Annotated in this window: 36 protein-coding genes and 1 tRNA gene (1 of these 37 running past the window's edge); 22 read left to right on the forward strand and 15 right to left on the reverse strand. The window is 71.5% G+C overall.

The annotated features are described in order from the left end of the window. Window positions 1-99 precede the first annotated feature (99 nt). On the reverse strand, window positions 100-1,269 hold the full coding sequence (gene xylA / locus ACFWEE_RS25775) for a xylose isomerase (protein ID WP_386892526.1): 1,170 nt from the start codon (window positions 1,267-1,269) through the stop codon (window positions 100-102). A gap of 201 nt (window positions 1,270-1,470) precedes the next feature. Here xylA and xylB point away from each other — a divergent pair, with 201 nt between their 5' ends. The 5 genes from xylB (at window position 1,471) to ACFWEE_RS25800 (ending at window position 7,542) form a co-directional block, all read left to right on the forward strand. Further along, entirely contained in the window at window positions 1,471-2,961 is a 1,491-nt protein-coding gene (gene xylB / locus ACFWEE_RS25780; RefSeq protein WP_386892527.1) for a xylulokinase, read from the forward strand. Window positions 2,962-3,073: 112 nt separating this feature from the next. After that, the gene (locus ACFWEE_RS25785) at window positions 3,074-4,345 is read left to right on the forward strand and encodes a VWA domain-containing protein (protein WP_386892528.1); all 1,272 of its coding nucleotides are present in this window, start codon (window positions 3,074-3,076) and stop codon (window positions 4,343-4,345) included. Beyond that, on the forward strand, window positions 4,345-5,238 hold the full coding sequence (locus ACFWEE_RS25790; RefSeq protein ID WP_386892530.1) for a hypothetical protein: 894 nt from the start codon (window positions 4,345-4,347) through the stop codon (window positions 5,236-5,238). Before ACFWEE_RS25785 ends, ACFWEE_RS25790 begins: the two co-directional genes overlap by 1 nt. A 192-nt stretch (window positions 5,239-5,430) precedes the next feature. Further along, a complete protein-coding gene (locus tag ACFWEE_RS25795; RefSeq protein ID WP_386892531.1) occupies window positions 5,431-7,041 on the forward strand; it encodes a TrkA C-terminal domain-containing protein in 1,611 nt (536 codons plus the stop codon). Between the two features lie 114 nt (window positions 7,042-7,155). Beyond that, window positions 7,156-7,542: a hypothetical protein gene (locus ACFWEE_RS25800; protein WP_386892533.1), complete on the forward strand. Its 387-nt coding sequence runs from the start codon at window positions 7,156-7,158 to the stop codon at window positions 7,540-7,542. 9 nt (window positions 7,543-7,551) lie between these two features. Here the strand turns inward: ACFWEE_RS25800 and ACFWEE_RS25805 are convergent, their stop codons facing one another. The 3 genes from ACFWEE_RS25805 to ACFWEE_RS25815 all read right to left on the reverse strand — a co-directional run bounded on the left by ACFWEE_RS25805 (window position 7,552) and on the right by ACFWEE_RS25815 (window position 13,549). Further along, complete coding sequence (locus tag ACFWEE_RS25805) at window positions 7,552-8,058, reverse strand: GNAT family N-acetyltransferase (protein ID WP_386892535.1); 507 nt, start codon at window positions 8,056-8,058, stop codon at window positions 7,552-7,554. 225 nt (window positions 8,059-8,283) lie between these two features. Continuing rightward, entirely contained in the window at window positions 8,284-10,572 is a 2,289-nt protein-coding gene (yicI, locus tag ACFWEE_RS25810) for an alpha-xylosidase (RefSeq protein ID WP_386892537.1), read from the reverse strand. A 64-nt stretch (window positions 10,573-10,636) separates the two neighbouring features. Then, window positions 10,637-13,549 (reverse strand): glycoside hydrolase family 3 C-terminal domain-containing protein, encoded by a 2,913-nt coding sequence (locus ACFWEE_RS25815; protein ID WP_386892539.1) that lies wholly within the window; start codon window positions 13,547-13,549, stop codon window positions 10,637-10,639. Between the two features lie 505 nt (window positions 13,550-14,054). On the opposite strand from ACFWEE_RS25815, the gene ACFWEE_RS25820 reads away from it, so the two are divergent. From ACFWEE_RS25820 to ACFWEE_RS25845, 6 genes are all read left to right on the forward strand, one after another. Further along, window positions 14,055-15,764 carry an extracellular solute-binding protein gene (locus ACFWEE_RS25820; protein WP_386892541.1) on the forward strand — a complete coding sequence of 570 codons (1,710 nt, stop codon included), beginning with the start codon at window positions 14,055-14,057 and terminating at the stop codon, window positions 15,762-15,764. A gap of 104 nt (window positions 15,765-15,868) precedes the next feature. Further along, window positions 15,869-17,038, forward strand: coding sequence for an ABC transporter permease (locus ACFWEE_RS25825; RefSeq protein ID WP_386892543.1), 1,170 nt, complete (start codon window positions 15,869-15,871; stop codon window positions 17,036-17,038). After that, complete coding sequence (locus tag ACFWEE_RS25830; RefSeq protein ID WP_386892544.1) at window positions 17,035-18,015, forward strand: carbohydrate ABC transporter permease; 981 nt, start codon at window positions 17,035-17,037, stop codon at window positions 18,013-18,015. The genes ACFWEE_RS25825 and ACFWEE_RS25830 overlap by 4 nt, the downstream gene beginning before the upstream one ends. 105 nt (window positions 18,016-18,120) lie before the next feature. Beyond that, on the forward strand, window positions 18,121-20,400 hold the full coding sequence (locus ACFWEE_RS25835) for a 1,4-beta-glucanase (protein ID WP_386892545.1): 2,280 nt from the start codon (window positions 18,121-18,123) through the stop codon (window positions 20,398-20,400). 14 nt (window positions 20,401-20,414) lie between these two features. Continuing rightward, entirely contained in the window at window positions 20,415-22,394 is a 1,980-nt protein-coding gene (locus tag ACFWEE_RS25840; RefSeq protein WP_386892599.1) for a beta-galactosidase, read from the forward strand. Beyond that, window positions 22,391-24,688 (forward strand): glycoside hydrolase N-terminal domain-containing protein, encoded by a 2,298-nt coding sequence (locus ACFWEE_RS25845; RefSeq protein ID WP_386892547.1) that lies wholly within the window; start codon window positions 22,391-22,393, stop codon window positions 24,686-24,688. Before ACFWEE_RS25840 ends, ACFWEE_RS25845 begins: the two co-directional genes overlap by 4 nt. 89 nt (window positions 24,689-24,777) lie before the next feature. Here the strand turns inward: ACFWEE_RS25845 and ACFWEE_RS25850 are convergent, their stop codons facing one another. Both ACFWEE_RS25850 and ACFWEE_RS25855 read right to left on the reverse strand, forming a co-directional pair. Further along, window positions 24,778-25,788 carry a LacI family DNA-binding transcriptional regulator gene (locus ACFWEE_RS25850; RefSeq protein ID WP_386892549.1) on the reverse strand — a complete coding sequence of 337 codons (1,011 nt, stop codon included), beginning with the start codon at window positions 25,786-25,788 and terminating at the stop codon, window positions 24,778-24,780. Between the two features lie 689 nt (window positions 25,789-26,477). Beyond that, entirely contained in the window at window positions 26,478-28,544 is a 2,067-nt protein-coding gene (locus ACFWEE_RS25855; protein ID WP_386892551.1) for a hypothetical protein, read from the reverse strand. Window positions 28,545-28,821: 277 nt separating this feature from the next. Here ACFWEE_RS25855 and ACFWEE_RS25860 point away from each other — a divergent pair, with 277 nt between their 5' ends. Together ACFWEE_RS25860 and ACFWEE_RS25865 are read left to right on the forward strand one after the other, a co-directional pair. Continuing rightward, window positions 28,822-29,469, forward strand: a complete 648-nt coding sequence (locus ACFWEE_RS25860) for a YceI family protein (protein WP_386892553.1) — start codon at window positions 28,822-28,824, stop codon at window positions 29,467-29,469. Window positions 29,470-29,709: 240 nt separating this feature from the next. Next, entirely contained in the window at window positions 29,710-30,867 is a 1,158-nt protein-coding gene (locus tag ACFWEE_RS25865) for an ATP-grasp domain-containing protein (protein WP_386892555.1), read from the forward strand. A 129-nt stretch (window positions 30,868-30,996) separates the two neighbouring features. Here ACFWEE_RS25865 and ACFWEE_RS25870 read toward each other — a convergent pair whose 3' ends face one another. The 3 genes from ACFWEE_RS25870 to ACFWEE_RS25880 all read right to left on the reverse strand — a co-directional run bounded on the left by ACFWEE_RS25870 (window position 30,997) and on the right by ACFWEE_RS25880 (window position 33,729). After that, window positions 30,997-32,292: an MFS transporter gene (locus ACFWEE_RS25870; protein WP_386892556.1), complete on the reverse strand. Its 1,296-nt coding sequence runs from the start codon at window positions 32,290-32,292 to the stop codon at window positions 30,997-30,999. After that, on the reverse strand, window positions 32,289-32,828 hold the full coding sequence (locus ACFWEE_RS25875; protein WP_386892558.1) for an ArsR/SmtB family transcription factor: 540 nt from the start codon (window positions 32,826-32,828) through the stop codon (window positions 32,289-32,291). The genes ACFWEE_RS25870 and ACFWEE_RS25875 overlap by 4 nt, the downstream gene beginning before the upstream one ends. A 331-nt stretch (window positions 32,829-33,159) precedes the next feature. Beyond that, window positions 33,160-33,729, reverse strand: coding sequence for an SMI1/KNR4 family protein (locus ACFWEE_RS25880; protein WP_386892560.1), 570 nt, complete (start codon window positions 33,727-33,729; stop codon window positions 33,160-33,162). A gap of 458 nt (window positions 33,730-34,187) precedes the next feature. Here ACFWEE_RS25880 and ACFWEE_RS25885 point away from each other — a divergent pair, with 458 nt between their 5' ends. Next, window positions 34,188-42,890, forward strand: coding sequence for a SpvB/TcaC N-terminal domain-containing protein (locus ACFWEE_RS25885; RefSeq protein WP_386892562.1), 8,703 nt, complete (start codon window positions 34,188-34,190; stop codon window positions 42,888-42,890). Window positions 42,891-42,910: 20 nt separating this feature from the next. Next, entirely contained in the window at window positions 42,911-43,552 is a 642-nt protein-coding gene (locus tag ACFWEE_RS25890) for a hypothetical protein (RefSeq protein WP_386892563.1), read from the forward strand. 352 nt (window positions 43,553-43,904) lie between these two features. Here ACFWEE_RS25890 and ACFWEE_RS25895 read toward each other — a convergent pair. After that, window positions 43,905-43,992, reverse strand: a tRNA-Leu gene (locus ACFWEE_RS25895). A 198-nt stretch (window positions 43,993-44,190) separates the two neighbouring features. Between ACFWEE_RS25895 and ACFWEE_RS25900 the strand changes: the two genes are divergently transcribed. Further along, window positions 44,191-45,543 (forward strand): DUF2254 domain-containing protein, encoded by a 1,353-nt coding sequence (locus ACFWEE_RS25900; RefSeq protein WP_386892565.1) that lies wholly within the window; start codon window positions 44,191-44,193, stop codon window positions 45,541-45,543. A gap of 57 nt (window positions 45,544-45,600) precedes the next feature. On the opposite strand, the gene ACFWEE_RS25905 is transcribed toward ACFWEE_RS25900, so the two are convergent. Both ACFWEE_RS25905 and ACFWEE_RS25910 read right to left on the reverse strand, forming a co-directional pair. Further along, window positions 45,601-46,278 carry a GntR family transcriptional regulator gene (locus tag ACFWEE_RS25905; RefSeq protein WP_386892567.1) on the reverse strand — a complete coding sequence of 226 codons (678 nt, stop codon included), beginning with the start codon at window positions 46,276-46,278 and terminating at the stop codon, window positions 45,601-45,603. A gap of 78 nt (window positions 46,279-46,356) precedes the next feature. After that, the gene (locus ACFWEE_RS25910) at window positions 46,357-47,307 is read right to left on the reverse strand and encodes a beta-ketoacyl-ACP synthase III (protein WP_386892568.1); all 951 of its coding nucleotides are present in this window, start codon (window positions 47,305-47,307) and stop codon (window positions 46,357-46,359) included. 396 nt (window positions 47,308-47,703) lie between these two features. Here ACFWEE_RS25910 and fdhD point away from each other — a divergent pair, with 396 nt between their 5' ends. Then, window positions 47,704-48,552, forward strand: coding sequence for a formate dehydrogenase accessory sulfurtransferase FdhD (fdhD, locus tag ACFWEE_RS25915; protein WP_386892570.1), 849 nt, complete (start codon window positions 47,704-47,706; stop codon window positions 48,550-48,552). Window positions 48,553-48,689: 137 nt separating this feature from the next. Here fdhD and ACFWEE_RS25920 read toward each other — a convergent pair whose 3' ends face one another. After that, entirely contained in the window at window positions 48,690-49,724 is a 1,035-nt protein-coding gene (locus ACFWEE_RS25920; RefSeq protein ID WP_386892571.1) for a bile acid:sodium symporter family protein, read from the reverse strand. Window positions 49,725-49,835: 111 nt separating this feature from the next. Here ACFWEE_RS25920 and ACFWEE_RS25925 point away from each other — a divergent pair, with 111 nt between their 5' ends. The 3 genes from ACFWEE_RS25925 (at window position 49,836) to ACFWEE_RS25935 (ending at window position 53,965) form a co-directional block, all read left to right on the forward strand. Further along, window positions 49,836-50,735 carry a LysR substrate-binding domain-containing protein gene (locus ACFWEE_RS25925; RefSeq protein ID WP_386892600.1) on the forward strand — a complete coding sequence of 300 codons (900 nt, stop codon included), beginning with the start codon at window positions 49,836-49,838 and terminating at the stop codon, window positions 50,733-50,735. A gap of 363 nt (window positions 50,736-51,098) precedes the next feature. After that, the gene (locus tag ACFWEE_RS25930; protein WP_386892573.1) at window positions 51,099-52,901 is read left to right on the forward strand and encodes an AMP-dependent synthetase/ligase; all 1,803 of its coding nucleotides are present in this window, start codon (window positions 51,099-51,101) and stop codon (window positions 52,899-52,901) included. Between the two features lie 236 nt (window positions 52,902-53,137). Next, window positions 53,138-53,965 carry an aldo/keto reductase gene (locus tag ACFWEE_RS25935; protein WP_386892574.1) on the forward strand — a complete coding sequence of 276 codons (828 nt, stop codon included), beginning with the start codon at window positions 53,138-53,140 and terminating at the stop codon, window positions 53,963-53,965. A 136-nt stretch (window positions 53,966-54,101) separates the two neighbouring features. Here ACFWEE_RS25935 and ACFWEE_RS25940 read toward each other — a convergent pair whose 3' ends face one another. After that, window positions 54,102-54,407 (reverse strand): 4a-hydroxytetrahydrobiopterin dehydratase, encoded by a 306-nt coding sequence (locus ACFWEE_RS25940; protein WP_386892576.1) that lies wholly within the window; start codon window positions 54,405-54,407, stop codon window positions 54,102-54,104. 264 nt (window positions 54,408-54,671) lie between these two features. Here ACFWEE_RS25940 and ACFWEE_RS25945 point away from each other — a divergent pair, with 264 nt between their 5' ends. Then, on the forward strand, window positions 54,672-55,214 hold the full coding sequence (locus tag ACFWEE_RS25945) for a GNAT family N-acetyltransferase (RefSeq protein ID WP_386892577.1): 543 nt from the start codon (window positions 54,672-54,674) through the stop codon (window positions 55,212-55,214). 121 nt (window positions 55,215-55,335) lie between these two features. Here the strand turns inward: ACFWEE_RS25945 and ligA are convergent, their stop codons facing one another. Beyond that, the gene (gene ligA / locus ACFWEE_RS25950) at window positions 55,336-57,489 is read right to left on the reverse strand and encodes an NAD-dependent DNA ligase LigA (RefSeq protein WP_386892579.1); all 2,154 of its coding nucleotides are present in this window, start codon (window positions 57,487-57,489) and stop codon (window positions 55,336-55,338) included. A gap of 122 nt (window positions 57,490-57,611) precedes the next feature. On the opposite strand from ligA, the gene ACFWEE_RS25955 reads away from it, so the two are divergent. Continuing rightward, window positions 57,612-57,671 carry the start of a LacI family DNA-binding transcriptional regulator gene (locus ACFWEE_RS25955; RefSeq protein ID WP_386892580.1) on the forward strand. The gene runs 993 nt beyond the window's last position, so the window shows 60 of its 1,053 coding nt (coding positions 1-60); its start codon is at window positions 57,612-57,614; the stop codon falls past the right edge of the window.

Below are 57,671 nucleotides of genomic sequence, written 5' to 3' on the forward strand. Positions count from 1 at the left end.
GGGCCGGCCTGGTGGACGGCCCGGCCCCTGCCGGTTGACGCGTCACGTGGCGCGGGCCGCTCGACGGAGAGCGGGCCGCGGGGTGCGTGACGGGTCGGTTCAGCGGACGCCGAGGAGGTGGTCCAGGGCGAGCTGGTCGAGGGCCTCGAAGGCCATGGAGCGCTCGGCGGCGGCGTCGACGTCGAACTCCTCGTAGGCGGAGGTGTCGGCGAGGAGGCCCTTGAGGCCGTCTGCGGCGGTGGGCTGCGCCAGCTCGTTCAGGCGGGAGGCGACGAGGGCCTCCTGGACGGCCGGGTCGTTGCGGAAGGCCGCCGCGCGCTCCTTGAGGATCAGGTAGTTGCGCATGCAGTTCTTCGCGGACTCCCAGACGCCGTCGATGCCGTCGGTGCGCACCGGCTTGAAGTCGAAGTGGCGCGGGCCGGTGTAGTCGGAGTTCTCCAGGAGGTCGACGAGCCAGAAGGCCTGGCGCAGGTCGCCGGCGCCGAAGCGGAAGTCCTGGTCGTACTTGATGCCGGACTGGCCGTTGAGGTCGATGTGGTAGAGCTTGCCGGCCCACAGGGCCTGGGCGATGCCGTGCGGGAAGTTGAGCCCGGCCATCTGCTCGTGGCCGACCTCGGGGTTCACGCCGTACAGCTCGGGGCGCTCCAGGCGCTCGATGAAGGCGAGGGCGTGGCCGACGGTGGGCAGGAGGATGTCGCCGCGGGGCTCGTTCGGCTTGGGCTCGATCGCGAAGCGGATGTCGTAGCCCTTGTCGGTGACGTACTCGCCGAGGAGGTCGAAGGCCTCCTTCATGCGGTCGAGGGCGTCGCGGACGTCCTTGGCGCCGCCGGACTCGGCGCCCTCGCGGCCACCCCAGGCGACGTAGGTCTCGGCGCCGAGCTCGGCGGCGAGGTCGATGTTGCGGATGACCTTGCGCAGCGCGTAGCGGCGGACGTCGCGGTCGTTGGAGGTGAAGCCGCCGTCCTTGAACACGGGGTGCGTGAACAGGTTGGTGGTGGCCATCGGGACCTTGAGGCCGGTGCGCTCCAGGGCGTCCTTGAACCGGCCGATCACCGCGGCGCGCTCGCTGTCGGAGGAGCCGAAGGGGATCAGGTCGTCGTCGTGGAAGGTCACGCCGTGCGCGCCGAGCTCCGCGAGCCGCTCGACGGACTCGACCGGGTCGAGCGCGGGACGGGTCGGCTCACCGAAGGGGTCGTTGCCCCGCCAGCCCACGGTCCAGAGACCGAAGGTGAACTTGTCAGCGGAAGTGGGAGTGAAGCGGTCCGACATGTCTGCCTCTTGATCGACGGGCCCGGACGGCTGCTCTGCCGACCGACCAATTTGTTCAGTGCCATTACTAATATGACACCGACAGGGCCCGGAGCGAAACCCTTGGGAACCAAAAAGTCTCCACCGACCTGTTCTCACCCCGCACGATCACGTAATTTGTTTGTCGCACGAGCAAATCCCGCAGCACGAGAAGAGGTAGCCATGCCGCCGCGCACGGTCGTCATCGGTGTGGACAGTTCCACCCAGTCCACCAAAGCAGCCGTCACCGATGCCGTCACCGGCGAGCTCCTCGCCGTGGGCCGCGCCCCGCACACCGTCCTGGGCGAGGGCGGTGCCCGCGAGACCGACCCCGAGGTCTGGTGGCGGGCGCTGCGCGAGGCGGTGGCCGCCGGAATGAAGGAGTCCGGGGTCCCCGCCTCGGCCGTCACGGGCATCGCGGTCGCCGGGCAGCAGCACGGCCTCGTGGTGCTGGACCGCGGCGGCCGGCCGCTGCGCCCCGCCCTGCTGTGGAACGACACCCGCTCCGCCCCGCAGGCCGCCGCCCTCACCGCCGCGCTCGGCAGCCCGGACGCGTGGACGGCGCGCACCGGATCGGTGCCGGTCGCCTCGATGACCGCCGCCAAGTGGCAGTGGCTGCGGGAGAACGACCCGGCGAGCGCGGACGCCGCCGCGGGCGTACGCCTCCCGCACGACTTCCTCACCGAGCGCCTCACCGGTGTCGCGGTGACCGACCCCGGTGACGCCTCCGGCACCTGCTGGTACTCCACCGCCACCGGCGCGTACGACCCCGAGCTGCTCGCCCTGATCGGCCTGGACCCCGCCCTGCTGCCCGAGGTGGCCCCGACCGGCGGCACCCGCGCCGGATCGCTGACCGCCGAGGCGGCCGACGCGCTCGGCCTGCCCGCCGGGATCGCCGTCGCGGCCGGCACCGGCGACAACATGAGCGCCGCCGTCGGCCTCGGCCTCGGCGCGACCGGGCTGCTCGACCACCCCGTGCTCAGCCTCGGCACCTCCGGCACCGTCTTCGCGGCCTCGCGCACCCGCCCCGCCTCCCCGGCGCTCGCCGGTTTCGCGGCGGCCGACGGTACGTACCTCCCGCTCGCCTGCACGCTGAACTGCACCCTCGCCGTGGACAAGGTGGCCGCACTGCTCGGGCTGCACCGTGACGACGCGTCACCCGGCGGCGAGGCCGTACTCCTTCCGTACCTGGACGGCGAGCGCACCCCCGACCTCCCGCACGCCTCCGGGCTGCTCACCGGCCTGCGGCACGACACCACCCCGCAGCAACTCCTGGGCGCCGCCTACGAGGGCGCGGCGTTCACCGTGCTGCACGCCATGGACGAACTGCTCCGCGCCTGCGGACTCGACCCGGCGGACCCGGAGGTCGCCGCCCGCCCGCTGCGCCTCATCGGCGGCGGCGCGCAGGGCACCACCTGGATCGAGACCGTGCGCCGGCTCTCCGGCCGGCCCCTGGTGCTGCCCGCCAACGGCGAGTTGGTCGCGCTCGGCGCCGCCGCGCTCGCGGCCTCGGCGGCCGGCGGCGGCGACCCGGTCGCCCTGGCGACGGAGTGGAACGCCAACGGCACGGCGGGTACGGACCGTCAACTCGACCCGGTCGAGCGCGACTCGGCGGCCTGGGAGCGGATCGGATCGGTGCTCGACCGGTCCGCGCAGCCCCTTCTCGGAGGCTGACGGCACCCCGGGAACATCCCCGGGAACACCGTCGGATCACCTCGGGCATCCCCGAACCCGGCTCGGCCCAGCGGGTTTGGGGATGCGAACCGATGTTCAATAGGATCCGGCGATGATCACAACCAAACGGCTGACGACCGGGGTGGGCCTGCTGCTCGCCACCCTGGCCGCCGGAATCGGCACCGTCGTGCCGGCCGCCGCCGACGAACCCCCCACCGCATCCTCGCCCAAGGTCGAACTGGTCCTCGACGTCAGCGGGTCCATGCGCACCCGTGACATCGACGGCGAGTCGCGCATGAGCGCGGCCAAGCAGGCGTTCAACGACGTGCTGGACGCCGTACCCGAGGAGGTCCAGCTCGGCATACGCACCCTCGGCGCGAACTACCCGGGCGACGACCGGCAGGTCGGCTGCAAGGACACCAAGCAGCTGTACCCGGTCGGTCCGTTGGACCGCACCGAGGCCAAGACGGCGGTCGCGACCCTCGCGCCCACCGGCTGGACCCCGATCGGCCCGGCGCTGCTGGGCGCCGCGGACGACCTGGACGGCGGTGAATCCACCCGGCGGATCGTCCTGATCACCGACGGCGAGGACACCTGCGGCCCGCTCGACCCGTGCGAGGTGGCGCGCGACATCGCCGCCCGCGGGGTGCACCTCGTGATCGACACCCTGGGCCTGGTGCCCAACGCGAAGATCCGGCAGCAGCTGACCTGCATCGCCGAGGCCACCGGTGGCACGTACACGGCCGTCCAGCACAAGGAGGACCTGTCCCACCGGGTCACCCAGCTGGTCGACCGGGCCGCCGAGCCCGTCGTCACCCCGGTGGCGACCGAGGGCGCCGCGAGCTGCGCCAAGGCCCCCGAGCTCACCGCGGGCCTGTACACCGACCGCGCGAAGCTGGGCGAGCACCGCTGGTACCGGGTGAACGTCCTGCCCGGCCAGGAACTGCGGGCCTCCGTCAGCGTGTCGGCCGACCGGGCCGTCAACCCCGACTACGGCATCCTGCTGCGCGCGCTCACCACGCACGGACGGGAGATCGTCCGGGGCTCCGAATCCGGTACCGGCCGCACCGACGCCATCTCCACCGGCCTGCGCTACCCCAAGGCCGAAGCGGACGACGACGCGGACGCCGAGACCCCCGAGGCCGTCTGCCTCCAGGTCAGCGACTCCTTCTCCTCCCCCACCTCGGTGAAGACCGGCCCCGGCATGCCGGTCGAGCTGACCATCGACGTGGTGGACTCCCCCGACGACGCGGCGGACACCGCGGCCTTCGGCCTCGGCCGCGGCTGGTGGTTCCTCGGCCTGATGCTGCTCGCCGGTCTGCTGGCGGGGCTGCTGTTCGGCTGGATCTCGCGCTGGCGCGTCGCCGTCTGGAGGACCAACTGATGCGTACGACCCCCCGTACCCGGACCACGCGCACCCACCGGGTGCTGCGCGCGAGCGCGGGCGCCCTGGTCGCCGGCCTCGCCCTGCTCCCCTCGGCCGGCCCGGCCCTGGCCGACGACCCGTCGGCCTCCGCGAGCCCCGGCGAGGACGGCTCGGCCGCCGGCCCCACCGAGGCCGGCACCACCTTCCGTACCGCGACCGCCCTCCAGCAGGACCAGGCGGGCACCGCGCAGGCCTCCACCGGCGACTACCTCTACTGGGTCTTCCCGGCCGACGCCGGGCAGCGGGCGACCGTACGGGCCACCGTGACCCTCCCCGAGGCCTCGCTCCGGCACGGCGCGTCCACCTGGCAGATCGACGTCTACGACGGCCTGCGCCGCCGCCAGGCCTGCATGTACGGCCACCAGACCCGCAAGGCGGCGGCCGACGCGGCAACGGTCGAGCTCGACTGCGTGCTGCGCCCGGTGCGCGCCTGGTCCGAGCCGTGGGCCAACGACCCGCTGCCGGGGAGCTACTACGTACGGCTGACCGTGCTGGACCTGCCCGACACCGACCTCGGCCAGCCCATCGGGGCCCGGGTGGAGGCCACCTCGATCGACGTGGGCAGCGCGCACGACGTGGACGGCACCCTCTCCGAGCCGCTGGTGCCCGGCTCCTCCGCCGTACGGGCCGCAGCCGGCTCCGCCGCGTCCGCCTCCCCCACGGACGGCGCGACGGACGAGCCGGTCGTGGTGGCCGGCAGCGAACCGGAGGACGGCTGGTCCTCCGGGTGGTGGACGCAGCGCTGGCTGTGGAGCGCGGGCGGAGCGGTGCTCGCCGCTCTGGCCGGTGTCTTCGGCTACTCCGTGACCCGCGGCCGGGGCCGCCCGTCGCACGTGCCGCCGGGCGTCTGACGGGGTCTCTCCCCTTCCGTACCGCGCCGCCGTCCCGCTCCGGGGCGGCGGCGCGGTCGTGTCCGGACCGCGCGCCGCCGAGTGGCGGAGCGTACGGGTCTGCCGGAAGCTGCCCCCGAAAGGGCCGGGCCTTTCGTTCGGACCGGGCCGGGTCAGGCAGCGGGGTCGGCGTGATCCGGACGGAAGGCCCCCATGCTGGTCGGAAGCCGGGAGGCGGCACGCGTGTGGCAGTTCTTCGCGGACAACCCCTGGGTGACCGTGTTCTCGGTGATCACGGTCGGCGCCCTGCTCGGCATGGTGCGCTTCGGCCCGGTCAGGCTCGGCGCGGCGGGCGTGCTCTTCGTCGGCCTCTTCGTGGGCGCCCTGGACGAGGACATCGCCGCCGCCCTGCCCGCCGGAGTGTCGGCCCTGGGGCTGGCCCTGTACGTCTACACAGTCGGGCTGGAGTCGGGGCCCGCGTTCTTCCGTGAACTCCGCGGCCAGCTGGCGGTGATGGCCGGGGCGATCGTGGCGCTGGTGGTCACCGCGGTCGTGGTGGGAGCGCTCGGTCACGGCGCCCTGGGCATCAGCGGCCCGTTCCTCGCCGGCGGGTTCGCGGGCATCGGGACCACCACCCCGGGGCTCGCCGCCGCCCAGGCCGCGTCCGAGGACCCGGCGCAGCCCGCCGTCGGGTACGCGATCGGCTACCCGCTCGCCGTGGTGATCACGATCATGTTCGTCGCGGCGATCGCCGCCCGCCGCCGGTGGTCCGCCCGGCGCGACCCCGGCTCCGGGCTGCCCGCCGCCCTCGTCACCCGGACGGTGCACGTCACCCGTGAGATCGCCTGGGCGGACGTGCCGGGCGTCGCCGAGCACCGCGTCCTGGCCAGCGAGTACCGCGCGGTGGGTGCCGCGCCCCGGGTCGCCCTCCGCATGGACCGGCTGCACCCGGGCGACCTGGTCGAGGTGGTGGGCGGCGAGGACGACGTGGCGGCGGCCACCACGCGCCTCGGCGAGCCCGCCGCCGCCCACCTGCTCGACGACCGGTCCACCGTCGACTACCGCCGTGTCCTGCTGACCAACCCGGACCTGGCCGGCCACACCGTCGCCGAACTCCGGCTGGCGGAGACCTACGGGGCGGCCGTCAGCCGGGTGCGGCGCGGCGACTTCGACATGCTCGCCCACGACGGCCTCGTCCTCCAGCTCGACGACCGGCTCCGCGTGGTCATGCCGCGCGAGCGCTCCACCGAGGTCACCCGCTTCCTCGGCGACACGGAGGCGAAGGTCAGCGAGGTCAGCGCGGTGAGCCTCGGCCTCGGCCTCGCGCTCGGCTTCCTCATCGGCATCCCGTCGCTGACCCTCGGCACCACCACCCTCGCCCTCGGCACCGGGGCGGGCCCGCTGGTGATGGGCATGGTCCTCGGCTGGCTGCGGCGCACCGGCCCCCTGGTCTGGACGCTGCCGACCCGGGCCAACCTCACCCTGCGCCAGATCGGCCTGCTGCTCTTCCTGGCCATCGTCGGCCTCGGCTCGGGCTACTCCTTCCGGGAGAACGCCTTCTCGATGTTCGGCCTGAAACTGCTGGCGGTCCTGGTCGTCGGCGCGGTGGTCAGCTACGCGCTGATGGTCCTGGTCGCGAAGGCGCTCGGCCAGAGCCGGGAGCGGACCATGGGCCTGCTCTCGGGGTACGTGGGCAACCCGGCGATCCTCGCGTACACCAACAGCAGGGTGAGCGACAGCCGGGTCAACAGCGGCTACTCGACGCTGTTCGCGCTGAGCATCCTGGTGAAGATCGTCTGCGTCCAGCTGCTCGTGGGGCTGTGAGCCCGGGGGCACCCCCGGGCCCGCTCCGGCGCCCGCCCCCGGCCACCGTAGGGTGGCCCCGCGCGTCCCGTCCCGGGTCCCCGGGGCGGCCCCGGCAGGTGGGAGAGGTACGGCATGACCGACCACGGCTACGTCAGGTTCCAGGGCCCGGTCCGCAACCACCGGGGGCAGTACCCGGGCGTGTTCGGTCTCGCCAACGGGCTCGCCCGGGAGGGGCGGCTGAGCGAGGAGCAGTTCCTCTTCTGGCGGGCGGCGAACGACTGGTACGACGGCCACTACCCGAACCCGTCCGACACCGATCCGGAGGTCTACGACTCCGCGGTGAACCCCGGCGCGGTCGCGTGGTTCAAGGCCTCCGCGGTCCATCTCATCGAGCGGGTGGACGGCTACCTCGACCTGCTGGCCGCGCACCAGGTCCCCTGTGTCCGGGTGGAGTCGGCCGATCCGGGGCGGGTCGTCTACGAGGACGAGGTCCAGGTCGTGGTGGTCCCCCGCGTCTGACCGGCGCCTTCAGGCCAGCAGCTTGTGCAGGACGTGGCAGGGCCGCCCGTGTTCGCGGTCGGCGCGGCGGTCGATCTCCTGCCAGCCCAGCGCGCTCCAGAAGCTGAGGGCACCGGGGTTGTTCTCCAGGACCGCGAGGCGGATGCCGCTCCGGCCCTCGCCCGTGAACCGCTCCTCGACCAGCGCGGCGAGCGACCGGCCGATGCCCTTGCGGCGGACGTCGCCGTGCACCATCAGCAGCCCGATCCAGGGCAGGCCGTCCGTCGGGTGGCGGTCGAGGAGGCAGAGCAGCCCGACGAGCCGTCCCCGCTCGTCGCGGGCGAGCAGCACCTCACCGCCCTCGGCGGCGGATTCCTCCCGCAGATCGGCTTCGACCCGGTCGGCCCGGACGTCGTCGGGGTCGTACTCCCCGGCGGCGCGGCAGTACTCCGGGTTGCTGGTGTAGAGGTCGACGAGCTCGGCGATCTCCTGCGGGGAGAAGCGGAGCGGTGAGAGGGAGAGGGACGGGGACGGCATGCGGGCATGTTAGCCAGCCCCGCCGGACGTCCCCGGACCCGAGGGGGACGGCGACCGGACCGGGGGCTGTGGTAACCGGTCCGGTCGCCGGTCCGTGGTACCAGGTCCGGTCGCCGGTCCGTGGTACCAGGTCCGGTCGCCGGTCGTGCCGGGAGCGGTGGGCCGTTCCCCGGCACGACCGGCCTCCGCCGCGTCAGCGGGTGTGTCAGCGCGTGTCGGCCCACGTCAGCCGGCGTGCGGCACCTCCACCGTGCCCGTTCCCTCCGCCGTCGCGCCCGTGCCCTCGGCCGTGACGCGGAAGGGCCGGCCGCTGCCCTCCGCCGTGGCCCGCACACCGCCCGCGTCGCGGGTGACGCGGAAGGTCGCGGCGGGCTCGCCGGTCAGGCCGGGGACGGTGACCTCGGTGGTGGTCGTTCCCGAGTCCGGCGCGGGGCCGAAGGCCCGCAGGGTGAGGTCGGCGAGCCAGTCGCCGTCGGGGCGCCGGACGTCGCCGCCCCACGGGAGCACCGCGCCGGGCCGTACGTACAGCGGGAGGCTGTCGAAGCCGTGCACCTCCTGGCGCCAGACGGGCCCGGTGACGGTCTCGCCGGTGAGCAGGTGGGTCCAGGTCCCCTCGGGGACGTAGTACTCCACCTCGCCCTCCTCCGTGAAGACCGGGGCGACGAGCAGGTCGGGGCCGAGCATGTACTGCCGGTCCAGGGTGCGGGTCGCCGGGTCGTCCGGGAACTCCATCAGCATCGGGCGCATCATCGGGACGCCGGTGCGGTGGGCCTCGGCGGCGGCGCCGTAGAGGTACGGCATCAGGTGGTGCTTGAGGAGGGTGAACTGCCGTGTCACCGCGACCGCCTCCTCGCCGAACTCCCACGGCACGCGGTAGGAGACGTTGCCGTGGAGGCGGCTGTGCGAGGAGAGGAGGCCGAAGGCGAGCCAGCGCTTGAAGACGGCCGGGTCGGGGGTGCCTTCGAAGCCGCCGATGTCGTGGCTCCAGAACCCGAAGCCGGACAGGCTCAGCGAGAGTCCGCCGCGCAGGGATTCGGCCATCGCGTTGAAGGAGGCGAAGCAGTCGCCGCCCCAGTGGACGGGGAACTGCTGGCCGCCGGCGGTCGCCGAGCGGGCGAAGAGGACGGCCTCGCCGCTTCCGCGCTCCTTCTCCAGGAGTTCGAAGACCGCGCGGTTGTAGATCTGGGCGTAGTAGTTGTGCATCCGCGCGGGGTCGGAGCCGTCGTGCCAGACGACCTCGGTGGGGATGCGCTCGCCGAAGTCCGTCTTGAAGCAGTCGACTCCCTGGTCGAGGAGGACCTTCAGCTTGCCCTGGAACCAGGCGGTCGCCGCGGGGTTGGTGAAGTCGACCAGGGCCATGCCCGGTTGCCAGAGGTCCCACTGCCAGACGTCACCGTTGGGCCGGCGCACGAGGTAGCCCTTCTCGGCGCCCTCGGCGAACAGGGACGATTTCTGGGCGATGTAGGGGTTGATCCACATGCTGATGCGCAGCCCGCGCTCCTTGAGGCGGGCGAGCATCCCCTCCGGGTCGGGGAAGACGTCCGGGTCCCAGAGGAAGTCCGACCACTGGTACTCGCGCATCCAGAAGCAGTCGAAGTGGAAGACGGAGAGCGGGATGTCGCGTTCGGCCATGCCCTCCACGAAGGAGGTCACCGTCTCCTCGTCGTAGGAGGTGCAGAAGGAGGTGGTGAGCCACAGCCCGAAGGACCAGGCCGGGGGGAGCGCGGGGCGGCCGGTGAGCGCGGTGTAGCGGGTGAGGACGTCCTTGGGCGTCGGGCCGGCCACGACGTAGTACTCCAGCGTCTGGTCCTCGACGCTGAACTGCACCTGCCCCACCGACTCGGAGCCGATCTCGAAGCCCACCTTGCCGGGGTGGTTGACGAAGACCCCGTAACCGCGCGAGGAGAGGTAGAACGGGATGTTCTTGTACGCCTGTTCGCTGCTGGTGCCGCCGTCCGCCTGCCAGACGTCGACGACCTGGCCGTTCTTCACGAAGGGGGTGAAGCGCTCACCCAGACCGTAGACGTTCTCCCCCACGGACAGGGCGAGTTGGGCGATCATGTGGTGGGCGCCGTCGGGGGTGGTGGCGAAGGCGGTGCCCTTGCGGTCGACTCCGGTGAGCCTGCGGCCCTCGGCGTCGAGGAAGGTGAGACCCCAGGGGCCTTCCTTGTCCAGCCTCAAGGTCAGTGGTCCGCTGGTGAGTTCGGCGACCGAGCCCTTCCGTGCGGTCCGCGACCAGGCGTGCGGCTCGGCATCCGCGGTCAGTTCGAAGTCCGGGCCGTGGTTGACCTTCCCGGCGTGGTGGGTGGCGCGGACGCCGATGATCCCCTCGGCGGGGGTGAAGCATTCGACCGTGATCAACGGGGTGTTGAGGGTGTCGCCGCGCCCGGTGACCCGCATGACCGCGGCATGGGCGGTGATCCGGTCGGCCTCCACGCGCAGATCGCGGATCTCGGTGGCGTAGGAGGCGCGGACTCCCTCCCGCATGAGCCAGAATCCGTCGGTGAACTTCATGAGGACTCCTTGCCGGAGGCGGTGGTGAACGGAGGCTGAGCGGCTGCTGGGGTGCGGTGCCGGGTCACTCGGACGCTCCCGGGGCGGCGAAGGTGAGGCGGGAGAGGCGCAGGGCGCCGCGCAGGGTGACCCGGAGGTCCGCCACCCCGTCCGCCCCGAACGCCGCGGTCACCGAGCGGTAGTCGTACGGCCCGCCGGTGGCGGGGACGTCGACGGCCGCGGCGGCGGTGTCCGTCTCGATCTCGACCGTGCCCTCCCCTGCCGCGTGGACGGTGACGCCGCACACCCCCGGTCCGAAGTCGCAGGCTTCGAAGAGCAGCTGTCCGCCCTCCGCGCCCCTCCCGGCGGGGGTGACCGCGTCGCCGTCCGTCCTGGCGCGGTCCACGAGTTCGGTGCCGCGCTGCTCGTCGTAGTCGGCGGCCTCGATGCCGGCGGCGAGGACGGGGCGGGGCCCGGAAGGCTCCGCGTCCACCTCCACGGCGGTGGCGAGCCGGATGTCCGCGCTGGACGCCCCGGCCAGCAGCTCGTAGGAGCCCGGTGCCACGGTCCAGCGGCCGTGCGCCACGTCCCAGTGACCCAACTCGGCCACCGGTACCAGGAATTCGAGGCGCTCGGAGCCGCCGGGGGCGAGCCGCAGCCTGCGGTGGCCGACCAACTTGCGCAGCGGCAGACGGGCGGCGTCCGGGGCGGTGCGGCGTACGTAGAGCTGGGCGACCTCGTCGCAGGCCGCCCCGTCGGCGGCTGGCTCGCCGGAGGCTGCCGCGCCGGTGCGGGTGACGGTCAGGCCGATCCGGAGCAGGTCGTCCTCGCGGGCGACGGTGAGGTCCTCGTAGGCGAAGGAGGCGTAGGAGAGGCCGTGGCCGAACGGGTAGAGCGGGGTGCCGTCGAAGTAGAGGTAGGTCTGGCGGGAGCCGATGACGTCGTAGTCGAAGAGGCCGGGCAGGTCGTCGTCCGAGGCGTACCAGGTCTGCGGGAGCCGTCCGGCCGGGGAGACGTCCCCGGCGAGGACCCGGGCGAGCGCGGTGCCGGCGGCCTGGCCTCCGTGCGCGGTCCACAGCAGGGCGGGGAGGGTGGCGTCGGCCTCCGGGACGGCGTACGGGTAGGCAGAGGTGAGGACGAGCACGGTGCGCGGGTTCGCGGCGTGCGCGGCGCGCCAGAGCTTCTCCTGCTGGGCGGGGAGGGCGAGGGTGGTGCGGTCCTCGGTCTCGCGTCCGTTGATGTGCGGGTCGTTGCCCGCGACGACGACGACGGCGTCGGCTTCGGCGGCGATCCGGGCGACCTCGTCCGCGCCGCGCTCGACGGTCTCGACGCCGAAGACGGTCGCGTGGTCGGCCGAAATCTTTTCGCCGTTCTCGGCAACCTTTGCGCCGTCGGCGGCGACAGACACGTACCCACCCGTACCGATGTGCAGAAGGCGGTGTCCTCCGTCGTGTCCCCCGACCGCTTCCAGGCGGAACGTCTCCTGGACGATCCAGCCGCCCGGCTCCTCGGCGGAGGCGCGGACGAAGCCGTCCTCGGCGACGGAGAGGTAGCGGCCCTCGTCGGTGCGGAAGGTGAGGACGCCGTCGCCCCAGTCGACCACGGCGAGGGCGGTGCCCTCCGGGGCGGCGACGAGCGGCGGGAGGTCGGTACGGCCGGTGAGGAGCGCCGGGTCGAGCGCGCCTTCCTCGCCGCGCGCCCCGCCGGTCTCCGACTGGGCCGCGGGCACGAGGAGTTGGCCGGCCTCGCAGGTCAGCAGGGCCCGGTCGACGCCTTCGACGTACAGCACGTCGTCGGCGCCGTAGCGGGCGCGCAGCCCGTCCAGCGGGGTGGAGCGGTGCAGCAGGGTGCCGCTGTACCAGTCGAGCTTGCAGGCGTCGGCGAGCAGGCCGACGACCGCGATCTTCCGTCCCGCGCGCGGCACGAGCGGCAGCAGACCGTCGTTCTTCAGCAGGACCGCGGCCTGTTCGGCGGTTTCCAGGGCGAGTTCGCGATGGGCGGGGGTGTCGAGGGCGTCGGTGTCCGCGTAGGGGTCGAGCTCCGGGTCGAACTCGCCGAGTGCGAAGCGCAGATGGAGCAGCCTGCGCACGGCCCGGTCGATGTCCTCGGGGTCGAGCAGTCCCTTGGCGAGGGCGTCACGGATGCGGCCGGTCATCACGGAGGAGTCCGTGCCGTGGTCGGTGAAGCTGTCGACGCCCGCCTTGAGGGCGGCGGCGGTGGCCTCCTCGTGGGTGTCGAAGTAGTGCTCGGAGTCGACCAGGTTGGAGGGCGCCCCGGCGTCGGAGCAGACGACGAGCGGCTGGTCGGTCCACTGCCTCAACTCCCTTTCGAGGAGCGGGGAGACGTGGTTGGGGCGGCCGTTGACGAGGTTGTAGGCCGGCATGACCCCGGCGACCGCTCCGGCGCGGACCGCGTCGCGGAAGGCGCGCAGGTCGTACTCGTGCAGGACGCGGGGGCGCACGGAGGAGGAGGCGGTGTCGCGGTCGGTCTCGTTGTTGTGGGCGAGCCAGTGCTTCAGGACCGGGGCGGTGCGCCAGTAGCGGGGGTGTTCGCCGCGCAGGCCGCGGGTGTACGCGACGGCGATGGCGGAGGTGAGCGCGGGGTCCTCGGAGTAGCCCTCCTCGCCGCGTCCCCACAGGGGGTGGCGCAGGAGATTCACTGTCGGGGCCCAGACGTTGAGGCCGACCCGGTCGTCGCTCCGGCGCTTGGCCCGTACCTCGTCGCCCACGGCTTCGCCGACGCGGCGCACCAGGTCGTCGTTCCAGGTGGCGCCGAGGCCGACGGCCTGGGGGAACACGGTCGCCCCACCCATCCAGGCCACACCGTGCAGCGCCTCCTGACCGGTACGGAAGGCGGCCAGCCCCAGCCGCTCCACCGGCGGCGCGAACTGGTGCAGCATCGCGATCCGCTCGTCGGTCGTGAGCCGCTGGAGCAGGTCGTCGACGCGTGCCTCGAAGGGCAACTGCGGGTCGCGGAAGGGAAGCGGAAGGTCCGTCACGTGCGGGTCCCCTTGGAAAGGTGGGAGGTCTGGCGGAGCCATGGGCTGCCACGGCCCTTCAGAACATCAGCGAGTGATCTTTCGAAGCGCTTCGATGCTCGATGGCCGAACGGCAAAGTGTCAAGAGTGCAAGGGGGTTGACTCGGGCTGCCCGGCTCACAGGAGCCGCACGGGAACGCGGGAAACGTTACGGAAACAGCTCCGAGGAATGTGTGGACGAACCCTTGTGCGGCCCGTCCCCTTCACTTAACCTCGCTGCAACATCGAAGCGCTTCGACAGCACTTCGAGGGTGCTCAGCCGGTGTCTCCGGAGCGTGCCGAGGGTGGCCTGGCCCCCGCGGTCCGTTCCCGGTCCCACCGCCGGCGGTGGCTTCAAGCCGTCACCGCCCGGTCGTGAACCGCTCGATCCGAGCGGTTCCGTCCAGTTACGCCCACCTCAGACTCAGGAGCCGAACGGCGGTCGCCCGCCGGGTGTCGTCCTGGTGCGCCATGAAGGGTTGACGCAATGACGCCGAATTCCTCCCCCGCCACGAACCGGTCCCAGAACGACGCGACCGGCCTCGCCGCCATCACGCCGAACCGCCGGAGCTTCCTCGCTTCGAGCGCCTTCGCAGCGGTGGCCGTGGCGGGCGGCGTACCGCTGCTGGCCGCGTGCGGCGGTTCCGGCTCCGACTCGGGGAGCAGGGAGGGCACGACGACCGGCAAGGCGCTCAGCAAGGTCGTGCCGAGTTACGCCCCCTCCAGCCTGGTGCAGCCCGACGTGGCCAGCGTCAACGGGTCGAGCCCCGGGTTCACCAAGCTGCCCGACCCGCTGGCGAAGTCGGTCAAGTCCGTTCCCGGCAAGGGCTCTTCCTTCCGGGTGATGACCCCGCTGTGGGGCACCGTCCCGAAGAAGAACAACCCGTACTACACGGCGGTGAACAAGGCGGTCGGTGCGACGCTGAACTTCGACCCGCAGGACGGCAACACGTACCAGGACAAGATCGGCGCCGTGCTCGCCGGTGACGACATCCCGGACGTGATGACCATCCCCGGCTGGAACATGCAGGGCCAGATCCGCAACGCCATCACCGCGAAGTTCGCCGACCTCAGCCCCTACCTGGCCGGCGACGCGGTGAAGAAGTACCCGAACCTCGCCAACATCCCCACCGGGGCCTGGCAGTACTCGGTCTTCGGCGGCAAGCTGCGCGGCCTGCCCATGCCCTCGCCGGTCATCGGCAACGCGATCTTCTACCGCAAGGACATCGTCGGCTCGGGCGCGGTCCCGGCCAGCGCGGACGACCTGCTCGCCTTCGGCAAGGAGTACACCGCCCCGAAGAGCAAGGTGTGGGCCTTCGACGACCTGTGGACCTGCATCCAGAAGATCTACGGCGTGCTGCCGGACGCCCCGCACTACTGGCAGCTCCAGGACGGCAAGCTCGTCCACAAGCTGGAGACGAAGGAGTACCGCGAGGCCCTGGCCTTCGCCCGCAAGCTCCACGACCTCGGCTACGTCCACCCGGACGCCGAGGCGAACAAGGACGCGGACTCCAAGATCCGCTTCACCAGCGGCCACATCGTCATGTACAACGACGGCACCGGCGGCTGGAAGGGCATGGTGACCGAACAGAAGGCCGCCAACCCGAAGTTCGACATGCAGGCGCTCGACTTCTTCTCGGCCGACGGCGGCAAGCCGGTCCTCTGGCAGGACGACCCGGCCGGGATCTTCACCTTCCTCAGCAAGAAGCTCCCCAAGGCGAAGATCGAGGAGATGCTCGCCATCGCGGACTTCGCCGCCGCCCCGTACGGCACCGAGGAGTTCATGCTCACCAACTACGGTGTCCAGGGCACCCACTACGAGGTGAAGGGCGGCGTGCCGACCTTCACCGACCAGGGCATCCAGGAGGCCCAGCCCTCCACCTTCCTCTTCCTCGCCTCCCCGCCGCACACCATCGCCTTCCCCGACGAGCCGAAGCTCGTGCAGGACTACGCGGGGTGGATGGCCCGGCAGGCGCCGAACATCAAGAAGCCGCTCTTCTTCGGCATGCAGATCGTCGAGCCCCAGCGGTACGCCTCCCTGTACACGCCCTTCGACGACCTGCAGAAGGACATCCGGCGAGGCCGCAAGAAGGTCAGCGACCTGGAGGCGGCGGTGACGACGTGGAAGCAGAGCGGCGGCGACGAGCTCCGCGCCTGGTACCAGGACATCCTCGACAAGAACGGCTCCGGCAACTGACCGTACGCGGCAGACCGCAGGACCCACGCACACACGGAGAGTGGCCGCCGGGCGCAGTGACGCCCGGCGGCCGGGGCGGAGCAGCACGACATGGGGAGCTCACGGTGAAGCCACGGGCCACGGCGGCGGCCGGCACGGGCCGCGCGGCGGACGGGACCGGTGTCCCGGCCGACGAGGACGGCCGGCACGCCGCACAGGACGGCGGAACGCGGGACGGCGCTCCGCCGGACGGCGGAGTCGAGGACGGGACGGACAGGCCGCGGGCCACCGGCGGGAGCGCGGTTCCCCGCGCGCGCGGCGGCCGGTCCGGCAGGGCGGCGAAGGGCGGCGGACGCCCGTCGTCCGGGCTGCCCGCCGAGGGCATCACCTGGCGGCACCGGCTGCGGCGGGACCGCACGCTGGTCCTGATGACGCTCCCCGCCATCGTGCTGCTGCTGATCTTCAACTACATACCGCTGCTCGGGAACATCGTCGCGTTCCAGAACTACGACGTCTACGACCTGGGCATCACCGGCAGCCCCTTCGTCGGGTTCGACAACTTCACGCGGATCTTCGACGACTACCGTTTCTGGGAAGTCCTGGTCAACACGCTGGTCATCTTCCTGACGCAGCTGATCCTCTTCTTCCCGATCCCGATCGCCATCGCGCTGCTCCTGAACAGTCTGATGAGCGCGCGGGTCAAGGCGTGGGTGCAGGCGATCGTCTACCTGCCGCACTTCTTCTCCTGGGTCCTCGTCGTCACGGTCTTCCAGCAGATGTTCGGCGGTGCCGGACTCGTCGCCCAGTGGCTGCGCGAACACGGGCACGAGGGCTTCGACCTCATGACCAACCCCGGGTTCTTCAAGTTCCTGGTGACCGCGCAGGCCGTCTGGAAGGACGCCGGCTGGGGCGTCATCGTCTTCCTCGCCGCGCTCGCCGCCGTCAACACCGACCTGTACGAGGCCGCCGCGGTGGACGGCGCGGGACGCTGGCGCCGCATGTGGCACGTCACGCTGCCCGCGCTGCGCCCGGTGATCGCCCTGCTGCTGGTGCTGCGGGTCGGCAGCGCGCTCAACCTGGACTTCGAGCAGATCCTGCTCCAGCGCGACCAGGTGGGCGCCGGCGCCTCCGAGATCCTCGACACCTACATCTGGTGGACGGGCATCAAGACCGGTGACTTCGGCTACGCCGCCGCGGCCGGGATCTTCAAGGGACTGTTCAGCGTCGCCATGGTGCTGGGCGCGAACAAGGTCGCCCACATGCTGGGCGAGCAGGGGGTGTACTCCAAGAAATGACGACTCTCCTGGACCTCGAAAAGACCCCGGGCGGGTGGCCCGTGGACACCGCTCCGGCCCGCACCCCACTCCAGCGTCTCCTCGGCACCGAGCAGCGCCCCGCCTGGGAGGACGAGCCGACGAAGGCCGGGCTCGCCTTCAAGGGCTTCGGCCTGGTGGCGATCTGCGCCGTCATCCTCATCCCCATCTGGGTGGTGGTCGTCACCAGCCTCTCCGACACCAAGGCCATCAACGACGCGGGCGGGCTGGTCGTCTGGCCGAAGAGCGTCACCTTCGTCGCGTACAAGGAGCTGCTGAGCGGCGGCGCGGTCACCCGGGCCGCGATGGTCAGCATCGGACTGACCGTCGTCGGCACGGTGTTCAGCATGGTGATCTCGATCCTCTGCGCCTACGGGCTCAGCCGGCGCGACTCGATCGCCCACCGGCCGCTGCTGATGACGCTCATGGCGACGATGTTCTTCGGCGCCGGGCTCATCCCCACATATCTGCTGGTGACCGGGATCGGGCTGAGCGACAGCTACTGGTCGATGATCCTGCCGAGCGCGATCTCCGTCTTCAACATCCTGGTGCTCCGCGGGTTCTTCATGGACACCGCCCCCGAACTGATCGACGCCGCACGTATCGACGGCGCCGGCGAGTGGCGCATCCTGCTCCAGATCGTCCTGCCGCTCTCGCGCGCCGTGGTCGCCGTCATCTCGCTCTTCTACGCGGTGGGTTACTGGAGCCAGTGGTTCAACGCCATGCTCTACATCCAGGACAGCGAGAAGTACCCGCTCCAGATGATTCTCCGTCAGCTGGTGCTCCAGCACCAGGTGCCACCGGGCGCGATGGGGGCGGCGGTGAGCAGCGGGCAGATCAACAGCCTCGCGGTGCAGATGGCCGTCATGGTCCTCGCGCTGATCCCGGTGGCGGTGCTGTCGCCGTTCGTCCAGAAGCACTTCCAGAAGGGGATGCTCACCGGGGCGGTAAAGGGCTGAGCCCACCGCCTTCTCCGCTGCCCCACGTGCCGCGCGCCGGGACCTCCCGCGCGCGGCACGGAGCGTCCCGCTCCCCCTCTTCGCCCGCTCCGGAAGGATTCCGCCGTGCCCGCGTTCCGTTCCGATCCCCGCTCCACCGCCCCGGCCTCCGCCGTGCCGTCGCCGCCCGGGCGCCGCTCGGTGCTCGCCGGGGCGGTCGCCGTCGCCGCGGCGGCCTGTGTGCTGCCCGCCGCGGGTACGGCCTCGGCGGCCCAGCGGTCCTTTGGCCGGCCAAGGACCCAGGCGTACCGCTGGCGCACCGCCGCCATCGGCGGCACCGGGTTCGTCACCGGCCTGATGTTCCACCCGTCGGTGCGCGGCCTGGCCTACGCCCGCACGGACATCGGCGGCGCCTACCGGTGGGACGCCGCGAAGGCCCGCTGGACGGCCCTCACCGACTTCACCGGCTGGGACGACTGGAACCTGCTCGGCGTCGAGGCGATCGCCGTGGACCCGGCCCACCCGGACCGGGTGTACCTCGCGCTCGGCACGTACGCCCAGTCCTGGGCGTCCCCGGGGGCGGTGCTGCGGTCCGAGGACCGGGGCGCGACCTGGACCCGTACGGACCTGGCGGTGCGGCTCGGTGCCAACGAGGACGGCCGGGGTACCGGCGAACGTCTGCTGGTCGACCCTCGCGACAGCGACACCCTCTGGCTCGGCACCCGCCACGACGGGCTGCTGCGCTCCACCGACCGGGGCGCCACCTGGGCGCCCGACCCCTCCTTCCCCGCCGTGCCGGACGCCTCCGGTCAGGGAGTCACCCTGCTGGTGGCGGCCGGGCGGACGGTGTACGCCGGCTGGGGCGACGGCACCGCCTCGCTGTACCGCTCGACCGCGTCGGGCGGGTGGGAGCCGGTGCCCGGCGGCCCGGCGGCCGACGGGGCGACCCGGGTGCCGGTCCGCGCCGCGTACGACGCCGCCTCCCGCGCCTTGTACGTGAGCTGGGCGAACGGTCCGGGGCCCAACAACCAGAGCGACGGCGCGGTGCGCCGTCTCGACACGGTGACCGGTGCCTGGTCGGACGTGACGCCCGTGGTGCCGGGCGGGGCGGACGCGTTCGGCTACGGCGGGATCGCCGTGGACGCCAGGCGCCCGGGGACGGTCGTCGTCTCCACCAACAACCGCTGGGGGCCGGTCGACACGCTCTTCCGCTCCACCGACCACGGCCGCACCTGGACCTCCCTCAAGGACTCGGCGGTGCTGGACGTCTCGGAGACGCCCTACCTGCGCTGGGGCGGGGAGGCCAAGTTCGGCTGGTGGATCCAGGCCGTCGCGGTCGACCCCTTCGACTCGCGCCACCTCCTGTACGGAACCGGCGCCACGGTCTTCGGCACCCGGGACCTGGTGCACTGGGCGCCGGAGATCCGGGGCCTGGAGGAGTCGTCGGTACGCCACCTGGTCGCGCCGCCGACCGCGCGGGGCGCCCGGCTCCTCAGCGGGCTGGGCGACATCGGGGTGATGTACCACGAGTCGCTCACCGCCTCCCCCTCGCGCGGGATGGCGTCGGACCCGGTGTTCGGCACCGCGACCGGCCTGGCCCTCGCGGCGCGCGTCCCCTCGTACGTCGTGCGGACCGGCTGGCCCTCGGGGTCGGACGCCGCGGGCGCGTACTCCCACGACGGGGGCGCCAGTTGGCAGCCGTTCGCGGCCCAGCCGGAGATCGCGGCGTCCGCGCCGGGACCGATCGCGGTGAGCGCGGACGGGACGACGCTGCTCTGGACGTTCGTCCACTGGGACGGCACGAAGTACCCGGCGCACCGGTCCACGGACGGTGGTGCGAGCTGGCACGAGGTGGGGACGTTCCCGAAGGGCGCGACGCCCGTCGCCGACCCGGTGGACTCCGCCCGCTTCTACGCGTACGACACGGACACCGGTACCGTCCACCTCTCCACGGACGCGGGCGCGACCTTCACCGTCTCCGCCACCGGACTGCCCTCCGGTGACGCCCAGTTCAAGATGGCGGCGGCGCCGGGCAGGACGGGCGACCTCTGGCTGTCGGCGAAGACCGGCGGGCTGCACCGCTCTACGGACGGCGGCCGGACGTTCACGGCCGTGGCCGGGGTCCAGGAGTCCCACGCGCTGGGTTTCGGCAAGGCGGCCCCCTCGACGGGCCGTCGCGCGCACGCGGGGTACCCGGCGGTCTTCCAGACGGGGCGGGTGTCCGCGACTCACGACAAGGTGGCCGTGCTGCGCTCGGACGACGCGGGCACCACCTGGATACGCATCAACGACGACCAGCACCAGTGGGGGTGGACCGGCGAGGTGATCACCGGCGACCCCCGTGTCCACGGCCGGGTGTATCTGGGCACCAACGGCCGGGGCATCCAGTACGCCGACCCGGAATGAGGATCGAGAACACCATGCCGTCCCTGCGTGACGCCACCCGTGGCCGCCTTCTCTTCGGCGGCGACTACAACCCCGAGCAGTGGCCCGAGGAGGTGTGGGCCGAGGACGTGGCCCTGATGAAGGAGGCCGGGGTCAACTCGGTGACGCTCGGCGTCTTCTCCTGGGCGAAGATCGAACCCCGGCCCGGGGCAAGGGAGTTCGGCTGGCTCGACCGGCTGATGCGGCTCATGGAGGAGAACGGCGTCGGTGTGGTCCTCGCCACCCCGACCTCCTCCCCGCCGCCGTGGATGGGTGCGCTGCACCCGGAGACGCTGCCGCGCGCGGAGGACGGTTCGGTCGTCTGGTACGGCTCGCGCCAGCACTTCTGCGCGAGTTCACCGGTGTACCGCCGGTACGCCGCCGCTCTCACCGAGGACCTGGCGGCCCGGTACTCCGGCCATCCGGCGCTGACCATGTGGCACATCAACAACGAGTACTGCACGCACTGCTGGTGCGACGAGACGGCGGCGCACTTCCGCCGCTGGCTCGCCGGCCGGTACGGCACGCTCGACGCGGTCAACGAGGCATGGGGGACGGCCTTCTGGAGCCAGCGGTACGACACCTGGGCGGAGATCCTGCCGCCCCGCAAGGCCCAGTACACGCGCAACCCCACGCAGGTGCTCGACTTCAAGCGGTTCACCTCCGACGCCCTGCTGGAGTGCTGCACCGCCGAGCGGGACATCGTGCGCCGCCACTCCCCCGACGTCCCGGTGACGTCCAACTTCATGCCGCTCTGGTCGGGTCAGGACGCGTGGGCGTGGGCCGGGCAGGAGGACGTCGTCTCGGTGGACGTCTACCCGGACCCGGCCGACCCGGGAGCGGGGCAGTACAACGCGATGCTCGCCGACATGACGCGCTCGCAGGCCGGGGGGCCGTGGATGCTGATGGAACAGGCCGCGAGCGCGGTCAACTGGCGTCCGGTGAACCACCCGAAGCCCCGGGGGCTGAACAGGCTCTGGTCCCTCCAGTCGGTGGCCCGGGGCGCGGACGCCGTCTGCTACTTCCAGTGGCGCCAGTCCCGGCAGGGCTCGGAGAAGTTCCACTCCGGGATGGTGTCGCACGCCGGTCCCGAGGGCCGCGCCTTCCGGGAGATCACCCGCATCGGTGCCGAACTGGCCACCCTCGCACCGGAGGTGAGCGGCGCCCACGCCCCGGCCGAGGTGGCGGTGCTGCACGACTGGGACGCCTGGTGGGGCAGCGCGCAGGAGGGCCGCCCCTCCTCGCACCTGGACTACCCGGAGATCGTACGGGCCTGGCACCGGGCGCTCTGGGAGAACGGCACGGCGACCGATTTCGCCCGGCCCGAAGCGGACTTGAGCGGCTACCGGATGGTCGTGGTACCGCAGCTCTACCTGCTGTCCGACGCGGCCGTCGACAACCTGGTCGCCTACGTGGCGGGCGGCGGCACCCTGGTCAGCGGGTTCTTCACCGGCGTCGCCGACGTGGACGACCGCATCCGGCCGGGTGGCATGGACGCGCGGCTGCGGGAACTCTTCTCGATCCGCACGCTCCACGAGTGGTGGCCGCTCGAACCGGACGCGAGCGTCGCCTGCGACGGCTTCCGGGGCCTGCTGTGGTCGGAGGAGCTGGAGGCGGACGGCACCGGCGAGACCGTCGCCGCCTACCGGGGCGGCGAACTGGACGGCCTGCCCGCCGTGCTCCGCAAGGGCGGCGCCTGGTACCTCTCGACCCTGCCGGAGCCCGGTGCCCTGCGCGAACTGCTCGGCCGGGTGGCCGGCGAGGCGGGCGTCCGCCCCGTGATGGCCGCACTGCCCGAGGGTGTGGAGGCGGTACGCCGGGGCGAACTGCTCTTCCTGCTCCACCACGGGCAGGGCACGGTGACCGTGCCGCTGCCGGGCGCGTACGTCGACGTGCTCAGCGGCGCGAAGGCGGACGGGGCCGTGGAGCTGGGGCGTTACGGCGTGGCGGCCCTGAAGCCGGTCGGCGCGCCATGAGCCGGGGCACCTGGGAGCCCCGGCCCGCGGCGCGCTGGGAGGACGCCTTCCTCAGCGGGAACGGGCACCACGGGGCGATGGTCTACGGCGACCCGGCCGACGACCGGGTGATCGTCAACCACCACACCCTCGTCCGCCCCAACGGCAGCGAGCACCTGCGCCCACCGGAGCTGTCGGGCGAACTCGGCCCGCTCCAGGACGCGTTGCTCGCCGGGGACACCGAGGCGGCCGAACGCTTCGGCGCGGGCCGCCCGCTGGTGTGGGTCCAGCCGTTCCACCCGGCGTTCCAGACCCGGGTACGGCGGAGGGGGGCGGAGGCCGGTGGCACCGGGGACGACGGCACCCTCCCGTCCGGCACGGCGGTAGGGCCCGAAGCCGGCCCCGCCCTCTCGCCCTACCGCCGCGAGCTGGACTTCACCTCGGGCGAGGCCACCGCCGCCTCGGGGCCCTGGCGCAGCCGGGTGTTCGTGTCGCGGGCCGACGACGTGATCGTGCAGCACATCACCGGACCCGCGCCGGACCTCGGAGTCACGCTCGACCCGGCCCTCCCCGGCGCCCCGGCGGGCCTCGCGATCGGCCGCTCCACGGTGCTGACGCCGCACGGCGCCCGCCTCGCGATCCGGCTGCGCTACCCGGACAGCGAACTGTCCTGCGTCGGGGTGGCATCGCTGCGCACGGAGGGCGGCACGGTCTCGGTGGACGGCGACGGCGTACGGGTCACAGGCGCCCGGAGCCTGTTGCTGCTCACCCGGGTGCGCCGGGGCCCCGGCGACCCGGATTTCGAAGCCGAGTGGTCGGCCCTGCCGGATGCCGGCTACGCGGAGCTGCTGGACCGTCATGTGCCGCTCCATCGTGCCGCGTTCGTGCGGTGCGGGCTCTCCCTGCACGACGAGGATCCGGCGCGGCCGGATCTCCCGGGCAGCGAGCTGCTGCGCCATCCGGACAGCCCCGCCCTGCTGGAGCGGCTGTTCGCGGCGGGCCGCTACCACCTGCTCTCCGCTTCGGGGCTGTTGCCGCCCCGCCTGACCGGGCTGTGGACGGGCGACTGGAACACCGCCTGGTCGGGGGCGTTCACCACCAACGCCAACCTCAACCTCCAGCTTGCCTCGGCCGCCGCGGCGGACCTGCCCGAGGTGCTCGACGCCCACGCCCGCCTGATCGAGGGCCAGTCGGAGCACTGGCGGGAGAACGCCCGTGCCCTGTTCGGCGCCCGGGGCATCGTCGCGCCTTCCCATTCGGACGGCGAGTCCGGCCACACCCGCCACTTCCAGCGGGCCTATCCGCTGCATCTGTGGACGGCCGGTGCCGACTGGCTGCTGCACCCGCTGCTGGAGCACGCGGCGACCACCGGCCGGACCCCGCGGCTGCTCATCTCGTCCTGTGTCGAAGTGGCCGATTTCTACACGGACTTCCTCACCCGTCGGGGCCCGGACGGCCGTGTGGCCGTGGTCCCGTCGTACTCGCCGGAGAACCGCCCGGCGAACGCGAGTTGGGGCACCGTCAACGCCACGATGGACATCGCGGCGGCCCGTCACGCCCTGACGACGGCGGCGGAGCTCGCCCCCGGCCATCCGGACGCCGACCGGTGGCGCTCCCTCGCCGACCGGCTGCCGCACTACCTGGTCAACGAGGACGGCGCGCTCGCCGAGTGGGCGTGGCCCGGACTGCGCGAGACGTACGACCACCGCCACCTCAGCCACCTCTACCCGGTGTGGCCGCTCGACGAGATCAACCCCTACGACACCCCCGGACCGGCCCGCGCCGCCCACCGCGCGCTGGAGCTGCGGGGTTCGGAGAACGATTCGGCCCACGGCCATCTGCACCACGCGCTGGTCGCGGCGCGGCTGCGGGACGGCTCACGGGTCTCCTCGGCGCTGGCGTCGGTGCTGGCCGGGGACTTCTTCCACGACTCGCTGATGAGCGCGCACTACCCGGACCGCGACGTGTACAACGCGGACGCCGCCCACGCGCTGCCGGCGGTGGTGCTGGAGATGCTGGTCCAGTCGGCGCCGCACCGCCTGGTCCTGCTGCCCGCGCTCCCGGCCGCGTACCCCCGGGGCTCGCTCCGGGGCGTCCGTACGAGGTTCGGAGCGACGCTCGACCTCGACTGGACCTCCGAGGAGGTCACCGCGGTGCTCCGGCCCGCCCGCGACGCCCGGGTCGAGCTGCGCACGGGGCCGCCGCCGGGCGCCCAGGAGGGTGCGGCGGAGCCGGGCGCGGCGTCCTGGATCACGCTCACGGCGGGGGCCGAGCGGGTCCTGACGGTGCCGCGCGGGGAGGCGGCGGACGGGTGAACGGCCCGGCGGCCCGCCGACCGGTGGGCGCCCGGCCGGGCGCGGCGTTCGCGCGACCGGCCGGGAGCGGACGGGCCCACCGGCGCGGCTCACACGGCGGGCACTGGGCCCGTGCTCGCCCGTACCGTCAACTCCGGTGCTATGAGCTCGACTTCGTTCTTGTCGCAGCCGGTGAGCTTGGCCACCACCAGCTCGACCGCCCGGCGTCCCATCTCCTGGGCGGGAATGGCGACGGAGGTGAGCCGCACGGAGGCCTGCGCCGCCACCTGTTCGGGGCAGATCGCGACGACCGAGACGTCCTCGGGCACGGCGCGGCCCTGCTGCTGGAGGAGGTTGAGCAGCGGCTCCACGGCGGATTCGTTCTGGACGACGAAACCGGTGGTGCCCGGCCGTTCGTCGAAGATCCGGGACAGGGTCTGCGCCATGGCCGCGTAACCGCCCTCGCAGGGCCGGTGCAGCACCGTCACCCCGGTCTCGCGCGCCTTGGCCCGGATGCCGTCGATGGTGCGTTCGGCGAAACCGGTGTGCCGTTCGTAGACGGCGGGCGCCTCACCGATCACCGCGACCTCGCGGTGTCCGAGACCGGCGAGGTGTTCCAGGCAGAGCGCCCCGGTCGCCTCGAAGTCGAGGTCCACACAGGTCAGTCCGGTCGCGTCGGCGGGCAACCCGATGAGGGCGGCGGCCCGTTCGGTGTCCCGGAGCACGGGAAGGCGCTCGTCGTGCAGTTCCACGTCCATGAGGATCAGCGCGTCGGCGAGCGAACTCCCGGCGATCCGCCGGACCGCCGCGGGGCCCTCCTCGCCGGTGAGGAGCAGCACGTCGTACCCGTGCGTGCGGGCGGTCGTGGCGACCGCGATGGCGATCTCCATCATCACCGGCACGTACATGTCCGTACGCAACGGCACCATCAGGGCGATGATGTTGGAGCGACTGCTGGCGAGCGCGCGTGCCCCGGCGTTGGGGTGGTAGCCGAGTTGCTGGATGCTCAGCTCCACGCGCTCCCGGGTGGGAGCGGAGATGGACCGCTTCCCGCTGAGGACGTAGCTCACCGTGCTCGCGGAGACTCCGGCGTGCTGGGCGACCTCGGCCAGGGTGACCATGCGCTCTCCCTTACGGGTGACAGTGACAAGTGGGGGTGCGGCAGAACGACGAGAGGGCGGAACGGTTTGGTGAAGCGCTTCGAAACGAGCGACTTCTCCTCCCAATCCCCTTCTGACATGCGAAGATTCAATCCAGGCTAGACGGACTCCCGTGAACTGTCCAGAGAGGTGTCAGAGGCTTGTCGAAGCGCTTCGACATCGCTCGGGAAGAAGTTCAGGGAGCGGGAAGCCCCATGTCCTCGGGCGGCCCGGGGAGCCGGGGGAGCCTCATGGCGCCGGACGGCCGGGCACGGTTCGGAGCCGGGACCGCCACCGGCCCGTCCCCCGCGGCCCGCTGCTCCGGTGGCCTGCGTCCGTACGGTGCCATGGGCTGATCCGTTCCTCGGTCCCCCGTGAGAACAGGGGGGTTCGGACTCGTAGTCGCCGCACGGAACCAAAAGGTTGCCGCCGATGGCGGACCGATTCGCTCGCCTCCGGAAAAGCGGGCCGATGCCGCCTCCGCGGCCCGGCCCGGCCCGGCCCGGCACGGCACGCGCCGGCACGGGACGCGCGGCGCGCGCGGCCAACCGTCTCCGTCTCCCGCTCCACCGGCCCGACCTCGACGGTCCGGTGGCCCTCCTCGAACCCCGGCCCCCGGCAAGCCCGTTCACCAGCGCCCCGGCCCGTCCTTCACCGCACGGCCCGCTCGTTCACCGCCCCTGAGCGGGCTGCTCCGGCTTGTTCCGCTCGTGGACCTCCAGTGCCGCCCGGGCCCGGTCGGTCACCTCGTCGCCACGGCCTTGCGCCCGGCCCACCGCGAGGTCGATCGCCGACCGCACGCGGAAGGCCTCGCCGTGGGCGTAGGAGATGCCGGACGTCTTCTGGCGGTTGCTCACGGAGATCAGGGTCAGACCGGCGCCCTCGTCGTGCTCGTGGTGGAGCCACTTTCCGTATGCCCACTCCCGTCGGCCGCCCGGACCGCTGAACAGCACGCGCCGGTCGGTGACCGCCAACTCCCCTGCCCAGGTGGTCTCCAGATGACTCACTCCCTGCCGGGTGCGCATCTCCACGAGGGACACGGGTGCCACGAAGAGCACGCGCTCACCGGCCTTGCGCGCGGCCCACCGGAAGTCCGTCGCGCTGTACTCCGTGCCCCGCAGCCCACGGACGAAGTCGTGTTCCGCGACGAGGCGTTCGCGGGTGCTCAGCCAGACCGCCAGCCGGCGCCCGTGCGCCTCCAGGGCGCGGCGGCGCTCGTCCTCGCGCCGGCGCTCCTCGGCTTCCTGCCGCGCGACCGCGGCCAGCGCCACTCGCTCCTGCGCCGCGATCCGCGCGGACTCGCGCCGCCGGGCCCGCCACACGATGATCGCTCTGCGCCGCCGCCACACCAGGACGCCAACAGTCCCCAGCACGGCCAGGATCACGGCGAAGCCGAGCAGCGCGTTCCGGATCTCGGTACCGGTCATGTCGTCCGAGACGCGCACGACGAGCTCCCGCTCGGTGGTGTTGCCGTGCGCGTCGGTCAGCCGGGCCACCAGTCGGTGGTCGCCGGGCCGCGCGTGCCAGGTCAGTACCTGGTGCGCGCGTGCCAGGACCACGGAACGCTCCCGGTCCGCGCCGTCGAGCCGCAGCGTGGCGCCTGGTTCACCGGTCACCGCCAGCACCACGTCGCCGTGGCGCGCCCGCTCCTCGTCGTAGCCGAGGCGCAGCGCCGGGGCGACCGTGTCGACGACGAACTCCGCCGAGCGCGTGGTCCCTTCGCGTCCGAACGGGTCGGTCAGCGTCACGGTCGCCCGGTACGACCCGTCCTCCAGCGGAAGGGACACGCTGCCGCGTCCGTCGCCGTCCAGCCGGACGGGCTCCGCCACGCCCCCCGTGGTCACGGTCCCGGCGGATCCGGGCGGCCCGACGACATCGACGCGGGTACGCCCGTCCTCCGGGGCCCCCACCCCCACCCGGGGCCGGAGCGCCTTCAGGGCGACGCGTACGGTCGCGACCGTACGGGTTCGGTTGCCGGCCTCGTCCCGTACGACGGCGACGAGACGGTAGGAGCCGTCGGGCAGGCGGAACGATCCGGTGACCGTTCCGGTGGCGCCGACCGTACCGCTCAGCGCTTCCTTGCGGCCTTCGACCGTCACCTCGTACGAGGCGCCCGCCTCGGCGTGGAGGGAGACCTCGGCCGCACCCGTCTCCGGGTCCGTCGCCCCCAGGGCGGGTGTGCCCGCCTCGGGTGCGGTGCCGTCGACCGTGACGGTGAACTCGTCGCTCGCTTCACTGGTGTTGCCCGCGGAGTCGACGGCCACGACGGTGTAGGCGTGCCCGCCGTCCTCCGCGTCGAAGGTGATCTTCTGCTCCGCCCCGGTGGCGGTGGCGTGGGCGACGACCGAGTCCACCTCGTCGCGCACTTCGATCCTGGACCCCTTCTCGGCCGAGACCACGACGCCGACGCTGCCGCCGGCCCCCGCGTCCGCGCCGCGCGTGGCGGGACGTTCGGGCGCCTCGTCGTCCAGGACCACCTCGGTGTCCGTGCCGGAGTCGCTTCCGCTGCCGCTGCCCGTTCCGGTTCCGGAGCCCGGCAGGGAGCTGTACCCGCATTCCGAGAAGTACCCGAGGTCCCCGCAGACGTACGAGCCGGTGTCGGAGGGGCAGGAATGCCAGCGGTGGCAGCCGTCCCGGTGAGCGGCGGCGGGTGACGCCCCGACACCCAGCACGACGGCGGCGACGAGCAACGCGACCATGGCCATCACGGCACGTCGAAGGCTGATGCGTATCCCCACGCGGCTGGTCCCCCCGGCTCAGCGACGGCATTGTGCACGCCGAAGGACGGGATCCTGTCAGGCGATGTGAAGGAATGGCAAATGAACCGTGGAACACTCGCGTGATCGAGAGGTCGTCAGTCACTGTCCGCAGAGGAGCCGTCCCGGAGCGCGGTCCACCGAGACGCTACGCCCCGTGCCCACAAGGGCTTCACTCCCGTGAAGGTTCGCGGGTAAATGTTCGAATTCATCAACGTTCTCTTACGTTGATCGTTCTCTCAAAGTAACTACATACGTCATGAACATCTTCAGCCGCAGCTCAACGCCCCGACGCACAGCGGACACGGGCGCGGGCACGACGGTCGCACCTCCCGCCGCCGTGCTCCCCCATCCGGCGCTGAAGGGGCTCACCGGGGAGTGGATGATCGATCCGGCGCACAGCAGGATCGGATTCTCCGTGCGGCACGCCATGGTGACGACGGTGCGGGGTTCGTTCGCCGAGTACGAAAGCCTCCTCTACTTCGACGGCAGCAACCCCGCCCGCTCCCGGGCCGAGATCTCCATCGCCACCGCCAGCGTCGACACCGGGGTCGAACAGCGCGACGGGCACCTCGTCGGGCGGGAGTTCCTGGACGCCCAGAGGCACCCGCGGATGGCCTTCACCAGCACCGCCGTGACCCTCCAGGCGCAGGACGTCTACCGCATGACCGGTGACCTCACCATCAGGGGCACCACCAACCCGGTCGACCTGGAGCTCACCTACATCGGCCACGTCACCGACCCCTTCGGCTACGAACGCGTCGGCTTCGACGGCACCACCACCATCAACCGCTCCGACTGGGGCCTCACCTACAACGCCCGCCTCGCCGAAGGCGGAGCCATGGTCAGCGAGCGGCTGCGGCTCCAGTTCGACATCGCGGCGATCCGCAAGCCGATCGACGGGTGAGCGGCGCCCCGCGACGGAACGACGGGGCCGCGGGGGACGGGGAGCCCACGCTCCGGGACCGGGGACACCCCTCCCGGAATCCGTAACACGCGCGTAGCAAAGCGCGCCGTCCCGCGCCCTAGGATCACCCCAACACCCCCACCTGCGGTTCCTCCTGCCGCAGGTGGTCCGTGTTCTCCCTCTCTCACCGACCGGGTACGGCCCTGCCCCGCCGTGTCCGCGACCCCGAAGGCGGCCTGCATGGTCTCTCCCGTACGCGTCTGGCTCAACCGCACGTACGCGGAGAACGTGTTCTTCATCGATCAGTTGCGGCGCAATCCGCAGGGTCGTCCCGTCGAGATCCACGCCACGCACGCCGACCCGGACTCCCCGGTGCTCGCGGCGGCCGACACCTCGGCGCCGGAGCCGGAGAACCTGTCGCCCGCCGCGTACGTCGAGTACGCGCTGGACCAGTGCGCGCGGCGCGGCACCGACGTGTTCGTACCCGTCCTCCACCAGGCGGCTCTGGCCGCGCACCGCGAGGACTTCGCGGCGCTCGGTACGGCGCTGCTCGCGCCGCCCGCCGAGGCGATCGGCCTCTTCGCCGACAAGGCGCTGGCGTACGAGACCGTGCGGCGGGTCGGCGCCCCGGTGCCGCCGTGGTGGCGGGTGCGCGACGAGGCCCAACTGCTGGCAGCGGTGGACGCCATCGAGGCACAGGGCGGCAAGGCGTGCTTCAAGCCGACCGGCGGGGAAGGCGGCGTCGGGTTCCGGATCATCACCCGGGCGCCGTTCTCCATGCTGCACCTGACCGGATTCCCCAGCCCGTACGTGCCGTTGGAGCTGGTGACCAGGGCGCTGCGGCGCACCGAGCGGTCCGTCGACTGGCTCGTCATGCCACGCCTGGACGAACCGGAGGTCTCCGTCGACTGCCTCACCGGCCCCGACGGAGAGGTCCGGTTGGCGGTGGGCCGTACGAAGAACGGCCGACGGCGCGGCTTCACGCTCGACCCCGCGTGGATCGAGCCGGCCCGCCTGATCGCCCGGTCCTTCGGCCTGCACTGGCTGACGAACATTCAATTCCGCATGCACGCGGGCGAACCCGTCCTGATGGACGTCAACACCCGCCCCGCCGGGGGCCTGCACCAGCTCTCCCGGTGCGGCCTCAACGCGCCGTGGGCGGCGGTGCGTCTCGCCCTCGGCGACGACCCCGGCGCGCTGACGCCGGAACTCCTCGGCTCCGACTACGCGGTGGTCCCCGGCCCCCGGCCCCTGCGCCCCGTACTCCCGCAGCAGCGGACCCCGTCGCCGCCGCCCGCGTACGCCCCTCTCCCTCCCGGGTCCGGGTCCGCGGTCGATGAGGGCGTGCTGTCCGTCCTGCCCGTGGGGATCGCGCCGCGGGTGGCGGAGCTGCCCTGACGGCTCGGGTACGGGAGGCCCGGGTGAACCGCCGCCGCCCTTCGCGGACCGGTTCACCGACACGTCCGTGGTTCGTCACGCCTGCCCGGTGGCGTCCGACATGCTGTGACGTCTGCCTCCGCGAAGGCGTCACAACGCGTCAGCCGTGCCCTTCGGACCGGAGACGCCGGACGCCCGGTGGTCAGGCCCGCCGCCCGGCGCGGCGGCTCGCAGAGCCGCCTCGACCCGGCGGTCGCTGGTCATGGTGGCCGTGACGGCCGTCATCGCGAGGAGGAGGGCGGCGGCGCAGTAGAGCGGGGTGCGGATGTCGTAGGCGGTGGCCAGCCAGCCGCCGGTGAAAGCCCCGACGGGGGCTGCGCACATGGCCAGCATGCGGGAGGTGGACGCGACCCGGCCCATGAGGTGGGGAGGGACGATCGCCTGCCGCAGGGAGGGGGCGAGCACCATCGTGGCGCCCATACCGGCCCCGCAGACGGCGAGCGCGAGGCCTGCGGCGTAGGGGTTCCGGGCAGCGGCCAGGCCCAGGACGGCAAGTCCTTCGACGGCGGCCGTGCAGGTCAGCGCGGTACCGGTGCCGAGTCGGCGACCGAGGTGGGAAGCGATGCCCGCACCGAGCAGACCACCGGTCGCCTCCGCCGTGAGGAGCAGGCCGAAGCCGTGGGCGCCGATGCCGAGACGCTCGTGTGCGAAGAGGGCGAGGACGGTCTCCACGGCGAGGAAGGCGACATTCCCGACCGCCGGGCGGAGCGCGAGCCCGAGCAGCAATCGGTCCCGGAAGACGTAGGAGGCCCCGGCCCGCGCCTGCCGGAGCAGCGACTCGCGGACCTCCGGCACGGGCCGCGGTGCGGCGGGCAGGGTGCGTACCAGCAGGGCGGAGAGCAGGAACGACACCGCGTCGGCGAGCAGCGGTACCGCCCGCCCGAGTGCGAGCAGCGCGCTCCCCGCGGGCGGGCCGGCGAGGCCGGACATCGCGGTCTGGGCGCCGCGCAAGCGGGAGTTGGCGCGCTCCAGGCGTGCGGGGTCACGGCCGAGCAGATCCGGCAGACAGGCGGTGGCGGCGGTGTCGAAGAAGAGTCCGCCGAGGCCGAGGAGGAAGGAGACGGTCGCGAGCAGCGGAATGGTGAGCACGTCGAGCACGGCCGCCGCCGCCGGTATCGCGAGTAACGCCGCGCGCGCCGCGTCGGTGACCCACATCGTGCGGCGGTGGTCCCAGCGGTCCACCAGGGCGCCGCCGAGCACCCCGAAGAGCAGCCAGGGCAGCGTCCCGGCGGCCGTGACGACGGCGAGCGCCATCGGGTCGCGCGTCAGCGTCAACGCGATCAGCGGCAGCGCGGCGTGTGACACCCCGTCACCGAGCGAGGACACCGTCTGCGCGGTCCACAGCCGCCCGAACCCGGTCACCGACTTGCCTACGTCTGCGCTCACTTGGCGTCTCCCTCGGTCCGCTCGCGCGGTGCCGGACGGAACAGCGCGAAGACGAACGACGCGTCCGGCAGCGACGGATCGGACAGCTCCCGGTACTCCTCCGCCAGCGCCTGCAACCGCGCCCCCAGTTCGGTGAACTGCTCTTCGGTGAGCCGCAGATGCGCCATCCCGATGTGCCGCTCGCCGTCCACCGGTGCCGCTTCCAGGTCCGCCACCGCGTGGCGCATGAGCGCGTCCGGCCCTCCCCGGCCCGGATCCGGCAGCACGATCGCCCGCGCGGCCATGGCGTAGTACCGCTCGGTGACCCCCCGGACCTTCCGGGTCCGTACCACCTTCACCAGGCCGGCCCGCTCCAACAGCCGTACGTGGTAACTGGAACTCCCCTTCGCGAGACCCACCCGCTCGGCGATCTGGGTGATCGTCGCGGGCTCGAAGCGGAGCACCGCCATGATCCGGTGGCGGGTGAGGTTGGAGACGGCGCGCAACTGCTCGTCCGTCGTGACGTGAAGTGCCTCGGGAAGCTCGTCGGTCGGCATGCGAGCAATGGTCAACGATTCTTGACCATTGGGCAAGGGGTATTCCACACGGACTTCCCCTGAACCCCCGCGCCGCACAGCCCCCGGCCCGTTCCAGCGCGGACGCGCCTCTCGACCAGGCACGACCCCTGTCCGGCCGGGACCACCGTCCACCCGGGCGCGAGGTCCCGAAAAACGCCGCCGACGGTGGCGCCGACGGCACCGGGGGCGACCGCGTACTCGGAGACCGCGGGTGCCGACCCGCGAGTCGGGGAGCGGGCCGGTCCCCGGCCGTCTCCGGCGTCGAGGGCGCCGGCCGCGCACGATCCCGGTGCCGCCGACCGCCTTCGCGTCACGACCAGACGAGTCGCCCTCGGTCGACCGCGCAGACCGGATGGTTCCCGTGGGCGATCTTCGTCAGCATCTCCGCCACGGAGTCGAAGTAGTCGGCCAGTGACGCGTACTCGCCCGTGATCGTGGGCTCGCCCACGAACCACCTGCCGACACGTCCGTCCCGCGCGTCGACGAACTTCCCCATCCAGCCGTCCTGGTCCGACAGGAACGGGATCCACTCGTTGCGCCAGAACGGATGGTCCGGCTGGTCCGGAGGGTCGAATCCACCGGGCCTGGAGCGGTTCGCGTAAAGGTTCTCCATGGCTCGGATCCCCAGAAAGAAACTGCCCTCGTCCGGGAACCCTGCGAAGCCGCAACACGCCACGTCGTCGTCCACGTCCTCCTCGGGAAGATCGAGACTGTTCCGCAGCAGCCACGCCCGCAGATCCCGAGGGAGAGGGATCCCCATCCGTTCCTCGGCGACCGCAAGCCTCTGCTCCGTAGCGGGCCCCGGTAGATCCGCGTGTTCGGCCGGGGCGTGCCGCTCAAGAAGATCCATCACGCGGGACCAGCTCTCCACCACGCGCATTTTTCCTCTGCCTCTCTGTACGGATGACCGGATGACCCGGACGAATGCGCCGCCTGCGGGTCACCGCTCGAAGCATACGAAGCGTTCCGGGCGTCGGCGCCGGGCACCCGGGTCCCGAAGCGTGGGTGCGGGAAGGCCGCGCCGGGAAGCGCCGACAGCACCCGTCCTGCGGACACCTCGGCCCACCAGTCGGCGCGTCGACTTGTCGGCCGGTGTGCCGTGGGCGCGTTCTGGCCGGGACGCCGACATCGATCACCGGTGAGTTGTCCGGTGAGCATCTCTATAGTCGGATTGCGAAGCCGCGTTTCGGCCCTTGTGTGCGAAGTCCGTGTCAGCGTTTCGCCCTGCCCATACGGTTCGGTAGCGCAGGAGCCGGGGCTGTCGGGACGCGCACTCCGGAATGTCGGACGGCGGGGGATTCGATGAGTGTCCGGAGTGTGTTTTGCGGTCGGAGCAGCGTGGTCTTCGTCCTGGTCATGTCGCTCGCGATGTTCGGGCTGACGTCGACGGAGTCGTTTCGCAGCGTGGCCGCGGGCCCGGACGCGGGAACGGCGGCGACCGGTCCGGAGGGTTCGGAGGGCACGTCGTTCGACCCGAACCAGATCAAGGACATCAAGGCGGCCGACCCTGGCGCCGGAGTCCATGTGATCGAGGCACCGAAGGCGAACAGCACCGGGGACGCGCGGCTCGCCTACCCGTTCGAGGTTCCCGCGGGGCGCGGCGGGCTCAGCCCCGATCTGTCGCTCGCGTACAACTCGGCGGCCGGTAACGGGTGGACGGGTGTCGGCTGGGACGTGAGCACGACCTCGATCACGGTGGACACCCGGTGGGGTGTTCCCCGTTACGACCACGCGGTGGAGACCGAGTCCTATCTCCTGGACGGTGAGCAGCTCACTCCGGTGGCACACGGCGGGGCACCTCGGGCCCGCACGACGGAGACGGTGTTCCACCCTCGTACGGAGGGCCGGTTCGACCGGATCGTCCGGCACGGCGACGCCCCCTCGGACTACTGGTGGGAGGTCGTCGACAAGCAGGGGCGGCGCACCGTCTACGGCGGGGCGGAGAACACCACCCTGGCCGACGACTCCGGCAACATCGCGGTGTGGGCGGTGAACGAGGTACGCGACGGGCACGACAACCTGCTGCGCTACCACCATGTCCGCGTCCTGGACGGCGGCGTGGCGAACGCCACCGTCCAGGGGTGCGCGCTGTATCTCCAGCGGATCACGTGGACGGGGCGTGGTGACACCGAGGGGCGTTACTCGGTCACCTTCGTCCGCGACCGCGAGCGGGGCGAGCCCCGCCGGGGCGACGTCCAGATCGATGCCCGGTTCGGGTTCAAGAAGGTGACTGCCGACCTGTTGCGCCGGGTCGAGGTCCGACTCGACGACCAGCTGATCCGCGCCTACGAACTCAGCTACCGGACGGGTGCTTTCGGGAAGACACTGCTGCGGTCGGTCTCACAGTTCGGCGAGGACGACCGCCTTTTCCACACGCATCGGTTCGACTACTTCGACGAGGTGCGCGACGCGTCGGGAACCTACACCGCGTTCGCGACCGCCGAAGGCTGGACGGTCCCCGACGACGGACTCGGCGTCGACATCCGGGACGGGGAAGCGAGCGCCCTGTCGTCCAGTACGTCGGTCGGGGCGGGTGGCCACCTCTATGTCGGCTACAACCCGGGCGCCCCGGTCAAATCCGGATCCGTGGGGGTGAAGGTCGGCGCGAACGCCGGAGCGTCCGACGGGCTGGTGGCCTTGCAGGACGTCAACGGAGACAGTCTGCCGGACAAGGTGTTCCGAAAGAACGGCGAAGTGTTCTACCGGCCGAACCTGTCCGGTCCCGCCGGGCAGCAGAAGTTCGCCGACACACCGGTCGAGCTGACCGGGCTGCCCGGTCTCTCGCGGGAGACCACCTTGTCCGGCACCGCCGGCATCGAGGCCTACGCCGGTGTCAACGGCCAGCTCGACTACGTGTCGACCACGACGACGTCCGACCGCTACTTCACCGATGTGAACGCCGATGGCATCGCCGACCTGGTCGACAACGGCGGGGTGCTGTTCGGTCGCCTGGACGCGAACGGCAACCCGGTCTACAGCGCCGACAGCGGGGACACCGCCGTCCCCGTGGGGTCGGGCGCCACGACCGGCACGATCGTCGGTGACCAGACCGCGGCGTTCGAACGCGCGGTGGACGCCTCGCCGCTGATGGACAGCGTGCGCCGCTGGGTGGCGCCCTACGACGGCACCGTACGGATCGAGGGCGCGGCACGACTCGTCGAGGACACCGGCCGGCAGCGCGCGGAGTACGAGAAGGCCGACGGCGTCCGCGTCACCGTCCAGTACGAGGACACCGAGCTGTGGGAACAGCGGATCGGCCCTGACGACTACCGCGAGTTCGCCCCGTCCGGTGTGGATACCCTCACGGTGCGCAAGGGCGACGCGGTGTATTTCCGCGTCCAGTCCGTTCTGGACGGCATGTACGACACCGTGGCGTGGGAACCGAGGATCAGCTACACCGGAATGCCGACGGGCACCGACGCGAACGGGTTGAGCACCACGGTCTTCGACGCGCAGAGCGACTTCACGGTGGCCGGGCGGGAGTCGTCGGTCACCGCACCCCTGACCGGAACCCTGAGGATCACCGGCGACGTCGTGAAGTCCGCGGCAACCTCGGACAACGTGACCGTGCTGATCACACGCGAGACGACCGACCTGCTCGGCAACCCGGTCACCAACGAGCTCATCCGCAAGAGTGTGCCGGCGGCCTCCACCGGCACGACACCGATCGACATCAGCGTGGCCGTGACGGCCCGTCAACGGCTGTCGTGGAAGCTGCTGGTGGACTCTCCGATCGACGCGAACACGCTGCGCTGGACACCGAAGGCGTACTACACGAAGGCTGACGGACTGGAGTCCGTGCTCGACGCCGACGGCAACCCGACGGTGGTCATCGAGCCACCGTACGAGTTGAACCTCTACCCCGTGGACACGCTGACCGGACCGCAGGGCTCCTGGACCGCACCGCGCACCGGCACGCTCGTCGTCGAGCCGGACATCCAGCTGAACCAGAACACCGAGAACGCGCGGGTCTTCCTCACGGTCAAGAAGCGCAACTCTCTGGTCGGCAAGCGAAGCATCGATTTCACTCTGGGTGCGGGAATACCCTCGTTCCTGACTCGACTGAGCGTTCCGGTCACTCAGGGCGACGAATTGTTCTTCGACCTGACCACGACCAACACCAAGCTCGTCGGTCTGCTGAAGTCACAGACGATGAAGGTCGGCTACGACGGAGCGAACTTCCAGCAGGTGCCGAGCGCCATGCACGCGCCCGCCGTCCAGGGCGCGTTCGCGCAGCCGTACCGCGGATGGGGCGTGATCGGCTATCAGGGCAACCGCGACAGAGCCACCCGCCCCATCGCGCAGGATGATCTGGTCCTGGACCAGAGTTATCTGGACGCGCTGCCGAAGGCCCCGGTCCAGGACGATCTGGCGGGTTTCACCGCGGACCCGAAGGTGCCGGCGCCGAGGATCACCGTGTTCGCCCCCAAGCCGTCCGAGGGGCGGTGGGTCGCCTCCGACGACAGCACCTGGGTCGGGGGGTCGGCGGCGGCTTCGTCACGGCTCGGGCTGGACACCGTCGACGTCGTGACCGACGCGGACCTGGCCGGATCGACGGGGCCGATCCGACGGGGGCGGACCCAGCAGATCTCCACCACCCTGACACTCGGCCAGTTCGGTGGCAGCGGTGCCATCGGCACCACCACCAGCGAGGTCGACTTCCTGGACGTCAACGGTGACCGCTTCCCGGACGTCGTCGGCGCCAAGGAGATCCAGTACTCTGACGTGGACGGCGGCCTCGGCAGCACCCGCGGCTCCCTCGGCGGAAACGTGCGCGAGTCGAACTCCGTGTCCGGCGGCGTGTCCTTCAGCGCGGGCAGCCCGGTGCGCACCCAGGCCACGGCCGGCGGCACCGATGCCCCCTCCGGCCAGGCGTCGGCGGCCACCGCGCGTACCGGTACCGAAATGCCCTCCCTGGGCATCGGCGGCAACCTCGGCGGTGGCGAGTCCGACGCCACGTTCGATCTGACCGACATCAACGGCGACAGCCTCCCCGACAAGGTGTACGCGAACGGCGACGCCCAGCTGAATCTCGGGTACCGGTTCGCCGCGCGGGAGCCGTGGGGCAGCGGACCGGTCAATGACGCTTCCACCCGCAACACCGGTGTCAACCTGGGCTTCAACCTCGACAACTACGGCTTCGCGGGCGGTGTCTCCGCGACCGTGGGGACTTCCCGGACCAACGCCACTCTGGCCGACGTCAACGGTGACGGGCTGACCGACCGTGTCTTCACCGACGGCACCGATCCCGTGGAGGTCGCGGTCAACACAGGTGCCGGCTTCACGGCGCCGACACCGTTCCGGGGCTCGTTCAGTGACATCGCCGTGGACAGCAACGCCACCCTCGGCGCCGGCGCGTACTTCACCTTCGGGTTCCCCGTCGGCGCCGGCAGCATCGTGTTCAACCCGGGCGCCGACGTGTCCACCGGCATCGGCCGAGCCGAGGTGGCGCTGCGCGACATCAACGGCGACGGCCTGGTCGACCACGTCAAGTCCACTCAGGACGGCGAACTGCTGGTCGCGCTCAACAAGACCGGCCGCACCAATCTGTTGCGCTCGGTCAGCCGTCCGATGGGCTCACGCATCGACCTGGACTACACCCGGTCGGGCAACACCGCCGCCATGCCGGAAAGCCACTGGGTGCTGTCCCGCACCACGGTGTTCGACGGTTTCGTGGGCGACGGCGCCGACACGAGCCTGACGACCTACCGCTACGGGCAGGGCCGTTACGACCGGGCCGAGCGCGAGTTCCTCGGCTTCGGCCAGGTGGTGACCGAGGAGCGCGACCCCGGTGCCGGCGACTCCCTGCTCCGTGCGGTGACGAACGACTACCGCACCGACGGATACGTGAGCCGAGGCCTGCTCACCCGCTCGCTGACCGAAGACGGAGCGGGCCACCCGTACCGCGAGACGGTCAACACCTATCGGCTGCAGGACCTTTCCTCCGGCGCGGAGGCCGAGCCGACGAGCCGCACGGCCACCGTCTTCCCGCAACTCGTCCGGGTCGAGGAGAGGTACTACGAAGGGGCGTCCCCAGCGGCCAAGTCCACCTACACCGACCTCTCCTACGACGCCTACGGCAACGTCACCCGCACGTTCGACGCCGGCGACGAAGGAACCGCGGACGATCTGGAGACCACCTACGGATACACCGCGTCCGACCCCGAATGCCGCGACCGCAACATCGTCGGCACGGCGAACCTCGTGCGGCAGAAGGGTTTTGCGAGCGGCACGGTGCTCCGGCACCGCGAGACCACCGTCGACTGCGCGACCGGCGACGTGCGCCAGACCCGCGAGTACCTCGACGACGACACCCCGGCCGTCTCGGACCTGACCTACCACCCGGACGGGAACCTGAAATCGGTGACCGGCCCGCCGAACGCCCGCGGCCAGCGCTACGAGCTGGACTACGGCTACGACACGGTCGTCGGCGTGCACGTGGAGTCGGTGGAGGACAGCTTCGGCTACCGGTCGACGTCGACGCACAACCTGAAGTACGGAGTACCCGAGCGCAACACCGACCAGAACGAGCAGTCGATCGACATGTCCTACGACAGCGTCGGCCGCCTGGACACGGTGACCGGACCGCTGGAGCAGGCCGACGGACTGACCACGATCGATTTCGACTACCACCCCGAGGCCACGGTCCCGTACGCCACGTCCAAGCACCTGGACCGCACATCGTCGGGTGTCCGCGCGGACACCATCGACACGGTCACCTTCAGCGACGGCCTCAAGAGGGTGCTGCAGACGAAGAAGGACGCCTCGGTCGCCGCGTCGCCCGGCGCCGTACCCGCCGAAGCGATGACCGTGTCCGGCCGGCTCACCTTCGACGCCCTGGGCCGCACGGTGGAGAAGTACTACCCGGTCACCGAAGCGAAGGGGGCCGCGAACACGACGTTCAACGCCTCGTTCGACACCGTGGCACCCACCAAGGACACCTTCGACGTCCTCGACCGGTCGGTGAGGACGGTCCAGCCGGACGGAACCACCACCAGCACCGCGTACGGATTCGGCACCGACCGGGCGGGAGCGACGCGGTTCGAGCAGACCGTGACCGACGGCAACGGCAAGGAGCGCCGGACGTACACCGACCTCCGGAACGCGACGACGGCGGTCGAGGAGTTCAACGACTCCTCGGCCGTGTGGACCAGCTACACGTACGACCCGGTGAACCAGATCACCGCGGTCACCGACGACAAGAACAACGTCACGCGCGCCCAGTACGACGGCCTCGGCCGGCGCACCGCGTTCGACAACCCGGACGCCGGTCTGACCACCACGCGCTACGACCTGGCCGGGAACGTCACGGCGAAGACCACGGCGAACCTGCGGGCGGCGGACGCATCCGTGGAGTACGACTACGACTACTCCCGGCTGAAAGCGATCCGTTACCCGACCTTCCCCGGCAACGACGTCAGCTACGCCTACGGCGCACCGGGTGCGGCGGAGAACGCGGCTTCGCGGGTCACCGAGGTGCGCGACGCCGCGGGAACGGTCGAGCGCGCCTACGGTGCCCTGGGCGAGATGACCAAGGAGACGCGCACGATCACCGCGGTCGACGGAGCTCCACGGACCTACGTCACCGAGTGGCGCTACGACGCGTTCAACCGGGTCCTGCGGATGACCTATCCCGACGGCGAGCAACTCGCCTACGCCTACGACTCCGGCGGTCTGGTCACGCGGGCGACCGGGACGAAGAACGGAACCGACTACACCTACCTGGACCGGCTGGACTACGACAAGTTCGGGCAGAAGGTCCTTCAGCAGACCGGGAACGGCGTGCGCACGACCTACGCCTACGACGCCGAGGACCGCCGGCTCGCGGAGCTGAGGTCGAAGACTCCCGACGGGACCTCGTTCCAGAACCTCGGCTACACCTACGACAAGGTCGGCAACGTCACCTCGCTGGTGAACAACGCGCCGCAGGGCGGGGCCATCGGCGGCCCGAGCAGCCAGACGTACGGCTACGACGACCAGTACCGGCTGACGTCGGCGTCCGGCCAGTACACGGACAAGAACAACGCGGTCAACACGTACACCCTGACCCTGGGATACGACTCGATCCACAACACCACGCACAAGTCCCAGACCCACGAGATAACCGGCGGCGTCCCTGCATTCCCCACCGTCAGCGGCCCGGCCGGCCCGATCGAACCCGTCGACGACCCGTCGAACCCGGCCGACGTCCAGGACCGCACCAGCTACGACTACACGTACACGTACGGAGGTTCCCAGCCGCACGCACCGGACAAGGTCGGGCCGATCACCCAGGCGTACGACGCGAACGGGAATCTGACCGACACGGTCAACACCGCCTCCGGCGACAAGCGGCGTCAGTACGTGTGGGACGAGGAGAACCGCCTCGTCTGCAACCAGGACGCCGCTTCCACCCCCGTCGCCCAGGACCCGAGCGGCTGCGTGGGCGCCTCCGCCTCCTACACCTACGACGACAAGGGCGACCGCGTCGTCAAGCGGGGGGACGGGCTGTCGCTCTACCCGAACCGCTACTACAGCGAACACGACACGACCGGCTACAAGCACGTCTTCGTCGGCGACAGCAGAATCACCACCAAGACCGTCGCGACCAACGGGCCCGAAGACGAACAGCAGTTCTTCCACGCCGACCACATCGGCTCTTCCGGATACGTCACCGACGAACAAGGAACGGTCACCCAGCACCTGGAGTACTTCCCCTACGGCGAGACCTGGGTGGAAGAACAGACGGGACAGGCGAACACCCCGTACCGGTTCACGGGCAAGGAACTCGATGCGGAAACCGGCCTGTACTACTACGGTGCCCGCTACTACAACCCGAGAACCCAGCTCTGGGCGAGCGCCGACCCGGCGCTGTCCGACTACCTCGACGGAGAGATGGCGGGCGGCATCAGGGAACCACGCAATCTCGCCGCGTACACATACACGTACGACAACCCCGTCAAGCTGACCGATCCGACCGGCAAATGGCCCTCCTGGAAGACCATCGGTCACACCACCCTCGACGTCGTCGGCATGGTCCCGGTCGTCGGAGAGGTCGGTGATCTGGCCAACGCGGGCTGGTACACGGCAGAAGGCGACTACGTCAACGCCGGGCTCTCCGCGGCCTCCGCCATTCCTGGCGCCGGCTACGCGGCGAACGCAGCAAAGTACGGCAACAAGGCGCTCGACGCGGCACAGGCAGCCAAAGCCGCGAGCAACGCGACCGACGCCGCCAAGACGGCCAAAGCAACCGAGAACGCACCTGTGCCCAAGGCGGCCGACAGCCCGCCCGCCCCGAAGCCCTCGGGCGACGGGGCCGCCCCGAAGGCAGCCGGCAGAGGGGGCGAAACCTGCAACAGCTTCACCCCTGACACACCTGTCGTCATGGGCGACGGCACCCACAAGACGATCGAAACGGTCCGCCTCGGCGACCAGGTCGTCGCCACCGACCCCGTGACCGGAGAAACCGGCCCCCGCACGGTCACCGCACTCATCACCGGCGAAGGCCAGAAAAACCTGGTCGAGATCACCGTCACCAGCCCCGGCGGCCACTCCGGCAAGGTCGTCGCGACGGACAGACACCCGTTCTGGGCACCTCGACTCGGCAAGTGGCTCTACGCCAAGGAGATCACCCCCGGAACTCTGCTGCAGACCGGCAGCGGCTCCTACGCACAGGTGAGCGCCGTACGCGCGTGGACCCAGCACAAGAAGGTCCACAACCTCACCGTCGACGACCTGCATACGTACTATGTGCTGGCGGGGGCTACGCCGGTACTCGTTCACAACAGCAACTGTCCGACGGCATCGAAATACGAGGACATCACTAGCCCCGGCGCCCGCATGCTGAACAAATCGACGGATGTCGGCCCCGTGGATTTCGGGAAGAACCTTGAGGCCAATGGGTGGGCTCGCACCGACAAGGGTCCGAACATCATGTACGAGAAGGACGGGGCAAGGTATTTCCTTCGAGGCAAGGCCAATAGTCACGAGGGGTGGACGGCGGACTACTACAATTCGGGGTCCAAAAAGGCCGACATCAAGATCAGGCTGGGTGAGGACTGACGGCAGAGGCGGATTCGATCGTGATCGATCGCAACGACTACCTGGATGTTCGCTCCCGTGGCGCAGCTACCTTCGAACTTGACGCCAGGTTGCCCGAACAGGTTTTCAAGGAGGGTGCCGGGGGCTCGCTGTTCTGTGAGTTCGATGCGGTACTCACGCCGGAGTTCTGGCCGGCGCTCTGCGCGATGGCCCGGTGGCATGGCGATGCATACGTCGAACTGTTGGTTCTTGAGCCGGATTGCGATGCGTTCTACCTCCCGGAGTATCGGATGTACCCGGCGATGTCGTTGTCCGTCGAGGCTGACGTGGATGACTACTGGGCCGCGATCGGTTACGAGCCGGACGGCGACATCATGGGGTCGATCGCGATCTCGGCGAACGTCATCGCTGTGACCGGACCTTCCGGAAGGTGGGGGTGCTGGGGTGAAAGGGATCCTGAAGTCGCAGTTTTCCGGGGTTTTCCGAACGCAGCTGCACGGAATGGGTGGTGCGCGCAGTTCGGACCCTTCCTGGAGGTGTCAGGCGCGTTGGAGTCGTATCTTCCGCTGACCTTCGCGGGTCGGACGGTCCCGGACGAGTACGCCGCAACTCTGACCGCCAACTATGGCCCTACGGGCGGTCGAGGTTTCTCGCCGAGTTCTACGATCCGGCCCAAGTGTTGAGAATCACACAGTAGGATGTTTCTGCAAATGTGAAGCTCCGCCAGGTGCGTCCTGGCGGGGCTTACCGCTTCTCATCCCGCTGCAACTCTTCCCAAGGCGCCATGACCATCCGGGCACGCTAGCCCCGACGAATCGCGCCAGTCAGCCGCTTCCCCGCAACTCCCTGCCCCCCTCTGCCTGCCAGCGGCCAGGCGCCCCCTGGCGTACGCCTGGATCCTTGGCCCGTTCGATCCGCCGCCCTCCCGCCCGAGTACGTGACCGCAGCAGACCTTCCCCACTCCGGACACAACGAAAGAGCCGGCCAAAGCGACAAACTGTCGCTTTGACCGGCTCGATCTGGTCGGTTGACCGCTGGTGTCCGAGGGGGGACTTGAACCCCCACGCCCGATAAAGGGCACTAGCACCTCAAGCTAGCGCGTCTGCCATTCCGCCACCCGGACAAGGTGTCTGTCGTTCGCGGTGTTTCCCGCTCCGACAAAGAGAACTCTACCAGGGGTTTGGACCCCCGATCACCCCTGTTTCCCGTGGTCAGTGCGGTGCGGGGTGGCGCGGTGACCGTTTCCGGCGCCGCCGGGCAGGTTTCCGCACGGTGTGTCACCGGGCCCGCACCCACCGTCGCGCGGGCTACCTTCGCGGTCATGAACGTCCGGTACCACCTGCGCCCTTTCGCTCTCTCGGACCTGCGCGAGCATCTGCGGGACACCTTCTGGTTCGCTCCGGCCGCCGGGCTCCTGGGTGCCTTCCTCCTCTGGTGGGGCGTCTCCTCGCTGGATTCGGCGATCGTCGCGCACCTGCGGGTCGACAAGGCGTACCAGGAGCTGGGCGATCTCGCCTCCTTCGCCAACGACGCGCGTACGGTCGTCACCACCGTCAGCGCGGCGATGATGACCTTCATCGGTGTCGTCTTCAGCATCTCGCTGGTGGCCGTACAGATGGCGAGCGGGCAGCTGACGCCGCGCATCGTCCGGATCTTCGTGCGGAGCCGGATCACCAAGCTCACCCTGACGGTGTTCCTGGCGACCTTCGTCTTCTCGCTGCTGGTGCTGACCTCGTACGAGAGCGAGACCGAGATCCCGCGGCTGACCTCGGTGCCGGTGCTGCAGAGCCTGCTGACCCTGGCGATGGTCGCCCTGAGTCTGCTGCTCTTCATCACCTACGTGTCGTCGACCCTGCGGCTGCTCCAGGTCGGCCCGGTCGTCGACCGGATCGCCCGCGACTCGCTGCGGGCGCTGGAGCACCAGCCGAGGGAGGAGGAGCGCGAGGGGGCCGTCGGGTCCTCGGGTCCGCCGCCGCTGCCGCCGGAGACCGGCAGGGTGGCGTACGGCGGCCGGGCGGGGGTGCTGCGGGACGTGGACGTGACACTGCTCGTACGGGCGGCACGGCGACACGGGGCGGTGCTGCGACTGCTCCCCCGCACGGGGGACTTCCTGGTGCCGGGTATGCCGCTGCTCGCGGTGCACGGCGACCAGCACATGGGACCAGGCTCCGGCTCCGGTACCGGCTCCGTCCCGGACGACGCCGTGTCGGTGGGTGTCGAGCGCACGCTGCGGCGTGATCCGTCGTTCGGGCTGCGGCAGCTCACGGACATCGCGCTGCACGCCCTGTCCAGCTCCGTGAACGACCCGACCACCGCGGTGCAGTGCCTGGACCGGATGGTGCAGTTCCTGGCGGCGTACGCGCACCGGCCACTCGGTACGGTGCGCCACCGCGACCACCGGGGCGAGGTACGGCTCGTCCTGGAGACGCCGGACTGGACCGATCTCGTGGATCTGGCGTTCGAGGAAGTCAGGCTGTGTGTTCCGGAGGCGGGCCCGCAGGTCGTCAGGCGGCTGCTGGCCGGCTTGGACGACCTGCTGCTGTTCGTGCCCGAGGAGCGCGCGGCACCGCTGCTCAGACACCGCGCGCTGCTGGTCCTTGCGGTGGAGCGGACGTCGCCGGGGCACGCCGAGCGGACGTTCGCGCTGGTCCCGGACCGGAAGGGCATCGGCTGACCCGCCCCGGACCGCCGGAAGGGCCGGCCACGCTCCGGCCCGCGGCCACGCGGTGGGTCAGCCCTTCTCGCGCTGGTGGTACGTCCGCCGGGTGTGTTCGGTGTGCGCCCGCATCGCCTCGGTGGCGCGCCGCTCGTCGCGGGTGGCGATGGCGGCGATCAGCTCGCGGTGCTCGATCCAGGACTGCTTCCCGCGCCGGCGGGCCACCGGGGTGTAGTACCAGCGGACCCGGCGTCCGACCTGGGCGGCGAGCGCCGACAGCACGACGTTTCCGGCCAGCTCCATGACCTTGTCGTGGAATTCGGCGTTCAGCGCGACGGCGAGGTCCACGTCGTCCCCGGCGACCGCCGCCTCGCCCCGGTCGCAGAGCTCCTCCAGCGCCGCGACGCCGTCCGCGTCCGCGTGGGCGGCGGCCAGCCGGCCGGCCTCGGCCTCCAGCAGGGTGCGGACCGAGAGCAGCTGGTCGGCCTCCTCCTCGGTCGGTTCGTGCACGAACGCGCCCTGCGCGGGGCGCAGGTCGACCCAGCCTTCGGTGTTGAGCCGCTGGAGCGCCTCGCGTACCGGCTGCCGGGACACGCCGAGCTGGCCGGCAAGCTCGCTCTCCACCAGGTGCTGACCGGGCTGGAGAGCGCGGATGGTGATGAGTTCGAGCAGCGCGTCGTACACGCGTTCACGCAGCGGGCCCGGTCGTTCCAGCTTCGGCACGGCCCCCTGCGGCAGTCCGTCAAACAACATCGCGCTCCCCCTCCGGGCGGCGAGTAATTGCTTATCGTCTACAGTCTACCGACCAAGATCCGCAGGAACATATCTGTCTCACGGACAGCGGATGACCTGGCCCGCGTAGGAGAGGTTGCCGCCGAAGCCGAAGAGCAGCACGGGCGCGCCGCTCTCGATCTCGCCCCGTTCCACCAGCTTGGACAGGGCCATGGGGATGGACGCCGCGGAGGTGTTGCCGGAGTCCACCACGTCCCGGGCGACGACCGCGTTGACGGCGCCGATCTTGCGGGCCACCGGTTCGATGATCCTGAGGTTCGCCTGGTGGAGTACGACGGCCGCCAGGTCCTCGGGGGCGATACCCGCCTTCTCGCACACCCGGCGCGCGATCGGCGGCAGTTGCGTGGTGGCCCAGCGGTAGACGGACTGGCCCTCCTGGGCGAAGCGCGGCGGCGTCCCCTCGATGCGTACGGCGTTGCCCATCTCCGGGACCGAGCCCCACAGCACGGGGCCGATGCCCGGTGCGCCGTTCTCCTCCGGGTCCGCCACGACCACGGCGGCGCCCGCTCCGTCGCCGACCAGGACGCAGGTGCTGCGGTCGGTCCAGTCGGCGATGTCGCCCATCTTGTCGGCGCCGACCACCAGGGCGCGGGTGGCCGCTCCGGCACGGATCGCGTGGTCGGCCGTGGCGAGAGCGTGGGTGAAGCCCGAGCAGACCACGTTGATGTCCATCACCGCCGGTGAGCCCATGCCGAGCCGCGCGGCGACCCGCGCCGACATGCTGGGCGAGCGGTCGATGGCCGTGGAGGTCGCGACGAGGACGAGATCGATGTCGGAGGACTGGAGTCCGGCCGTCGCGAGCGCCTTGGCGGCGGCGTGCGCGGCCAGTTCGTCCACCGGCTCGTCCGGGCCCCCCAGGTGACGGGTCCGGATGCCGACGCGGCTGGTGATCCACTCGTCGCTGGTGTCGACCATGGCGGCAAGGTCGTCGTTGGTCAGCACCTTCGCGGGCTGGTAGTGGCCGAGCGCCACGACACGTGAGCCGGTCATGTACGGGTTCCCCTCGCTACGTATGGCAGGAACCATCCAGTCTTGGTCGCTACTGTCCGGTAGGGGGGCACGTGATCCGACAGGAATACGGACCGCGGGTTGGAGCCTTGGCGACAGGCGTGCTCCGGACGGGCGGTGCCGGGCCGCTCTCCGTCCTGCCGGACCGTCAGGTTCCTTGCGGTGCCGGGCGGCGGGCCCACCGGTGGCGTGTCCACCCGTGCGCGGTACGGAGGACGGGACCTGAGTGTGCGGGGGCGGGGCCTGCGGCCCCCGGCACGTGTGGCGGACAATGGGACGGTGGAGGTGACCGCGGCCGGGCCAGCGCCGGGAGGGCGGGCACCGCCGCCGCGCAAGGGCCGCCGAGGCCTCCCCACGTACAGGAATCGGGTCTGAGCCATGGGACGGGTCACCGAGCGACGCCGCACACTCCGCATCCGGGACGGGGCGGTGTCGACCCGCGCCGACACGCTCGTCGCCGAGGAGCCCCTGGAGATCCGTCTCAACGGCAAGCCGCTCGCCATCACGATGCGCACCCCGGGCGACGATTTCGCGCTGGCGGCGGGGTTCCTGGTCAGCGAGGGGGTCGTCGGGGCCGGGTCGGAGGTCCGGTCGATCGTCTACTGCGCCGGCGCGACGGCGGACGGCGTCAATACGTACAACGTGGTGGACGTGCGACTGGCACCGGACGTGGTGGTCCCGGACATCACCCTCGAACGCAACGTGTACACGACGTCCTCGTGCGGCCTCTGCGGCAAGGCCAGTCTCGACGCGGTGCGGACGACGACCCGGCATCCGGTCGCCGACGAACCGCCGGTACGGGTCACCCCGGCGCTGCTCTCGGTCCTGCCGGACCGGCTCCGCGCGGCGCAGCGGGTCTTCGACCGGACCGGCGGGCTGCACGCCGCCGCGCTCTTCTCCGAGGAGGGTGAGCTGCTCGACGTCCGGGAGGACGTCGGCCGCCACAACGCGGTCGACAAGCTGGTCGGGCGGGCGCTGACGGACGACCGGCTGCCGCTGTCGCGGTCGATCCTGCTGGTGTCGGGGCGGGCCTCGTTCGAGCTCGCGCAGAAGGCGGTGATGGCGGGGATTCCGGTCCTGGCCGCGGTGTCGGCGCCGTCGTCGCTCGCCGTCGACCTGGCGGCGGAGAGCGGGCTGACCCTGGTCGGTTTCCTGCGGGGGCCGTCGATGAACGTGTACGCGGGCGAGCACCGGATCGCCCTGGGGGCCCCGGTCGCCGGAGGCTGAGGGCGCCCGCCGTACGGACGGGGAGCCACGCCGCGTACCCGCCCCGGATCGCACCGCACGTACGCACCCGGAAACGACGGGCGGGGCCCCGGTCCTCCGAGGCCCCGCCCGTCGTTCCTGCCTGTCCTTCCCGCCCGTCAGCTCGCGGCGGCGGCCACGCTCCCGGCGGCCACACCGGTGACCGGCCGCTCCGGCTCCTCGGGATCGCGGGAGCGGCGTTTGGCGATGACCGCGCAGACCATCAGCTGCATCTGGTGGAAGAGCATCAGCGGCAGGACCGCGAGGCTCGCGTGCGCGCCGAACAGGACGCTGGCCATGGGCAGCCCGGACGCCAGGCTCTTCTTCGATCCGGCGAACTGGATGGCGATCCGGTCGGCGCGGTCGAATCCGAGCCGCTTGGCTCCGTACCAGGTGACCGCCAGCATGACGGCGAGCAGGACCGCCTCGGCCGCCAGCAGCGCGACGAGTCGCAGCGGGGTCACCTGGTGCCAGATGCCGGCGACCATGCCCTCGCTGAACGCGGTGTAGACGACGAGGAGGATCGAACCGCGGTCGACGTAGCCCAGGATCTTCTTGTGGCGGCCGAGGAAGCCGCTGGTCCAGCGGCGCAGCAGCTGTCCCACGACGAAGGGGACGAACAGCTGCAGGACGATCTTCACCAGGGAGTCGGCGGAGAAGCCTCCGGCCGAGCCGCCGAGCAGCAGCGCGGCGAGCAGCGGGGTGATCACGATCCCGGCGATGCTGGAGAAGGAGCCCGCGCAGATCGCCGCAGGGACGTTTCCGCGCGCGATCGAGGTGAAGGCGATCGACGACTGGATGGTCGACGGCACCAGGCAGAGGAAGAGGAAACCGGACTGGAGCTGCGGGCTCAGGACGAAGGGCACGAGCCCCTTGCTCGCCAGTCCCAGCAGCGGGAAGACCACGAAGGTGGAGCAGAGCACGGTCAGGTGGAGCCGCCAGTGGCGCAGGCCGTCCATCGCCTCGGCCGTGGAGAGCCGGGAACCGTAGAGGAAGAAGAGGAACGCGACCGCGGCGGTGGAGGTGTCGCCCGCCACGTCGGCGGCGGTGCCCGACGCGGGGAGCAGCGCGGCGACCACGACTGTCCCGATGAGCGCCAGGATGTACGGGTCGACGGGCAGCCAGGACGGCAGCCTCAGGGTGCGGGGGCTCATGTGCTCCACGTTCGTCTCACGGTCGAATGTATACAGTCGCCATTCTGCTCCTGCCTCGCCCCATCGGGAAACCCGCATACCGAACTCACTGTCATCACGGATCGCGATAACCTGTCCTCCATGTACGATCCCGCGCAGCTCCGCACCTTCCTGGCGGTCGCCCAGACGCTGAGCTTCACGCAGGCCGCCCGGCGGCTCGGCGTCCGGCAGTCCACGGTGAGCCAGCACGTGCGGCGGCTGGAGGAGGCCACCGGTCGGCAGCTGTTCACGCGGGACACCCACCGGGTGGACCTCACGGAGGACGGCGAGGCCATGCTCGGGTTCGCCGGAACGATCCTGCGGGCGCACGAACGGGCCTCCGCGTTCTTCGCCGGGACCCGGCTGCGCGGCCGGCTGCGCTTCGGCGCGTCGGAGGACTTCGTACTGACCCAGTTGCCGGAGATCCTGGAGGGCTTCCGCAAGGAGCACCCGGAGGTCGACCTGGAGCTGACCGTGGAGCTGTCCGGCTCGCTCCACCAGTCGCTCGCGGCCGGCCGTCTGGACCTGGTGCTGGCGAAGCGGCGGACCGGCGACACCCACGGGGAGCTGGTCGGGCGGGACGCGCTGACCTGGATCGGGGCGCCGCAGCTGCGGATCGACCCGGAGCGGCCGTTGCCGCTGATCGTGTTCCCGCCGCCCGGCATCACCCGGACCCGCGCGCTGGAGGTGCTGGAGCGGCACGGCAGGTCCTGGCGGCTGGCGTGCACGAGCACCAGCCTCAGCGGACTGATCGCGGCGGCCCGCGCCGGGCTGGGCGTGATGGCGCACACCCGGGGCCTGATCCCGCCGGGTCTGGTGGAGGTACCGGCCCGGGCCGGGCTGCCGGACCTCGGCGACGTCGACTTCGTCCTGCTGCACGGCCACCGCCGGGGCGGCTCGCCGGAGGCGGCGGACGCCCTGGCCGCCGCGATCCTGGCCGGCGGGGACCGGCTCCACCGGGGGTTCGGCGGTCCGGGCGACCCGTCGGCCTGAGGCCGCGCGCCGGGACCGCGGGACCGCCGGGACCGCGAGGGGCCGGCTCCGCTCGGCCCGGCGGACGGACCGGCGGGCCACGCCCGACGCCCCTGCGGTGGCGTTGCCGGGCGCCCGGTCGGCGCCCGCGCGGGGTTCCCGGCTGTACAGATTCTGTGCAGAAAGGGCGGTGTGTGCTTACTCCAGGGTCAGAAGTCCGCCCGAGCCTTGCCCATCTGGCCGGATTTCGACGCATGCCGGGCGCGCGGGGCTCGCGCGGGCGGGCCTTTTCCCCTCCCAAGGGCCCTCGGGTTGGGGTAGCGTCGCGGCGCTGTGCGGAGCGCCGTAAGGAGCAGGTCATTGCGCGAGTTCACCGTCCCACCCATGGCAGCCGCACGACGTCCGGTCGGGGGCCTCGCCGATACCGTCTTCGAGCAGGCGCACGACGATCCGCAACGGGTGTCGTTCGGCCGGAAGGACGCGGACGGGCAGTGGCGGGACGTCACCGCCGAGGCCTTCCGCGACGAGGTACTGGCGCTCGCGCGCGGGCTCGTGGCCCACGGCGTCCGCTTCGGCGACCGGGTCGCCCTCATGTCCCGTACGCGGTACGAGTGGACGCTCTTCGACTTCGCCCTGTGGACCCTCGGCGCCCAGTCCGTGCCCGTCTACCCCACGTCCTCGGCCGAGCAGGTCCTGTGGATGCTGCACGACGCCGAGGTCTCCGCGATCATGGTCGAGCACGAGGACCACGCCATGACGGTGGGCTCGGTGATCGACCGGCTGCCCCGGCTGAAGCGGCTGTGGCAGCTCGACGGCGACGCGGTCGCCGAGTTGATGGAGGCGGGCACCCGGATCGACGACGAGGTGGTGCACCGCCACCGGCGTGCGGTGACACCCGACTCGGTGGCCACCGTCGTCTACACCTCGGGGACGACCGGCCGCCCGAAGGGCTGTCTGATCACCCACGCCAACCTGATGTTCGAGGCCGACACCATGGCCCAGCGGTGGGAGCCGGTCTTCCGCTCCAGACCGGGCGACGAGCCGTCCACCCTGCTCTTCCTGCCGCTCGCGCACGTCTTCGGCCGCATGGTGGAGGTCGCCTCGCTGCGCAACCGCGTGACCCTCGCCCACCAGCCGGAGCTCTCCGCCCACGCGCTCATGCCGGACCTGGAGTCGTTCCGGCCGACGTACGTGCTGGCCGTCCCCTACATATTCGAGAAGCTCTTCCACGGCGCCCGCCGCAGGGCCGAGACGGAGGGGCGGATCGGCCCGTTCGACAAGGCGGTGGAGGTCGCCGTCCGGTACGCGGAGGCGCTGGAGCAGCGGACTTTCGGCACCGGCCCCGGCCCGTCGGCGGGCCTGCGGATGCAGCACCAGTTCTTCGACAAGGTCGTGTACAAGAAGTTCCGCGACGCGATGGGCGGCCGGATACGGCACGCGATGTCCGGCGGCTCGGGCATGGAACGCCGGCTGGGGCTGTTCTTCGCGGGCGCGGGCATCGAGATCTACGAGGGGTACGGCCTCACCGAGACCACCGCCGCCGCGACGGGCAACCCTCCCGGCCGGGTCAGGTACGGAACCGTGGGCCAGCCCATCCCCGGCACCACCGTGCACATCGCCGAGGACGGCGAGGTCTGGGTCCACGGGGGCCAGGTGTTCGCGGGGTACCTGGGCAATCCCGAGGCGACGGCGGCGGTGGTCCACGACGGCTGGCTCGCCACGGGCGACCTCGGGGCGCTGGACGAGGACGGTTATCTGACGATCACCGGGAGGAAGAAGGAAATCCTCGTGACGTCGGGCGGCAAGAGCGTCTCCCCCGCCGGGCTGGAGGAACGGGTGCGGGCGCACCCGCTCGTCGCCCAGTGCATCGTGGTCGGCAACGACCGCCCGTACATCGCCGCGCTAGTGACGCTGGACCAGGAGGCCGTGGAGCACTGGCTCGCGATGCAGGGCCGGGGTCCGCTCCCGCCGGCCGAACTCGTCCGCGACCCGGACCTGGAGATGGAGGTGCGCCGCGCGGTGGTGGCCGCCAACACCGCCGTCTCGCAGGCGGAGTCGATCCGTACGTTCCGCATCCTGGCCCACCGGTTCAGCGAGGAGCGCGGCCTGCTGACGCCGTCGCTGAAGCTGCGGCGGAAGGCGATCGAGACGGCGTACTCGATCGAGGTGGACGCCCTCTACGGCTGAGCGCGTGCTCGTCGAGCCCTGTCCTGCCCCCGCTCCCGCTCCCGCTCCTGGGCCCTGCTCCTCGGTCCGATCCCGCTCGGCCCGCCCTGCCCCGCCCCGGGAACGTGGGGGAATCGCGGGGAAGCGGGGGTTGCGGAGACGGGTTGCGGAGACGCGAGGCGCGATCCGGGAATGGATCAGTCGCGCCGTTCGTTGTTCTCGGGAGTAATGACCACCGACGTAAGGATCGACTGCTCGTGAGCAAGGTCCCCTCCCTCAGCCTCAACAACGGCGTCGACATGCCGCAGCTCGGTTTCGGTGTCTGGCAGGTTCCGGACGACGAGGCGGAGCAGGCGGTCGCCACCGCGATCGAAGCCGGCTACCGCAGCATCGACACCGCTGCGATCTACGGGAACGAGTCGGGCACGGGCAAGGCCATCGCCGCCTCCGGTGTCGCCCGCGACGAACTCTTCGTCACCACGAAGCTGTGGAACTCCCACCAGGGCTACGACGCCACGCTGGCGGCCTTCGACACCTCCCTGGACAAGCTGGGCCTGGACTATGTCGACCTGTACCTGATCCACTGGCCGACGCCCGAGAAGGACCGCTACGTCGACACGTACCGGGCCTTCGAGAAGATCTACGCGGACGGCCGCGCGAAGGCGATCGGCGTCTCGAACTTCCTGCCGGAGCACCTGGAGCGGCTGATCGGCGAGACCTCGGTGGTCCCGGTGATCAACCAGATCGAGCTGCACCCCCAGCTCCAGCAGGCCGAGTCCCGTGCCACCCACGCCAAGCACGGCATCCTCACCGAGGCGTGGTCCCCGCTCGGCTCCGGCCGGGGCCTCCTGGAGGTCCCGACGGTCGTCGCGGTCGCCCAGAAGCACGGCCGCACGCCGGCCCAGGTGGTGCTGCGCTGGCACCTCCAGCTCGGCAACGTCGTCATCCCGAAGTCCGTGACGCCGTCGCGGATCGCCGAGAACATCGACGTGTTCGACTTCGAGCTGGACGCGGACGACCTGGCCGCGTTCGCCGCGCTCGACGAGGGCAAGCGCCTCGGCCCGAACCCGGCCGAGTTCAACTGATCCCTCCGGACACGCGGCTCTCGGCGCGCGGGTCCGGCTCGACGGCGTCCCACGGCTGCGGCGGTGGGACGCCGTCGGCGTGTCCGCGCGGTCGGCCTGTCCGCGGCGTTCGGCGTTGTCCTGTCCGCGCAGGTCCCTACTCGGCCTCGTGGGCGGTCGCGGCGGCGGCCACCCGGGCGGCCAGGGCGAGGTCCTTCGCGGTGACCGCGCCGCCCGCGTCGTGGGTGTGCACGGCGAGGGAGACGGTGTTGTACCCGAGCGTCAGGTCCGAGTGATGGTTCAGTTCGTCCTGGATCCGGGCGACGTGCAGGGTGAACGCGGCGGCGGCGAAGTGCGACGGAAGCCGGTAGCCACGCGTCAGCCGTCCCCCTTCGTGCTTCCATCCGGGCAGTTCGCCCAGGCCTGCCTCGATCTCGGTGGGCGTCAGCGGTTCGGCGGGCATGCGTGGCTCCTTGTCGGGCGGTGCGGGCCGCGGTGCGGCGGACCGGGGCCAATGGTTCGGGACAGCGGTTCGGGACAGCCGGACGGCGGTTCGGGACAGCCTGCGGCGGCGGTCCGGGACGGCCGGCGCCGTGCCGGGCCTCCGCCGACTCCGGTCATGATCCGCCGGACGACCCCGTGGGGACGCACCCGACACGGCACCGCACCCACGGCCCTCCGCAAAAACGCGCTGGGCGGCGTCGCGGATCCGGGCTAGGGTGCGCCGATGCCCACGCACCCGCCCCACCTGCTCACCGCGGTTCCCTTGACGACACCACGCCTCGCCCTGGAACCGCTGGCCGTGGAACACGCGCGGGAAGCGGTCTCCCTCTTCGACGACGTCCGGCTCCACACCTGGACCGGCGGGTCGCCCAGCACCCTCGCGCAGCTCGAAGCCCGGTACGAACGCCAGTCGGCGGGCCGGTCGCCGGACGGCACGCAGGGCTGGCTCAACTGGATGCTGCGCAGGACGTCGGACGGGGTGCTGATCGGCACGGTCCAGGCCACGTCGTACCGCAGGCAGCCGAGCGAGGAGGCCGTGGAGGCGTCGCTCGCGTGGGTGGTCGGGGTCGACCACCAGGGCGCGGGCCACGGGCGCGAGGGAGCGCTCGCCATGGCGTCCTGGCTGCGGGCGCGGGGCGTGGCCGGACTGGCCGCGTACATCCGACCGGGGCACACCGCCTCGGCTGGCATCGCGCGGGCGGTCGGGCTGCGGGCGACCGACGTGGTGCGGGACGGCGAGGTCCGGTGGAGCGACTCGGGGAGGTAGCACGCCGCACCGGGACGCCGTCCGCCGCACACGCGACACCTCGCCCGGCGCCCCGCCCAGCCGTGCGCCCCGCCCAGCCCGGCGCCCGCTCCGCCGTGCGGCCGACCCGGCGTCCTCCGCCTCAGGCGGCCGTCTGCTTCTCCTCCTCCGTCTCCAGGTGCGTGGCGACGAGTGCGGAGAACTCTTCCGGCGTGGCGATCCGTATGCCGAGGCTTTCCGCCTTGGTGCGCTTCGAGCCCGCTTTCTCCCCGGCGACGAGCAGGCTGGTGCGCCCGGAGACGCTGGACGAGGACTTCCCGCCCGCGCGCTCGACGAGCTCGTTCATCTGGTTGCGGGAAAGCTTCTCCAGCGCTCCGGTCATCGCCCCGGTGACCACCACCGTCATCCCGGCCAGGGGCAGTCGCGACGCCTCGTCCGCGTCCGGGCCGCCGGCCCCGTCGGTGGCGGTGGCGGTGGCCGTGGCCGATTCCTCCGCGCCGGGCTCCGGCGGCGCAGTGGCGCCCGGCTCCGTCATGTTGACGCCCGCCTTCACCAGCCTCTCGATCAGCGGGGCGAGTTCCACCAGTTCGGCGACGACGGCCGAGGCCTTCTCCGGGCCGATGCCGTCGACCCGCTGAAGCGTCTCGGCGTCGGCGGCGGTGATCCGGTCCATCGTGGCGAAGTACCGGGCGATGCGGCGGGACATGGAGCGGCCGGTGCCACGTATCCCGAGGGCGCAGAAGACCCGGGAGAGCGGGCGGGCGCGCGCCGTGTCGAGGGCCGCGAGGAGATTGTCGGTGGAGGTCTCGCCCATGCGCTCCAGGCCGAGCAACTGCGCGCGTTCCAGGGTGAACAGGTCGGCGAGGTCGTGGACGAGTCCCGCCTCGACGAGCTGGACGACCCGGGTGGCGCCCAGGCCCTCTATGTCGAGCTGGTCCCGTCCGGCGGCGTACGAGAGGGAGGCGACCAGGCGGCAGTCGCGGCCCCGGACGCAGCGCCAGCGCTGCTCGCTGGTGTCGATCGCGGAGCCGCACTGCGGGCAGGTCTCCGGGAACTCGATCGGCTTCTCCTCGCCCGTCCGCAGGTGGACGGCGGGGGCCTCCACACGCGGGATGATGTCGCCGGCCTTGTGGACCATCACCATGTCGCCGAGGCGCAGGTCGCGGCGGGTGATGTCGGCGGGGTTGTGCAGGGTGGCGAAGCCGACCGTGGAACCGTCGATCTCCACGGGTTCCAGCACGGCGCGCGGGGCGATGATGCCCGTGCGCCCGACGTTCCACTCGACGGAGAGCAGCCGGGTGACCTTCTCCACGGCGGGGAGTTTGTACGCGATGGCCCAGCGCGGTGCGCGCGTGCCGTTGCCCGCGTCGCGCTGGTCGGCGGCGTGGTCCGCCTTGATGACGATGCCGTCGATGCCGAAGGCCAGCGAGGCCCGGAGCGCGGCGATCTCCTCGACCCGGGCGAGCACGTCCGCCACCGTCTTGAGGGTGCGCGGGGCGACCGGGGTGTCCGCCGCCGTGTGCACGCCGAGGCCGGAGACGTACCCGAGGAGCTCGCTGTGCGGCAGTGCGGCCAGCCGCTCCTGGAGTTCGCCGGAGTCCGGGAGGGGGAGCGCCCCGTACGCGAAGAAGGTCATCTCGACGCGGTAGGGCCGGTCCTTGGCGCGCAGGGTGCCCGCGGCGCCGTTGCGCGGGTTGACGAAGGGGGACGCGCCGTGGGCGGTGCGGACCGTGTTGGCCTGCTCGAACTGCTCGGTGGTCATGAGTATTTCGCCGCGCAGTTCGACGGTGACCGGCGCCGCGAGCTCCTCGGGAAGTCCGAGGACGGTCCCGATGGCGTGCGAGACGTCCTCGCCGGCGGTGCCGTCGCCGCGGGTGACGAGCCTTTCCAGCCGGCCCGCGCGGTAACGGGCGGCTACGGCGAGGCCGTCGAGCTTGGGCTCGACGCTCCACGCCTCGACGGGTCTGCCTATGCGGCGCTCCAGGGAGGCGGTCCAGGCGGCGAACTGCTCGCCGGAGAAGACGTTGTCCAGCGAGAGCATCGGAGCGGTGTGGGGGACGTCCCCGACGGCCGCGCCGCCCGCGACCTTGCCGGTGGGCGAGGCGGCCAGCACGTCGTCGGGGTGCGCCGCTTCGTACGCGGCGATCGCGCGCGCCAGGCGGTCGTACGCGTCGTCGTCGAGCGCGCTGTCCCCGGTGGCGTAGTACGCGGCGGCGGCGCGGGTGGCCTCCTCGACGGCGGCGGCGTAGGCGGTGGCGTCGGCGAGCGCGACGGCTGAGTTCGTCATGACCACCATCCTGCCGCCCACCACTGACAGCGGCCCCGCGAGCGGTGGCGGCAGGTTCCTGCGCCCCAGAAGATCACCTCCGGCTGCCGGCGGGCGGGCCGTGGCCCGGCCTGTCCCGGTATAAATGCTGCATGACTGCCGATGTGTCACCTCCCCTGCGTCCCGCGACCCTGGAGGACGTTGCCGCGGTG

The organism is Streptomyces sp. NPDC060184 (assembly GCF_042728795.1).
In the GTDB taxonomy this organism is placed as follows: domain Bacteria; phylum Actinomycetota; class Actinomycetes; order Streptomycetales; family Streptomycetaceae; genus Streptomyces.

What these genes read in the sequence shown, in the direction of transcription:
- xylA (WP_386892526.1), bottom strand. Translation starts at nt 1,269, where the DNA reads ATGTCGGACCGCTTCACTCCCACTTCCGCTGACAAGTTCACCTTCGGT.
- xylB (WP_386892527.1), top strand. Translation starts at nt 1,471, where the DNA reads ATGCCGCCGCGCACGGTCGTCATCGGTGTGGACAGTTCCACCCAGTCC.
- ACFWEE_RS25785 (WP_386892528.1), top strand. Translation starts at nt 3,074, where the DNA reads ATGATCACAACCAAACGGCTGACGACCGGGGTGGGCCTGCTGCTCGCC.
- ACFWEE_RS25790 (WP_386892530.1), top strand. Translation starts at nt 4,345, where the DNA reads ATGCGTACGACCCCCCGTACCCGGACCACGCGCACCCACCGGGTGCTG.
- ACFWEE_RS25795 (WP_386892531.1), top strand. Translation starts at nt 5,431, where the DNA reads ATGCTGGTCGGAAGCCGGGAGGCGGCACGCGTGTGGCAGTTCTTCGCG.
- ACFWEE_RS25800 (WP_386892533.1), top strand. Translation starts at nt 7,156, where the DNA reads ATGACCGACCACGGCTACGTCAGGTTCCAGGGCCCGGTCCGCAACCAC.
- ACFWEE_RS25805 (WP_386892535.1), bottom strand. Translation starts at nt 8,058, where the DNA reads ATGCCGTCCCCGTCCCTCTCCCTCTCACCGCTCCGCTTCTCCCCGCAG.
- yicI (WP_386892537.1), bottom strand. Translation starts at nt 10,572, where the DNA reads ATGAAGTTCACCGACGGATTCTGGCTCATGCGGGAGGGAGTCCGCGCC.
- ACFWEE_RS25820 (WP_386892541.1), top strand. Translation starts at nt 14,055, where the DNA reads ATGACGCCGAATTCCTCCCCCGCCACGAACCGGTCCCAGAACGACGCG.
- ACFWEE_RS25830 (WP_386892544.1), top strand. Translation starts at nt 17,035, where the DNA reads ATGACGACTCTCCTGGACCTCGAAAAGACCCCGGGCGGGTGGCCCGTG.
- ACFWEE_RS25840 (WP_386892599.1), top strand. Translation starts at nt 20,415, where the DNA reads ATGCCGTCCCTGCGTGACGCCACCCGTGGCCGCCTTCTCTTCGGCGGC.
- ACFWEE_RS25845 (WP_386892547.1), top strand. Translation starts at nt 22,391, where the DNA reads ATGAGCCGGGGCACCTGGGAGCCCCGGCCCGCGGCGCGCTGGGAGGAC.
- ACFWEE_RS25850 (WP_386892549.1), bottom strand. Translation starts at nt 25,788, where the DNA reads ATGGTCACCCTGGCCGAGGTCGCCCAGCACGCCGGAGTCTCCGCGAGC.
- ACFWEE_RS25860 (WP_386892553.1), top strand. Translation starts at nt 28,822, where the DNA reads ATGAACATCTTCAGCCGCAGCTCAACGCCCCGACGCACAGCGGACACG.
- ACFWEE_RS25865 (WP_386892555.1), top strand. Translation starts at nt 29,710, where the DNA reads ATGGTCTCTCCCGTACGCGTCTGGCTCAACCGCACGTACGCGGAGAAC.
- ACFWEE_RS25875 (WP_386892558.1), bottom strand. Translation starts at nt 32,828, where the DNA reads ATGCCGACCGACGAGCTTCCCGAGGCACTTCACGTCACGACGGACGAG.
- ACFWEE_RS25880 (WP_386892560.1), bottom strand. Translation starts at nt 33,729, where the DNA reads ATGCGCGTGGTGGAGAGCTGGTCCCGCGTGATGGATCTTCTTGAGCGG.
- ACFWEE_RS25900 (WP_386892565.1), top strand. Translation starts at nt 44,191, where the DNA reads ATGAACGTCCGGTACCACCTGCGCCCTTTCGCTCTCTCGGACCTGCGC.
- ACFWEE_RS25905 (WP_386892567.1), bottom strand. Translation starts at nt 46,278, where the DNA reads ATGTTGTTTGACGGACTGCCGCAGGGGGCCGTGCCGAAGCTGGAACGA.
- ACFWEE_RS25910 (WP_386892568.1), bottom strand. Translation starts at nt 47,307, where the DNA reads ATGACCGGCTCACGTGTCGTGGCGCTCGGCCACTACCAGCCCGCGAAG.
- fdhD (WP_386892570.1), top strand. Translation starts at nt 47,704, where the DNA reads ATGGGACGGGTCACCGAGCGACGCCGCACACTCCGCATCCGGGACGGG.
- ACFWEE_RS25920 (WP_386892571.1), bottom strand. Translation starts at nt 49,724, where the DNA reads ATGAGCCCCCGCACCCTGAGGCTGCCGTCCTGGCTGCCCGTCGACCCG.
- ACFWEE_RS25930 (WP_386892573.1), top strand. Translation starts at nt 51,099, where the DNA reads ATGGCAGCCGCACGACGTCCGGTCGGGGGCCTCGCCGATACCGTCTTC.
- ACFWEE_RS25940 (WP_386892576.1), bottom strand. Translation starts at nt 54,407, where the DNA reads ATGCCCGCCGAACCGCTGACGCCCACCGAGATCGAGGCAGGCCTGGGC.
- ACFWEE_RS25945 (WP_386892577.1), top strand. Translation starts at nt 54,672, where the DNA reads ATGCCCACGCACCCGCCCCACCTGCTCACCGCGGTTCCCTTGACGACA.
- ligA (WP_386892579.1), bottom strand. Translation starts at nt 57,489, where the DNA reads ATGGTGGTCATGACGAACTCAGCCGTCGCGCTCGCCGACGCCACCGCC.